The organism is Faecalibacterium langellae (assembly GCF_002549775.1).
Classification (GTDB): domain Bacteria; phylum Bacillota; class Clostridia; order Oscillospirales; family Ruminococcaceae; genus Faecalibacterium; species Faecalibacterium langellae.
Map to the genome: position 1 here is coordinate 1 of NZ_NMTR01000009.1, position 56984 is coordinate 56984.

Here is a 56984-nt window from a genome sequence, read left to right on the forward strand (position 1 = left end):
GCCGGGTCGTGGGCTTATGCGGTATTAGCAGTCGTTTCCAACTGTTGTCCCCCTCTTTGAGGCAGGTTCCTCACGCGTTACTCACCCGTTCGCCACTCGCTCGAGAAAGCAAGCTCTCTCTTGCTCGTTCGACTTGCATGTGTTAGGCGCGCCGCCAGCGTTCGTCCTGAGCCAGGATCAAACTCTTTATAAATGATATTTATCACTTAAAAGTGTTAAATCTTGTTTCGCTCAGCACGCAATCGCTTGCGTCCTGTGTGAATTACTTTGTTTGGAATTGTTTAACGTGTTTTTCCAACACGAAAATAGGTTCCGTTACAAGTTTTTCGATATTGTTCAATTTTCAAGGTCCTGTGCGCCTCAGCCTTTCGGCTGACGACCTGTTTATTTTACCACCGAAGTGGTTTTTTGTCAAGTCTTTTTTTCGAAGCTTTTGAACTTTCTGAACTTGAATCATCTTGAAGTTTCTCGGCGCTAACCGGCCTTTCTTGACGTTCATTGGTTCTTTTCAAGGGCTTCGTGCTGAACTTGAAGAAGTCGTTCTTTTCGCTCAGCGCTTGGCGCTCAAGTATAATACCACACCCCGCCCCTCCTGTCAACACTTTTTGACAACTTTTTTCTAAGTTTTTCGTTTTCTTCTTTTTGTGAGCCAAAACCGGCAGAAGCCCACTGCGCCAGCACCGCCTGCGGCGGCGCTGGCGCGCCCCGGTTCCTCTCTTGCAGATTGCCGCCGGGTGCGCTATTATATAATATATACATTATATGCACCGTCAGGAGGAGCTTTGGTTATGATCCTTACCGTCAACATCGGCAACACACACATCACAGTGGGCGGCTATGAACAGGACACTCTCCGGTTCTGCGGACGGCTCCACACCGACCCTGCCGCCACCATCGACGAATACGCCATCCGGCTGGTGAACCTGCTTTCTCTGCATGGTGCGTCTCCGGCACAGATCGAAGGCGGCATTCTGGGCAGCGTGGTCCCGGCCATGAGCGGCCGTGTGCTGGCCGCGCTGCGCATCCTGTGCAACACCCGCATCCTGACCGTCGGGCCCGGGCTGAAAAGCGGCATCAAGCTGCGGCTGGACAACCCCGCCCAGCTGGGCGCAGAGCTGCTCTGCGGTGCCGTGGCAGCGCTGGCCGAGTGCAGCGGGCCGCTGGTGGTCATCTCGGCCGATACGGCCATCTCGATGATGGCCGTCAATGATAAACAGGAACTGGTGGGCGGCGTGATCCTGCCCGGGCCGCAGCTGTCGCTGAATGCACTGGTGAAGAACACCGCCCAGCTGCCGCAGATCGACCTGGCCGCCAAGGCACCGGAGTCCATCCTGGGCAAGAGCACCTCGGCCTGCCTGCAGAATGGCTTCGTGCTGGGCACGGCCAGCCAGCTGGATGGTCTGGCTGCGCGCTTTTGCGCCGAGCTGGGGCCGCAGACAGCCTTCTATGCCACCGGCAATCTGCCGCTGGCCATCCGGGACGCCTGCCGCACGCCCATCCGCTACCGGGAGACGCTGATCACGGACGGGTTGTACCGCATCTGGCTGAAAAACAAAAAAGGATGACTCCCCTCCTGGGAGTATAAAAGAACCCCCGGCACACTTTCGTGTGCCGGGGGTTCTTGGTGCGACCGGGAGGATTCGAACCTCTGGCCTTCCGGGTCGGAGCCGAACGCTCTATCCAGCTGAGCTACGATCGCACATCTTCTGATTCCATCAGTGTAAAGTAGTATAGCACAGCCGCAGAAAAAATGCAAACCCAATTCATCGCCCTGTTTTTCTGCAGTTCCTTTTGTTATAATAAAACCAGAGTATTCCCGACAAAAGGAGGAGCGTTTCATGGAACTGTTCACCGCACAGCAGATCCAGAGCCTGAACGAGCTGGAACTGCTGGTCTACCGCTATATCAACGAGCACCCCAACACGGTGCCCTTCATGCGCATCCGCGAGCTGGCTGCCGAGGCCCACGTTTCCACCACCACGGTGCTGCACTTCTGCAAGAAGATGGGCTGCGACGGCTACGCGCAGTTCAAATGGAAGCTCAAAGAGCAGGCGGGCACCAACCAGGAGACTCATCTGCCCGACACCCTGAACGAGCTGCAGAACTTTTTGTGGCGGGTGGGCACGCCGGAGTACGACGCCGCGCTGGACGAAGCCGCCGGGCTCATCGCCCGGGCCGAGCGGGTGTTTCTGGTGGGCATCGGCAACTCCGGCAGCATGGCGGAGTATGGCGCACGGTATCTGTCCAATCTGGGCAAGTTTGCCCTCAGCGTCACCGACCCCTTCTACCCGGTGACGGTCACGCCCAATGTGACCATGACCGCCGTGCTGCTGTCCGTCTCCGGCGAGACGGCGCAGATTTTGCATCTGGCCCAGCAGTTCAAGGCCCGGGGCTGCAGCCTGATCGCTATCACCAGCTCGCCCCAGAGCACGCTGGCCAAAATGGCCGACATGACCCTGCCGTATTACACCACTGCCCGCCGGGTGGGCAGCGAGAAATACGACCTGACCAGCCAGATGCCCGCACTCTACCTGCTGGAAGCGCTGGCCCACCGGGTGTACAACCGTCTGCTGGAGTGATGCCGGCAGATTGTACAGTTGTTTGTATCCATCTGGCAAAAAAACAAGCTGTTTTTTCTCCGTATCCTTTGTTTTTTGCGACAGAAAAGCCCTGACAAAGCGCGGTCCTCTCCGGTATAATGAAGCCACAAGGAACCCCCTGTATACGATGAAAAGGAGAGAACATCATGGCAACCACGATCCGCGATTACCCCAAGCTTGCCGCCGACATTTGCGACGCCGTCGGCAAGGACAACATCATCAGTGCGGCCCACTGTGCCACCCGCCTGCGCCTGGTGCTGAAGGAGACTCCCTCTGCCGAAGTGACCCAGCGCATCTCTGAGATGCCCGCCGTCATCAAGGTGATGGAGAGCGGCGGCCAGTATCAGGTGGTCATCGGCACCCACGCCAAGGACGTTTACGAAGCCCTGGCCCAGCTGCTGGACCTGGACGAGAACGCCGCCGACGCCCCGCAGACCAAACAGGGCATCGGCAGCCGCATCATTGCCACCATGTCCGCCGTGTTTGCCCCCTTCGTGTACATTCTGGCGGCGGCAGGTCTGGTGCAGGGCGCGCTGATCATCATCACCCACTTTGCGCCCGCCTTTGCCGAGACCGGTACATACTCGGTGCTCAGCTTCATCAGCTGGACGCCCTTCACCTTCCTGCCGGTGATGATCGCCGTCACCGCCTCCAAGCACTTCAAGTGCAACACCTTCATCGCCATGTGGTGCTGTCTGGCACTGGTCAACTCCGACTGGGGTGCCATCGCGGCCCGCATCGCTTCCGGTGAGACGGTCAAGTTCCTGGCCTTCCCCATGAGCCAGACCACCTACACCTCCACCGTTCTGCCCCCGCTGTTCCTCGTGCTGGTGCTGAGCTATCTGGAGCGCTGGCTGAACAAGCACCTGCCCGACATCATCAAGGCTCTGGCTGTGCCCTTCATCTGCACCGTCATCATGGTGCCCCTGACCATTCTGGTCATCGGACCGGTCTCTGACATGCTGGCCACCGGCATCGCCAACGCCTACAACTTCCTCGTCAACACCGTCCCCGCACTGGCTGCCATTCTGGTGGGCGGCATCTGGCAGGTGTTCGTCATCTTCGGCGTGCACTGGGGCGTCACCCCGATGTGCCTGGCCAACTTCGCAAACTACGGCTGCGATTCCTTCCAGGCCTTCCAGACCTGCGCCGTCATTGCACAGGCCGCTGCCTGCTTCGGCGTGTTCCTCAAGACCAGGAAGGCTGACATCAAGAACGTGTCTCTGTCCGCTGGCCTGACCGGCATCTTCGGCATCACCGAGCCCGCCATCTACGGCGTGACCCTGCGCCTGAAGAAACCCTTTGTCTGCGGCTGCGTGGGCGGCGCCATCGGTGCCCTCATCATCAGCTTCTTCAACACCAAGTACTACGTCTACGCCGGTCTGCCCGGCCTGCTGACCACCGTCAATGCCATGAGCGACGCAAACCCGTCCTCCTTCACCGGCATGATGATCGGTGTGCTGGCGACCATCATCGTCACCATCATTCTGGTGCAGATCGTGGGCTGCGACGAAAAGGGACCCAAAAACAACTGATCCCTGAACCAAAAGGAGAAACAACATGCTTCCTGAAAACTTTTTGTGGGGCGGCGCAGTGGCTGCCCATCAGCTGGAAGGCGGCTGGGACGCCGATGGCCGCGGCCCGTCCGTCAGCGACGTGATGACCGGCGGTGCCCACGGTGTGGCCCGCCGCATCACCGACGGCGTGCTGCCCGGCGAACATTACCCCAACCACGAGGGCATCGACTTCTACCACACCTACAAAGAGGACGTGAAGCTGTTTGCGGAATTGGGCTTCAAGTGCTTCCGCACCTCCATTTCCTGGAGCCGCATCTTCCCCCGGGGCGACGAGCGCGAACCCAACGAAGCAGGCCTGCAGTTCTACGATGACCTGTTCGACGAGCTGCTGAAGTACGGCATCGAGCCGGTGGTCACCCTGAGCCACTTTGAGATGCCCTACGCCCTCGCCAAAGAGTACGGCGGCTGGATGAACCGGCAGACGATCGACTTCTTTGTGCACTACGCCGCCACGGTGATGCAGCGCTACAAAAACAAGGTCAAGTACTGGATGACCTTCAACGAGATCAACAATCAGTCCAACACCGCCAACGATATCTTCGGCTGGACCAACTCCGGCGTGCGGTTCTCCCAGTTCGCGAACAAGAAGAAGGCCCTGTATCAGGTGGTGCACCACGAGCTGGTGGCTTCGGCCATGGTGGTGACGGAAGGCCACAAGATCAACCCCGATTTCAAGATCGGCTGCATGTGCTCCTTCGTGCCCTACTATCCCTATTCCTGCAACCCGGACGACGTGATGATGGCACTGGAATCCATGCACGAGCGGTTCTACTTCAGCGACGTGCACTGCCGCGGCCACTACCCCGCCTACGCGAAGAAGGAGTGGGCCCGCGAGGGCACCGCACCGGAGATGGAGCCGGGCGATGAGGCCGTTCTCGCGGCCGGTACGGTGGACTATGTCGGCTTCAGCTACTACATGTCCAACGCGGTGCAGTCGGACGTGGAGGTGGAGAGCGACGGCGTGAGCGGCGGCAACACCCACACCGTGCCGAACCCCTACGTCAAGGCCAGCGACTGGGGCTGGCAGATCGACCCGGTGGGCCTGCGCTATTCGCTGAACACCCTCTACGAGCGGTACGAGAAGCCGCTGTTCATCGTGGAGAACGGCTTTGGTGCCATCGACGAGCTGAAGCCCGACCACACCTGCGACGACAGCTACCGCATCGACTACCTGCGTGCCCACATCGAGGAGATGAAGAAGGCCGTGGAGCTGGACGGCGTGGACCTGATGGGTTACACCCCCTGGGGCTGTATCGACGTGGTGTCCTTCACCACCGGCGAACTGCGCAAGCGGTACGGCTTCATCTACGTGGACCGCAACGACGACGGTTCCGGCACCGGCAATCGCTATAAGAAAAAGAGCTTCAACTGGTACAAGCAGGTCATCGCCACCAACGGCGAAGACCTGGGCTGAGTCCATATTCCGTGAAAAGAGCTGCTGCGTTTTGAAAGCGCGGCGGCTTTTTTCGTTTTGCATCTTGCAAAAGTTCTGCCGCCCTCTATAATAGAGCTGTGCCCCGGTGTGCGCGGGCACGGTCTGGATTTGACTAAAGGATAAGAAAGAGAATATGAGTTCATCTACCAAAACACTGACCGAAGGCCCGCTGGCAAAGCAGATCTTTCTGGTCAGCCTGCCGCTGGCCCTCTCCAACCTGCTGCAGGTGCTGTTCAACATGTCGGACGTGGCCGTGGTGGGTCGGTTTGCAGGTTCCACGGCGCTGGGTGCGGTGGGTTCCACCAGCATCCTCGTCACCTTGTTCACCGGCTTTCTCATCGGGTTGAGCAACGGCATCAATGTGCTGGTGGCCCGCTTTTACGGTGCACGGCACGCCCGCGACGTGGAAAAGACGGTGCACTCGGCGGCCATCGTCAGCCTGATCGCAGGCGTGGTGCTGCTGGCCATCGGCCTGCTGGGTTCGCCCTTCATGCTGCGGCTGCTGAACACGAAAGACGACCTGCTGCCCGGTGCCATCCTCTACCTGCGGGTGTACTTCCTGGGTATGCCGGCGCTGGCGCTCTACAACTTCGGCAACGCGGTGTTCAGCGCCATCGGCGACACCAAAAAGCCGCTGCTGTATCTGTCCATCGCGGGTGCGCTGAACATCGCGCTGAACCTGTTCTTCGTCATCGTGTGCCAGCTGAGCGTGATGGGCGTGGCGCTGGCCAGCGCCATTTCCCAGTGCGTCTCGGCCGGGCTCATCCTGCGGGCGCTGACGAAGGTGCAGGACTGCTACCGGCTGGACCGCAAAAAGCTGCACCTTGATGCCGCCACCACCAAAAGCATTCTGGGTCTGGGCGTGCCCGCCGGGTTCCAGAACGCCATCTTCGCCATTGCGAATCTGTTCATTCAGGCGGGCGTCAACTCCTTCGACTCCCTCATGGTCAAGGGCAACAGTGCCGCCGCCAACGCCGACGCCATGATCTACGACTGCATGGCGGCCTTCTATATGGCCTGCGCCAGCTTTATGAGCCAGAACTACGGTGCGGGCAAGCCCGACCGTGTGAAGAAAAGCTACTTCATCAGCCTTGCCTATTCCTTCGGCGTGGGGCTGCTCTTAGGCGGCGGGCTGTTCTTCTTTGGCCGCACCTTCCTTGCCCTGTTCACCACCGAGAGCGCCGTCATCGACGCGGGCATGAAGCGCGTGGGCGTCATGGGCTTTGCCTACTGCATCTCGGCCTTCATGGACTGCACCATCGCGGCGTCCCGCGGGCTGGGCAAAACGGTGGTGCCCACCATCATCGTGATCCTGGGTTCCTGTGTGTTCCGGGTGATCTGGGTGTACACTATCTTCGCCCACTTCCACACCATCCCCTCGCTGTATGCGCTGTACCCCTGCAGCTGGGCACTGACGGCTCTGGCCGAAATTGCATACTTCGCCCACTGCTACAAAGAGTCCATGAAGATCTTTGAAAAACCGAAGGCCGCCGTATGATTTGAAATAGCCGCCGCGTGCGCTTTGGCTATCTTAGCGGAAATTTTATTTTTTATCTCACGTTTGTCGCGGCCTGCGGGCCGCGACAAACAAATTTTTACAAACAGCGATAACAAAAAGCTCCTGTCCGAACGGACAGGAGCTTTTTGCTTTATCCTTAAACTTTCACTTCGCCCGCCAGCACCCGCTTGTAGTCCTCGTAGTTGCGGGCCAGCAGGGCGGGCGTATCCAGTCCATAGGGGCACTTGGCTTTGCACTGGTTGCAGTGCAGGCAGCTCTCGATCTTTTTCATCTTGGCCTGCCCTGCGGGGCTGAGGTGCTCGGCCGAGGGCGAACGCCGCAGCAGCAGGCTCATGCGGGCACAGTTGTTGATCTCGATGCCCGCCGGGCAGGGCATGCAGTAGCCGCAGCCCCGGCAGAACTCGCCGCACAGCTCGGCGCGGTCGTGGTCGATGACGGCGCGGATGGCGTCGGTCATGCGGGGCGGGTTGTCAATGTAAGAGAGGAACTCGTCCAGCTCTTTTTCGCGCTGCACGCCCCAGATGGGCAGCACGCCGTCGTACTGGGCTTCAAAGGCGTAGGCGGCGGCGCTGTTGGTGATGAGTCCGCCGGAAAGGCCCTTCATGGCGATAAAGCCCATGTTGGCGGCCTTGCACTTATTCACCAGTTCCAGCTCCTGCTCGCCGGAGATATAGCTAAAGGGGAACTGCAGCGTCTCGTACAGGCCGCTGTCAATGGCCTCGTGGGCCACCGCCAGACGGTGGTTCGTGATGCCGATGTGCCGGATCATGCCTTTGGCTTTGGCCTCCTGTGCGGCCTCGTAGAGGCCGGAGCCGTCGCCGGGCTTCGGGCAGAAGGCCGGGTTGTGGAACTGGTAAAGGTCGATGTAGTCGGTGCGCAGGTTGGCAAGCGAAGTGTGCAGGTCTTTCCAGAAGTCCTCAGCGTTCTGCGCCGCCGTCTTGGTGGCGATGTACACCTCCGTGCGGATGCCGTCAAAGGCTTCGCCCAGCTTCACCTCACTGTCGGTGTAGGCGCGGGCGGTGTCGAAAAAGCGGATGCCTGCCTTGTAGGCCTTGCGGGCCAGATAGACGGCGTTCTCCTGCGAGATGCGCTGGATGGGCAGTGCGCCGAAGCCGTTTTTGTTCACCGTGATGCCGGTGCTTCCAAGGGTGACCATATCCATAGCTGTTTCCTCCACTCGTGGGTGCAAAATACTCTCTTTTTTCATTATAAAACGAACCTTTTCGCCGCGCAAGGCATTAGCTGCCGCAAACCCTCTCAGTCGCAGCGTTCGCTGCGCCTGCTCTCTCAAAGGGCGAGCTTTTCAAGCGGCGACGGGCGGCACATCATTTCCCGGTTTGAGCCCTTCTCGTGAAAAAACAACACCGGAAAATCCGCAGATTTTCCGGTGTTGTAAAAATAAAAATAATTTTTCCGCTGATATTGCCAAAGCGCACGCGTCGGCAATTCTAAATCATTTACTGATAATCATGGTTGAGGAACATGGCCTTGATGACCACCACTTCGTCGTACTCCTCCTGCTCCACCTGCACATCGGCGTTCAGGGACTGCAGGCGCTTTTCCACGGCGGCAAGGGCTTCCGGCACGGTGGCGGCACGGCCCTCCTCAATGGCGTCGGTCATCTGCTTGAGCACGATGGGGTGGGCGTAATAACTTGCCACCGGGAAGGCACCGCCCGGGTAGTGCTTGACATACTCGGCCATGGCGGCTTCGGCCTTGTCGGCCCGCTTCATGATGGCGCTGTGGTTGTTGCGGGCCGTGGGCAGCATGTTGTAGCTGGAGAACAGGAAGATGGCCGCAAAGCCGAACAGCGCAAAGTAGATGCCATAACTGCCGGTGTGGCTGGTGATGGCATACAGGCCATAGGCTGCTGACAAAATACCGAAGATGAAGATGGCCAGTGCCACATAGCGGTACACCGGCTTGCTCTGCAGCTGGGCGCGCTTGCGGCGCTCGGCGGCGCTGAGCTCGTCGGAAAGTTCGGGCTTTGCCTCCAGATACTCCTTCGCCTTGCGCAGCTGGGTGATGCTGTGGCGGGCTTCGTCGGTCAGCTCACTTTCCGGCAGCTTGCGGGCCGCCTTTTCGGCTGCCTTTTTCTCCAGGGCCTGCGCACCGGCCTCGCTCAGCAGCGGGATCTGCGGCTGTTCCTTTGCCAGCACTTCCAGCAGCTTGTCCACATCGCGCTCATCCTTGAAGTTGCACTGCTTCTGCTTGCCGCCGTCGTACTCTACCACCAGGTAGGCCATGGAGGCGAACATGCCTTTGCCGCTGAAGCCGCCGGAGCTCATGGCCACCCGCTTGAACACGCGGGAAATGCTGCCGTAGGGCAGGTAATATCGGCGGTCAATGTAAAAGCTGTTGAGGTACAGTGCCTTTTTGCCGACGCCACAGGGGCCGATCTTGCGGCAGGACTTTTTGTCCTCCACCAGCTCCTGTTTGTCCAGTTTTGCCATGCCCAGCTGTGCAGGTTTGAAAATCATGGAAGTTCCCTTCTTTACTGTTATTTCTGCTGTGCCGCACCGGCTGCCAAGGCAGCTGCAGCGGCGGGCCTGCGGGCGGTATTACCGCCGCCAGCCCTATAAAAATTGCCAGTTCTATTTTCGCACTGCCGGCACTGAAATGCAACCCCTTCTGCTGCTAAGATTTGCACAAAAGGTTTGTTGGTTATGCCAAAACACCCCCGTCACTGCGGGGTGCAGCGGCGGGGGTGTCAGAATTCAAGGCTTATGCGGTGCGGCAGACATCCTTATGCCTTCTGAGAAGCGGTGTGCTTCTTGGTGGCATAGATGAAGATGGCCAGCATTGCAATTGCGAAGATGATGCCAACGGGGTATGCAACGGCGGTGTTGTAAGCAACCAGCTTGCCGTCTGCATAAGTATTGATCATCTTGCCCAGGCACTCAGGTGCCAGCACGAAGTAGGTGCAGGACACAGCGCTCATAAAGGTTGCAGGCACGGCGGTGATCCAGTAGTTCTTCTTCTCCTTGAACAGGTACATGGAAGCAGCCCACAGGACGATCATGGCCAGAGTCTGGTTGGTCCAGCTGAAGTAACGCCAGATCACGGTGTAGTCGATCAGCTTCAGCGCATTGCCGATGCCCAGGAAAGCGCCCACGCCCAGAACGGGGATGCAGAGCTTCAGGCGGTTGACCCAGCTGTCCTGATCAATGTGGAGCCAGTCAGCCAGAGTCAGACGAGCGGAACGGAAGGCGGTATCACCCGAGGTGATGGGGCAGATGACGACGCCGATCATTGCCAGTGCAATGCCGATACCGCCCATGGTGTTCTTGCAGACATCGTAGATAGCAGCAGACTGGCCGCCCTTCAGGACTTCTGCCAGACCGGTCATCTTGCCGTCGGTGATGTTGTACAGTGCGCAGCCGGCAGCGGCCCAGATCAGAGCGATGACGCCCTCGCAGACCATGGCGCCGTAGAACACGAAGTGACCCTGCTTCTCACTCTTCATGCAGCGCGCCATCAGGGGCGACTGGGTGGAGTGGAAGCCGGAAATAGCGCCGCAGGCGACGGTGATGAACATGAAGCTCCAGATCGGGGTGCCCGACGGATGCATGCTGTGGAAGTTATTCCACAGTTCGGGGATGGTGTAGTTGGGGTTGGTGAAGATACCAAAGATAACGCCAACAGCCATAATGATCAGGCAGATGCCGAACACGGGGTAGATCTTGCCGATGATGGCATCAATGGAGATAAAGGTTGCAATGAAGTAGTACACCAGGATGATGATCAGCCAGAACAGCGTCTGGGTCATCACGCCGTCCAGACCGTTCTCGCTGCACAGGGTAACGATCAGGCCGGCAGGGCCGACTGCGAACACGGTACCGACCATGATCAGCAGCACGACCGAGAACACACGCATGATGTTCTGCATCACAGGGCCCAGGTAACGGCCGGTGACCTCAGCGATGGATGCGCCATCGTTGCGCTCGCTCATCATACCGGAGAAGTAGTCATGCACGCCACCTGCAAAGATGGTGCCGAAGGTGATCCACAGGAACACCACGGGGCCCCACAGAGCACCCTGCAGTGCACCGAAGATGGGACCCAGACCTGCAATGTTCAGCAGCTGGACCAGGAACAGCTTCCACTGGGGCATCACGACGTAGTCAACGCCGTCGTTGATGCGCACAGCAGGAGTTTCGCGGTCGTCCGGGCCGAACGTGTTGTCAACGATCTTGCCATAGACAAAGTAGCCGATGATCAAGAGCGCCAGACAGAGTAAGAAACTAATCATACCAGAAACCTCCTTTTTGATTTTCAGCCGCAGCCAGCATTTTGCGTGCCTGGCCGCCGCTTTGACCAATCTCTGGCTTCATGTTAACACTTTTTTCATAAGTGTGTTAATATTTTTCTGGTATGGTTCCCATATCAAAAAATATATAGCCTCATTCAGTTTTGGAATGGCAGCAAATATTTTTTGGCGTCCTTTCGGCAAATTTCTTTAGTCGGCGGGCAAAGGACCTTTTCCGGGAACCGTCAAAGTTGCCGTTGCCAAACTTTTTGGTCCGTTTTTGTGCAATTTGTTCAAAGGTTTTTGAATTTCTCCTGCAATCGTGGATTCTCTGCCCGAAATGCCGCAAAACGCAAGGCGCCCTCCGCCAAGCTGTTTTTGCGGAGAGCGCCTTGTTCAGGAGATTATTGTATATATGTTTGTATATATCTTAGGCTTTCTGTGCCGCCTTCTTCGTGGCGTGGATGAAGATGGCCAGCATTGCAATGGCAAAGATGATGCCAACGGGGTATGCCACTGCGGTGTTGTAGATGGTGGCGCCCTCGGCGGTCTTGCTGTTCAGCATGCCGCCCAGGCACTCGGGTGCCAGCACGAAGTAGGTGCAGGACACTGCGCTCATGAAGGTGGCGGGCACAGCGGTGATCCAGTAGTTCTTCTTTTCCTTAAAGAGATACATGGAAGCCGCCCACAGAACGATCATGGCCAGGGTCTGGTTGGTCCAGCTGAAGTAGCGCCAGATCACGGTGTAGTTGATGAAGCCCAGTGCGTTGCCGATGCCGAGGAATGCACCCACGCCCAGAACGGGGATGCAGAGCTTCAGGCGGTTCGCGTAGCTGTCCTGATCGATCTTGAACCAGTCGGCCAGAGTCAGACGTGCGGAGCGGAACGCGGTATCGCCGGAGGTGATGGGGCACACCACAACGCCGATCATTGCCAGCGCGATGCCCACACCGCCCATGGTCTTGGAGCAGACATCATAAATGGCCTTGGACTGGCCCATGGCCAGCGCTTCAGCCAGACCGGTATTCAATCCGCCGGTGACTTCGTACAGGCTGCAGCCTGCAGCGGCCCAGATCAGAGCGATAACGCCCTCGCAGACCATTGCGCCGTAGAACACGAAGTGGCCCTGCTTCTCACTCTTCATGCAGCGTGCCATCAGGGGCGACTGGGTGGAGTGGAAGCCGGAGATCGCACCGCAGGCCACCGTGATGAACATGAAGCTCCAGATGGGAGTGCCCGACGGATGCATGCTGCCAAAGTGATCCCAGATCTCCGGGATGGTGTAGTCGGGGTTGGTGAAGATGCCGAAGATGACACCGATGGCCATGATGATCAGGCAGATGCCAAAGATGGGGTAGATCTTGCCAATGACCGCGTCGATGGAGATAAAGGTCGCGATAAAGTAGTACACCAGAATGATGATGAGCCAGAACAGCAGCGAGGTGAGCACGCCGGAAGCACCGCTCTGATGGCACAGCTCCACGATCAGGCCTGCGGGGCCCACCGCGAACACGGTGCCCACCATGATGAGCAGCACAACGGAGAACACGCGCATGACGTTCTGCATCACGGGGCCTAAGTACTTGCCGGTGATCTCGGCGATGGATGCGCCGTCGTTGCGCTCACTCATCATGCCGGAGAAGTAGTCGTGCACGCCGCCCGCAAAGATGGTGCCGAAGGTGATCCACAAAAAGACCACCGGGCCCCACAATGCGCCCTGCATGGCACCAAAAATGGGGCCAAGGCCGGCGATGTTCAGCAGCTGAACGAGGAACAGCTTCCACTGGGGCATCACAACGTAATCCACACCGTCATTGATGCGCACAGCAGGCGTTTCGCGGTCGTCCGGGCCGAAGGTATTGTCCACGATCTTACCATAGACAAAGTAGCCCACGATCAGGATCGCCAGACAGAGTAAGAAACTGATCATACCAGAAACCTCCTTTTTCTCTTTGCCGGAGTCAAATGGAAACAATCTCCAGAATTTCCATTTATCCCAGCCAACTTTCTGCCTTCATGTTAACATATTTTTCATAAAAGTGATAATATGGTTCTGATATGGGGGCATATCAAAAAGCATCTGGCCGCAAAGATTTTTAGCCGCTTCTGCGTGTATTTTTCAGTCGAACGTGCGCAAAAAAGCAGACCCGCGTGTCAAAGGCGCACGGGTCTGCGGTGAAGTTTCTTTGCTTTTTCCGTTTTTTCGCAGGCGAATGTTTTGCCAGTTCTTTGCCAGTGCAGAGCCCCGAAGGGCCGCTTTTCCGCTCACTTCACGGTGAGGGCGGCCTGCTTATGCAGCAGCTGCACAAAGGTCTGTTCCTCCGGGCGCAGGGTCCCCCTGTCCGGATAGACCAGAACATCCTTCATGCGCTGGCGCTGGGCGGGGCATTTTTTGAGCACCAGATGGTATTGTTCCAGCGCACGCTTTGGCATGGGCGAAGCCCACATATAGGCGCTGGGCAGATTCTGCAGAATGGAGAACTGGCTGCACCGCTCGTAGACATGGATGCGGCGGTTCGGGTTCGTGTGCCAGCGCAGGCCGCTGTCCTCGCCGCCGGGCAGCTGGAAATCACCGTGCAGGACCTCCATATAGCTGTTCAGCTGGGTGATGTCGGTCACTTCGCACTTTGCCAGCGGGCCTTCGCGGTTGGTCAGCAGCCGGTATTCAAATTCCATCACCGGCTCCCGGTGCAGGCCGTGACGGTCGCAGTAGCGGTGGTAGTAATCCTCGTCCTCCTCCGCGTAGCGCAGCAGGGCCAGATGGTAGCCCCGCCGCAGCACGAAGTCCAGCGCTTCCATGGCACCGGTCTCCCGGATGTGCACCCGCAGCTGTTCGCTTTCCGCCGCCTGCTGCAGGAAATCCACTGTCGCGTAGGAAGCATAGGTGGCGTGGGGCAGCACCACCCGCAGCTCCGCACAGCTGCTCTGCCGACTGCGGGCATCCAGATCCAACCGGTCCACCTCGTCCAGCACCCGCTCTGCCTGCCGGATAAAATGCCGTCCCTGTTCGGTGGGGATCATGCCGGTGGAGGAGCGCTCAAAGATACGGATGCCGTATTCTTCCTCCAGATTTTTCAGTGCCTTGCTGACGTTGGGCTGCGCCGCATACAGCTGCTTTGCCGCCGCGCTCACCGAGCCCCACTTGCGGATGGCCACCAGATAACGCAGTTCCGTGATATTCATGTGCATCCTCCGTTTTCCAAATTACAACCATTTTATCAATTTCGTCGGCCGGCTGTCAAGCCGAATGCGGTTGACGCGCCCAGCGGCGGGCTTTATAATAAAAATGATGTATTTGCTGCGCAAACATGATGTTGTCCTTCGGACAAATGATGATTGCCGCTTTGCGGCAAAATGATGTGTGCCTGCGGGCACATGAAAAATTGCGAGGGGCCCGCCCCGAGCGCATCATGGCCGCCGCAGGCGGCTGCATCATTTCCGCGCAAGCGGAAACATCATGCCCGAAGGGTGTCTCATGTTTGCCCAAAGGGCAAATACATCATTCCAAAAGGAGTTTTGCCGCATGGAAACTGTTTACCGCGTTGTGCGCATCGACGAGCAGATGTATGGCTGCGAAGAACTGCCCGCCGGGCAGCCGGTGCTGTGTGACGTCACACTGGCCGATGCCGCCGGGAACACCCACATCCTGCCTTACCCGGACAAAGAGCTCACCCGCCTTGGCATCGACGAGGGCGACACCGTTGCCCTTGCCGCAGACGGCACGCTGAAAAAAGCATAAATCAGGAGGAACACATGAAAAAGATCGAAACTTCTGCCCTGATCGGGCTGGGCGCCCTGGGCATCCTGTTCGGGCGCAAAATGCCCGGCGTGCAGGTCATTGCCGACGAAGGCCGCATTGTCCGCTACGCCGCCGAGCCGGTGGTGTGCAACGGCGAGGAATGCAAATTTTCCTACGTCACCCCCGCCGAGGGCAAACCGGTGGACCTGCTTCTCGTCGCCGTCAAGGCCACCGTGCTGGAGCAGGCCATCCAGGATATGGCAAACTTCGTGGGCCCGGATACGGTCATCCTCAGCGTGCTGAACGGCATCACCAGCGAGGAGCACATTGAAGCCGCCTACCCCGGCCACACCCTGTGGAGCGTGGCCATCGGCATGGATGCCACCCGCACCGGGCGCACGCTGGTGTTCAATCAGGCGGGCAAAATTCAGTTTGGCGAGCGCAGCGGCGAAATGACGCCCCGCGTGCAGGCCGTAGCCGCCTATCTGGACGCCTGCGGCATTTCCAACGAGCCCTGCAGTGATATCCTTTATAAGCAGTGGAACAAGCTGATGGTGAACGACGGCCTGAATCAGGCCGCTGCTGCCTTCGACCTGCCTTACGGCGGCCTGCGCCAGAGCGGCGAAGCACAGGACATGATGCGCAAAGCCATGCAGGAAGTGATAAAACTTGCCAACCTCGAGGGCGTGCCCCTGCCGCCGGACAATGACGTGAAGTTCCTCGACGCCATGATGCCCACCTTTAACCCCGAGGGAATGCCCAGTATGCGGCAGGATGTGCTGGCAAAGCGTCTGACCGAAGTGGACGAGTTCGCAGGCGTAGTGCGCCAGCGGGCTAAGAAATACGGCCTGCCCACCCCTGCCAACGACTTTTTCTACACCCGCATCCGGGAGATCGAAGCAGGCTACAGCAAGTAAGGAGTGCCCATGCATAAAATTTATTTCACCCGCCACGGCGAGACCGTGTGGAACGTGGAGAACAAGATCTGCGGCATGACCGACAGCCCCCTCACCGAGCGGGGCCGCCAGCAGGCGCGCCAACTGGGCGAGAGAGTGAAAACCAGCGGGGTGCACATCGACGAAATTTTGTACTCTCCCCTGTCCCGCGCCGCCGACACCGCCAAGGCCATTGCGGACGCCACCGGCCTGCCCGCCCGGTGTGAGCCACGCCTGCGGGAGCAGTGCTTTGGCAAATACGAGGGCACGCCCCGCAACGGCGGAGAGTTCCGCGTTTCCAAGACCCACTTTGCCGACCGGTACGACGGCGGCGAGAGCATGATGCAGCTGGCCCAGCGCATCTATAACCTGCTGGACGAACTGAAGGCCGACACCGATAAAACTTATCTGCTGGTGGCCCACAACGGCATCGCCCGGGTGGTGCAGTCCTATTTCTACGACATGACGAATGAAGAATACGCCATGGCAGGCATCAAGAATTGTGAGCTGGTGGAATATCATTTTGAATAACAAAAGAAGCCGTGCAGTGCACGGCTTCTTTTTGCTTATTATCCCTTATACAGTCCAAACAACTTGAGCAGCTTCTGCCAGAAGTTCAGCACCACAGGCTCCGCTTCCGGCTCGGCGGCCGGTTCCGGGGCGGTGATGGCAACAGTCTGCAGCGCAAACTGCACCGCGCTCACGTCGGTGTTCTCCGCCGAAGTGAAGCTCACTGCTTCCCCGCTGCCGGAAAGGCTTGCCAGCAGGCTGTCCAGCTCATCGCCCATGTCGATGCTGGAGACGTTGTCCCGCAGCTCGCCGGTGCCGCCGGTCAGCTGTGTAGCGCCTTCGGCCAGCTGCGCCACGCCCGCTTTCAACTGGGCCACGCCGCCGGTGTAGGCGTTCAGGCCGTCGTCAAGCTTCGCGTACTGGCTGGCAAGCTGGTTCACGCCGTCGGTGAGAACCGAGAGATTGCCCAGCATCCCGGTGAGCACACCGGCCAGCTGCTGCACGCCCGCGTCAAATTCGCCGTAGCTGCTGTTCAGGGTGCTGCTGCCCTCGTGCAGCTGGGCAATGCCTCCGTTGACCGTGTCGAGGTAGGTCTGCATCGCGTCGATGTTGGCCGTGGAGCCCTGCAGCAGCAGAATGACATCTTTCAGCTGCGGCATCAGCTTGGAGAGCTGTTCCAGCTGGGCGATGGCTTTGGCATTGCCGTCCTTCACCACGTCAAGGTCGAGGCCGTTCTCCTTGAGGATGGCTTTGTAAGCGTCAAAGCTCACCTGCTGTTCCAGCTGAGCCGCGCCCTCGTCCAATTGTGCAATGCCGTTTTTGATCTGGGTGGATGCGTCCAGCAGGGTGTTCAGCTCGTCGGTGGAAGCCGAGATGCCGTTCAGCGCGGTCTGCATCTGGGTGAGGGCGGCGCGCACCTGCGCGGAACCGCCGGTCAAGGCACCGGAATTGCCGTTCAGGGTATCAATGCCCGCCTGCACCTGTGCAATACCGTCGGCCAGTGCGTTGGCACCGTCGTCCAGCTGCACCGAGCCGTTCTGCAGCTGGTCCAGCATGCCGGTCAGGTCCACGTCCCCGAGGTCGAGGTTCAGGTTCAGCCGCACGCCGTTCAGCGAAACGGCATCCATGACAAAATCGGTCACGTCGGCGGTGACGGTCACATCGCTGTCCGCGCCCGGCAGCAGGATGTAGGACAGCTGCTTTTTGCTGCCCACGTTCGCCACGGTGGCCCCCGGGGCTTCAATGTTCCGGGCAAGGTCGGTGTCCAGACTCATGGTCACCTGCAGGGCGTATTTGTCAAAAAAATCTCCGGTGCAGTCCGGGTCACGGCTCACCTGCAGGCGGATGGCAAGGGCACCGCTTTTGCCGCCCAGCTCGTCGGGCGAAATTTCCTGCCCGTCCAGCGTATAGGTCAGCTTGACGACCCAGGGCAGCGCCGTGGCGGCGTCCATGGTGCCCTCATAATAGAGCTTGCCGTCCTCGGTCACGTTCACCGTGACGGTGTCACCGCTCTGGCTGACGGCGTCACTGGTGGTCATGTTGCGCACGGCGGTGTAGCTGCCGTGGTCGGTGACGGTGTCCCCCGCCTGCACCGCAAAGCTGTTGACGGCGTACACGCCGGTCACCTCACCGGAGGCCGTCAGGTTTGCATAGATCACTTCTTCTTTCGCGGTGGATGCCGCGGCAAAGGCCGGCAGGCTGCTGCCCACCAGCAGGCACCCGGCCAGCGCCAGCGCCGACACCCGGCGCACAAAATGCTGTTTCATATGGTTCAAGCCTCCTTCGGCTGTTTTTTCTTCTTGATAATGAGCGGGTCGGCCAGGTACAAAAAGCCCGGCAGGGCCAGCAGCACGATAGCCAGCGAGACCAGGCTGCCCACGCCCAGAAAGTTGCCCAGCTGGCCAAGCAGCTGGTTCGTGGAGATGGCCCCCATCAAAAAGCCCACCACGGCCATGGCGCTGCCGGTGGTGCTCACCGAGGTGGTCACGGCCGACACGGTGGCCGCAACGGCTTCTTTGCGGCCCAAGATCTCCCGGAACTCCTGATAGCGGTCCGAGAACAAAATTGCGTAGTCCACCGTCGCGCCCAGCTGCACCGAACTGATGATGAGGTACGCAATATAGAACACATACTGGCCTCGGAAATACGGGATAGCCAGATTGATCCAGATGGCCGTCTCGATGCTCAGCACCAGAATGATGGGCAGAAGCAGCTGCCGCTTCATGAGCAGCAGGATGAGGAACACCGCACCGATGGCCAGCAGATTCACCTTGACCATGTCGGCGGTGATGGTGTCCATCAGGTCGTAGGTGCTCACGCCCTGCCCGGCCAGATAATAATTGTCCGGGTAATACTGCTGCACCGTGGCACGCACGGTCTCCACCAGCGCAAAGGCCGCGTCACCCTCGGTGTCGGCGTCCACGGTAAGCACCAGGCGGGTGTAGCCGCCGGAGACCAGCAGCTTGAGGGCATCGGCGGGCACGAACTCCGGCGGGATGGAAGCGCCCGCGTTGTCCACATAAGAAAGCACGCCGGTCACCTCCGGAATGGCGTGCAGCGCATCTGAAAGCTCGGCCTGCGTGGCAGTGTCGCCCTCCGGCACGAGGACTACATAGGTGTCGCTCTTGCCGAAAATTTCCTCGATGGCGGCGGTGTCCGCGCCCAGACGGGTGTTGGTGCCGAACATATGGGCCGCGCCGTAGTGGTACTGGTTCGAGTTGGAAGCCAGATAGCTGGGCACCATCAGGATCGCCAGCACCAGCGCCATGGGCAGCATCACCCGGGAGACGAAACGGCCGAACTTATCAAAGCTGGGCAGCAGCGGCTTGTGCTGGGTCTTATCCATCCACTTGTAGCACGCCAGCGTCAGCGCAGGCATGAAGGTGAACACGGTGACAAGGCTCAGCACCACGCCCTTTGCCAGCGCAAGGCCGAGGTCCGGGCCGATCTGGAACTGCATGAGCACCAGCGCCAGAAAGCCGATGACCGTGGTCAGGCCGCTGGACAGGATGGAGCCGGTGGATCTGCACAGGGCATCCACCATACAGTCCTCGGGGCTGGCATTCGGGTCTGCCGCCCGGCACTCGGCAAAGCGGTGGATGAGGAACACCGAGTAATCCAGCGACACCGCCAGCTGCAAAATGCTGCCTGCCGCATTGGTGACGAAGGAGATGGTGCCGAAGATGAGGTTTGTGCCGTTGTTGAGCAGGATGGCCGTCCCAAGGCCCGCCAGCACCAGAACGGGTTCGGCCCAGGAGTCGGTGGTCAGGATCAGGATGAACAGCACGTACACCACCGCGATGGCCGCGATCTTCGCCACCTCCGTCACGGTGGAGTTGGTGGCAACGGCGGTGGACACGGCCGTGCCTGCCAGCGCATTGTCCTCGCCGATGAGCTCACGCACTGCATCCACAGCTTCCAGACGCTTGGCGTCCTCCACCGTCACGGTGAACAGGGCGCAGCTGTCTTTGTAATAGGTCTCCACGGTGTCGGTGTCCTGCATCTGCAGGGGCACCGTCACGTCCAGACTGTCGTCCAGCCAGGTGACGGACGCCACGCCGTCGATGGCGGCGATCTTTTCCTTGTACGCCAGCGCCTCAGGGATGGTCACATCCCGCACCATGACGCGCATGTTGGGGATGCCGCCGGTGAAGGCACTATTCATCACCTCGATGGCGGTGGTGGAGGGGGAATCCGGCGGCAGGTAGTCGTTGATGTCGTAGTCCACCTGCACCGCGCGGGAGGCAAACACGCACAGCACAGCCGCCAGCGCGAACAGCGCCAGCACCAGCCTGCGCCGGCGCACGATGGCGGTATAGAATCGTTTCAGCAAAACAGGAAAGCTCCTTCCTTCAAATTTGAACATTTATCATTTTATCAGGTTTGATGCATTTAGAAAATAGACAAATCTTAAACTTTGGCCCAATAACTTTATTTTTTGCCGCAGATCAGCCTTGACAAAGTCCAATTTTGGATTTATACTGTCCCAGCTGGCAAAATCCAATCTTGGACTATAGGAAGGAGTGAGGGAATGGACTCTGAAGTAAAGGCGCAGAATATCGCGCTGAACCAGTTCTGCAAGCGCATGAACGAGCAATACCACGCCTATGCTGTGCACTGCGGTCTGTCCGACCCGGCGCTGTGGGTACTCTACTCCCTGTGGGAGGCCGACACCATTCTCACGCAGAACGATATCTGCTCGCTGTGGATGTACCCCAAGCAGACCATCAATTTTACCATCTCCGGTCTTGTGAAAAAGGGCCTTGTGCAGCTGGAGCAGCGGCCCGGAGCCCGCAGCGGCAAAGCTGTGCGGCTGACGGCAGCGGGCGAGGCCTTCTGCCACAAGGCGATCACCTCGCTGCTGATGGCAGAGGAGCGCAGCCTTTTGCAGCTGGCCGATTTCGACCGCAGGACGCTGGTTGCTCTGAGCGAAAAACAGTGCATCTTTTTTGAACGGGAGCTGCAAGGCCTTTTGCAGTGCCCCGAAGAATGACCAAAGTTTTATTGAAAGGACTTTTCATGGCAAAGCAAAGAATCCAATTATCTGACCATTTCACCTACTCCCGCCTGCTGCGGTTCGTGCTGCCCTGCATCGGCACCATGCTGTTCACCTCCATCTACGGCATCGTGGATGGGTTGTGCGTGTCGAACTTTGTGGGCAAAACGGCCTTTGCGGCGGTCAACCTCATCATGCCGCTGCCCATGCTGCTGGGCACCATCGGCTTCATGCTGGGCACCGGCGGCAGCGCCATCGTGGGCATCACCCTGGGCGAGGGCGACCAGAAAAAGGCCGACCGATATTTTACCATGTTCATGCTGGCAGCCCTTGTCTCGGTCAGCGTGCTGGCCGTTTTGGGCATCGTGTTCCTGCGGCCCATCGCCGTGCTGCTGGGTGCCAAAGGAGAACTGCTGGATTACGCCCTGCGCTATGGCCGCATTTTGATGGTGTCGCTGCCCACCTTCGCGCTGCAGAACATGTTCCAGAGCTTTTTCGTCACCGCCGAAAAGCCGCATCTCGGCTTCTACTTCACTGTGGGCGCGGGCTGCACCAACATGGTGCTGGACGTGCTGATGGTAGGCGTCTGGGGCTGGGGCGTCGAGGGTGCTGCCATCGCCACCTTTATCAGCCAGCTGGTGGGCGGCGTGCTGCCGGTGTTCTACTTCATCGACCACAGCAACACCAGCCGCCTGCACCTGTGCAAAACCAAAGTTTACGGCAGTGTGCTGCGGGACGCCTGCATCAACGGTTCTTCCGAGCTGATGACCAACCTTTCCATGTCGCTGGTGAACATCCTTTATAATTACCAGCTGCTGCGTCTGGGCGGCGAGGACGGCGTGGCCGCTTACGGCGTCATCATGTACGCTGCCTTCCTGTTTGTGGCCGTGTTCGTGGGCTACGCCGTGGGCAGTGCGCCCATCGTCAGCTTCCACTACGGTGCCCGCAACCACGCCGAGGTGCATAACCTTTACTCCAAGAGCCTGCGGCTCATCGGCGTGGTGGCTGTGGTCATGACCGGCATTTCCATGGTGTTCATCCCCTATGTTTCCCGCATCTTCGTGGGCTACGACGCCAGCCTTCTGGCGCTGACCAACAGGGCCTTCCGGCTGTATGCGCTGAGCTTCCTCATCATGGGCTTCAACGTGTACGCGTCCTCCTTCTTCACGGCGCTGGGCGACGGCGTGACCAGTGCGCTGATCTCCTTCCTGCGCACGATGCTGTTCCAGGTGATCGCCATCATCGTCCTGCCGATGCTCCTTGACATCGACGGCATCTGGCTGGCCATTACCGCCGCTGAGCTGGCGGCTCTGGCCGTGAGCGTGACCATGTTTATCACGAAGGATAAGGTGTTCCATTACCGCAAGGCATAAGTTTCTCCCCTGCTTTTTGCGAAACGGCGAAAAGCGGGGGATTTTTTTGGTGATTCTGGCTCTGCCGCTGGACGGCAAATCGTGCTAGAATGGACACAGCTTTGATGCACACCATTTATGAGGAACCATTATGACATTGTTTTTGACCAGCAGCCCCAGCGGCTGCCCCTTTGAGCCGGGGCCGGACATCCCGGTGCTGGATACCCGCAACCACCTTGTGGCAAACCTGCGGGCCGTCTGGCCGGACCACGCGGTGCTGGGCCTTGCCATTGCGGCAGACCCCCACGCCTATGAAGAAAACGACGAAATGTGCCGGGTGTTTTTGCAGAGCTTCGCAGACGCTCACCTGCCGCTGACCGACCTTATCCCCTGCGACGCCCGCAATCAGGACGAGATTGGCACCCTTTTGCCCCAGAGCGGCTTTGTGATGCTGTGCGGCGGGCATGTGCCCACCCAGAACCACTTCTTTGCCCGCATCGGGCTGGCCGGGCTGTTCCACAGCTACCACGGCATCGTGATGGGCGTGAGCGCCGGCAGCATGAATGCGGCCCGCATCGTCTATGCCGCACCGGAAGAACCGGGCGAAGCCGCCGACCCGCACTATTCCCGCTGGCTGAACGGCCTGGGCCTGACCGAGACCCGCATCCTGCCGCACTACCAGTTCATCCGGGAGCATGTGCTCGACGGGCAGAAGGTGGAGGATATTGCCCTTGCCGACAGCAAAAAGCGGCACTTCCTCGCCCTGCCGGACGGCTCCTACATTCTGTGCGCCGACGGCAGCGAGGCGCTGTACGGCAAAGCATGGTACTTCGCGGACGGCACCATGGAGGAGATCAATGAAGATGAAGATGTGCTGCCGCTGAGATAACAAAAAAGAAGCACGCTTTTGCGTGCTTCTTTTTTGTTACATGATGTTTCTGCTGCGCAGAAATGAGGTTGCTGCGCAATGATGTTTGCGCTGCGCGCAAAATGATGTGTGCTGGCGCACATTCAAAGTACGGTCAACTATGCGGCTTCTGTTTGGCGGTTCTGCAGGATGCAATCAGCAGCACTCGCAGCTCCGCGCACTGTGCCCGCAGCTGCCGGAACTGCTGGTCAGGCAGATAGCCGGTACGAAATAACAGCTCCAGCCAATAATCTGTTTCATTTGCTTCTTTCAGTGCGATCTCCAGTTTGGAAACAAAATCGTCGCGGCTTTGCGCATAATGTACCTCACGGATATTTGCACCGATGGATGTACCGGAACGTCCGATCTGGTTTGCCATGATAAATTCTTTTCTCATGCGCAGCGTCTTTGTCAATTCAATGATCTGTACCGCAAACTCCATGGAGCGTTCTGCCAGTTTATCTTCCCGCATCGGTACTCCTTTTCTATACCCCGCAGGGCACATCATTTCCGGCGCAGCCGGAACATCATTGCGCATACAATGCGCACATCATTCCGCCGCAAGGCGAATAAAGGGCGCTATTGCGTTGGTGTCGCCGTGGCGGACGATGGAGTAGGTGATGTCGCAGTAGGGCTGGATGGCGGTACTCTTTTCCACGGTGGAGATGAGCAGCACCTGCAGCTGCAGGCGGCGGAACAGCTCCATCATGGGGCGGATGCGGTCGCTGGTCATCTTGCTGAAGGCCTCGTCCAGCAGCACCAGACGGATGCTGTTCTCGCTCTTTTCGTAAATCTGCAGCAGAGACGCGCAGATGGCCACATAGAAGGGGGCCTGATTCTCGCCGCCGGAGGAGTCGCGGCTGACGCGGGAGAGGTATGCCTGCTGGCCGGTGACGCGGTTGGTCACTTTGATGTCGTAATCCAGATAGGTGCGGTAATCCACGTAATCCGAGAGGGTGGCACCGCCGGTGCGGCCCTCCTGCCGGGCGCGGGTGTTCTCGTCCACATCGGCCATGATCTTTTCCATCAGCGCGTCCACCTGCCGCTCGTAGGCCGGGTCGGCGGTGGCGGCAAGGTTGTCCAGCGAGTCGCCCTCCGTCATCTGCTGGTTGCCCTTATCCACGATGACCTGATAGAACGCGGCCAGCTGCGGGTCGCGGCTGGGCTCCAGCTCAAAGCGGTAGACCTCCTCGCCGTAGGTCAGCTGTTCCATCACCTTGTTCAGCTCCCGGAACTGCCGCCGGGCGTTGAAGATATCATCCTTCATGCGGAACAGAATGTCCTTGCGGAAACGGTCTTTGCAGTCGCGCTGGGCCTGCTCCAGACGGGCGGCGTAGCGTTCCAGGTCAATGCGCACAAGGCTCTCGTGCTGGGCGCGGTACTGGTCCAGCCCCGCCAGACCCAGCGGGTAATCACAGACGTAGTGCTCGTTGTAGGCCTTCTGGGCGGGTTCCAGCGTGCCGGTCAGGTAGACGGCCAGCGCATCGTCCAGCTTGGCCTGTGCCTTTTCGGCGGCCTGCGCGGCGGCGCGGGGCTTGTCTGCCGGGGCAAGGGCAAGCATCCGGGAGCGGGCCAGCGGCTCCACCAGCGGGTGCGCGGCAAAGAAGCTCTTTGCGGCATCGGCGCTCTGCTGTGCCGTCTCCCCTGCCTTGGCCTGCTCCGCTTCGCAGGAAGCGATCTGCTTTTCGCACACGCGGATGTCGCCACCGGCCTGCTCCACGGCGGCACGGGCGGCCTCCCACGCGGCTTCGCGGGCTTCTTCCTCTTTGTAAAGCTGCTGCAGCAGCGGGTTCTCGCGGCACTCGGTGAGCTTTGCTTCCTGCTGGGCCACAGCCTTCTGTGCGGCAGTCAATGCGGCACGGGCATCCCACAGGGCGGCCAGTTCGTCCAGCGCGGTGCCGCGCAAAAGGGTCTGGTACTGGTTGTAGGCAGCTTTCAGGTTCTGCTCGGTTTGGGCGGCAGTGCGGGCCGTCTCGCCGAGGGCTTCCAGCTCCGCCGCCAGTGCACCGGCCCGGGCGCGGCGGGCGTCCAGACCAATATACCGCTGCGGTGTGCGCAGGCGTTCCAGACGGAAGGGGTGGTGGCGCAGAAGGTCCCGGGTGGCGCTGTCCGGGTACTGTTCCAGCGTATCGGGGGTGTCGCAGCAGACGATGCGGCCTAAGATCGTCTTGGCGTACTGCGCGGCCAGCGGGTTTTCGCTGGACACCTGCGCGGCAAGGCTGTCCGGGCCGTATTTATCCGCGCGGCGGTTGGCCTTGCGGATGCCCGGGGTGTCCAGCAGGCTGATGGGGCCTACCTTGTCCTTCAGAGCCACAAAGGCGCTCTTGGCGGCTTCGTAGTGGGCGGGCGGCACAAGGATATCAAAGCGGCGGTCGCCAAGGCAGGCTTCCACGCAGTCCTGCCAGCTCTCGTCCTCCACGTTCAGCAGTTCGCAGAAAATTTTCGCGTCCGGCTGCATGCCGCGGCTCTTGAGTTCGGCATTCACGGCGTCCCGCACGCGGGTGGCGGCGTCGCCGTGGGGGTAGACCCACTTGCCGCCGGAGACGGCGTCCAGCTCAGCACGCTTCGCGGCCTGCTCCTTCTGCAGGGCGGCAGTGTTCTGGCGGGCGGCAAAGTAGGCTTCTTCCAGCGGCTTTTCCTGCGCGGTGAGCCACTCGGTCAGCTGCGGCAGGGTGTCGGCGGTGAGTTCTTCGGCCTTGACGCCAGATGCAAAGCCGCTGCGGCGCAGCACGGCCAGCAGGCTGCCGGTGCGGGCAAGGGCGCTCTCGGCCTTTTCGGCCCTGCGGGCGGCGGCGTCCAGCGCCGTTTTGCGGCGGGAAAGCTCCTCGCTCAGGGCATCCAGTGCCCGGCCCTCGCCGCTGTCCCCGGCGGCGCTGTGGGCGGAAAGATAAGCCCGGCGGGCTTCGGCTTCGGCGTTTTTGGCATCGGCATAGCGGGCATTCAGGGTTTCCAGCTGACGGCGGCCCGCGTCCAGGCGCTCCTGCCAGACGTCCTGTTCCCCGGCATCGGCAGCGGCCCGTGCCAGCAGCGCCGCGCCCCGGTTCACAAGGGCCTGGGTCTGCTTTTCGGCGGCTTCGCGTCCAAAGGTCACGATCTGGTCCAGCGCATTGGCGCGGGTCTGGGCTTCGGCAAGCACGGCGTGCAGGTTTTCCAGCTCCAGCCGGTCGCCCTGTAGCGCGTCCAGATCCAGCTCCGGCTGGGGCAGGATGTACTGGTACAAAAACTCCCGGAAGTTGGGGATCTCGTCCATGCTGGTGCCCATCTGGAACACCTCATTGAACTTTTTGCCCAGCGGGCTGGACGCCCGCCCGATGCCCAGCGCGCGGCAGATGCGGTCCCGCGCTTCGCTGGGGCTGCGGGTGTAGGAAAGGCGTCCGGTCTCGGGCTTGAAGTCCTCCTTGGCGCTGGGCGCGCCGGTGTGCGGGTCGATAAAGGGCAGCTGTTCCAGCGTGATGCCGTCCTCCGAGAGATACCATGTCTGGTCGCCGGGATGCAGTTCCTGCATGGGGCCCTCAGACTCCACCCGCACCGCAATGACAAAGGTGGTGCGTTTGACGCTGTCGCTGAACTCTGCGCCGATGTAGGCCACCGTGTGGCCGGGGCGGCGGTAGGCATTCTCGCCGCGCTGCTTGGCGTGCACCGAGCCCTGCAGGGTGCGTCCGCTTTTCTTATTGCCCAGCGCATTGAAGTTGCGGTTGGTGGTCAGGCAGTAGCGGATGGCATCCAGAATGGTGGTCTTGCCCACGGCGTTGACGCCGATCATATAGGTCAGCCGGGCACAGTCGAAGGTGACGTTTTCAAAGTTGTGCCAGTTGATGAGTTTCAGCCGCTTGAGTTCGATCATTCTTCACCCTCCCCTGCTTCGTCCGGTCGTTCGCACAGCCCCAGTTCGGTGCGGGTGCGCCCGCTCTCGGCGGCGGCATCCGCAAGGTCGGCGTCCGGCAGCGCCAGCAGCACCGTGGGGAACACTTCAATGCGGCTGTCCAGCCCGGAAAGCCGCCCCACAGGCCGGGCGAGGTTGTACCGGCGCAGGGTGCGCATGAGGTTTTCCAGCGTTTTCTGGTCGAGGCGGCGCGGCAGGTTCATCTTCTGCAGTTCGGTCTGCACTTCTTCCACCGTCACCAGCACCTCGTCTGCGCTGGCGGCAAGACTTTCGCGCTTTTGCAGGTACAAAAGGCGCAGCACCAACAGCAGGATGCTCTCATACTTGAGCAGCCTTGCCTGGCTGCCCTCGTGGCCGTTGACCAGCGCCGCCGCCTGCAGCGGCGCGGGGTACAGCAGCACGGAATACCCCAGCGGCGCGAACACGGCGCGCACCTCGTCGAGGTGGTCCTGCACATAGAGATATTTTGCCCGCTGATCTTCCACGCCGCCCAGCAAAAAGCAGTGGTTCAGCAGGTAGTTTGCGGTTTCTTCCAGCATGTTAATGGTTGCCATCTTTTTCCTCCTTGCGGCGGGTGAGAACAAAGTCCTCAAAGCGGAAGCCGCCGCGCTCCACCCACTTGCCGGTGAGCGTAATATCATAATCCCGGTGCGGCGACTGCGAGTAGGTGTGCAGGCCGATGATGCGGGCAAAATCGTGGGGGTATTCGTCCGCGAGGACGGCCGCATTCACGCTGGGCCGCGCGGCCAACGCCTGCCGGGCCAGCAAGGCCACGTTTTCTTCGGTGACGGCAAGGCGGGCGTAGTCCAAAAGCAATTGCTGCTCTTTGCGCAGCTGTTCGGGGTCGAACGCTTCGGTGCGCACCGGGGCCAGCGGCTCGGCGGTGCGCTGGGCGGCGGGCGGGTAGAGGAACTTTTCCCCGAACACCGCCGCCGGGTACAGGTGCAGCCGCTTTGCCACGGGGCCGTCGTCCGGCTCAAAGAGCTGCTCCGGCGTGCGGATATCCTCGGCGTAGCGGCGCAGCAGGGCGGTGACACTGCCCTGCGACGAGCGGTCGCTCAGCAGCAAAAACTGTGCCCGCTGCACGGCCCGCTTGCGGTAGCGGATGTGGCTGGCGTCGATCTCGCGCATCAGCAGGCTCATTTCCTCCAGCGCATCCCGCTGCTTCTGGAGCAGGGCCTTCACCCGGGGCGCGGCCTCGTTCGGGGCGCAGCGCTCCACCCGGGCGTAATCAAAGGCCAGCTGGGGCAGGTAATTTTCCTCGCAGTCGTCCAGTTCTTCTTCCAGATAGGCGCGGTAGTTGAACAGGTTGTCGCTGGTCTTGAAGCGGTGGTAGGCCGCCGCCACCACCTTTTCTTCGTACTGGTCGAACAGTTCCAGCACTTCCTGCGGGGTGCGGTTGCGGGTGAGCCGGTCGATGTAGTGGCCAATGGACGCATTGAGCGCCCGCAGGGATTTGTTCAGCACTTCCAGGTCGGCATCCACCTCGCGCAGAACGTTCTCATAGGGGCTTTTCTCCTGCCCGATGCTGCCCAGCAGCTGCCAGGCCTTGTACAGCTTGCCGGTGTAGGTGACGACGCGGGGGTTCAATATTTCTTCCAGTGCTTCCAGCAGCGGGGCCACTTCCGGCACGAAGGAGAGCGACGCTTCGCCCTCATAGCTGCCGGGCTGTTCTTCCAGCCAGCCGGTGCGGCGCAGCCGCAGCAGAAAGCCCACGGCCAGGGTGTGAGGGTCGCGGGTGGGCTGCTCGTCCTCATCGCCCGCACCGTCCGCGTCCAGCGCCAGCGGCTTTGCCAGCGCGGCAAAGTAATCTTCGGCACGGCTCACCGCCTCTGCCCGGGAGATGCTGTAGTCCGCCGTATGGCGGCATTCCTCCCAGAGCAGAAGCAAAAGCTCTGCATAAAACGCCCGGTTCGGCCCCGCCAGCGGGCGGAACAGCCGCGGGGACACCAGTTCAAACAGCTGCATGGAATCGTCCTTTCTGTCTTGGTTCGATACCTTTTTATTGTACCACAAAACGACACGGTTTGACAGAGAAACCCTTCAGAATTGCCGCTGGGAGGAACGATTGAAAATGGCTTCCGCTATCGGGTTGCGGCACCCAGCATCCGCTTCGTGCCTTGGGCGGCACTCGCGTCTTGCTGGCCGCTGCCCCAACAACTCCTCCCTGTTTCCGCCGCTGGCGGCGGTCGTCGTCGTTGCACTCTAGCCATATTCAGCGGAAGGATTCTTTTCAATTTTGCATCTCCGAAACGACTGCGGTCGTTTCGGAGATGCCTTTTCACGGAAAGGGGTCGTACCGGGAAACGGCATCTCTGCCAAAAGGCGCAAAAAAGCCCCGGAGGGCGGGACGAACTCCTTCCGTCAAAGCCTGCGGGTTTGCCACCTCCCTCAGTGAGGGAGGCTCTGGCGAAACCGGAAGCTTTGCCGCCGAGAAAGGCTCCCTCTTTGAGGGGGCTGTCGCCGCAGGCGACTGGGGGAGTTTACTCCTAAACGCAAAAAAGCCCCGGAGGGCGGGTGCTCTCCGGGGAGAAAGGGTGAGAAATTATTTACTTGTTAGGGTTCCTGATCTGGAATGCAATTGCGATGTAGCTGTGAGTGCCGTCCGACCGGACAACAACGCCGAGCTTCGTCCAGCTGCCATTACCCTTTACGTCAACATTTGTTCCGGGCAATTCCCTGCCGACTTCTTCCTGAATCTTCGTCAGGATCTTATTCACAACAATGCCATAGTCATACAGTGCGGTCACCGTAATGGTCAGGTGTTCCTGATCCTTACCATCCACATGGACCTTGCAAACCAGCTTTGCGCCAAGGAAGTCAAATCTGGAGTTCAGGTCCTTCTGCAGATATCCTTCCGCAACAGCCTGCAGGCTCCTATCATTCTCCCTCAGGCCACTTGCCTGTACCGCCGCGAACTCGCCAAAGGCTTTCTTTTCTTCCTCCGGCATTCTTTGACCAAAGCTGCCGCCGCCACCGCCGCCGCAGGCTGTGAACATCAGCATGGTCAGAGCGCCTGCCAGAAGCAGGGCAACGATCTTCGACAATTTCTTCATAGGGTATCCCTCCAGTCTGTTTTTTTGTGGCTTTGTTTCTTTTTCTGAGGAAAGCTCCCCTTGGGTCATGGGGTTCTTTCTGCCCTGATTATATCCAACTCTTGGCGGTTTTGTCAATCGGAAACATCCCCAAACTTTCCCGAAACATTTCGTAAGAAATGAATGAAAACAGGTGTTATTTGTTGCGCTTTTGAGATGTTCCGTCCGGACTTCGCAAAGAAACTTTGCCGTCGTCCCCCGCCCGGTCCCGCTGCGCCGCAAAGGCGGTGCGGTCCGCCGCTTAAATTTGGGCAGATGTTGTGTTAGGGAGTGTTAACTTTAGCATCCTCGCCCTCTCCGTCTGCTCACTGCGTTCGCATCCACACCCCCCTTTTGTCGCTGCGCGACATCTTCCCCCGGCGCGGGGGAAGTCTTTCCTCAAAGGGAGAGGCCTTGGCAAAGAGATAAAGTTTGTGTGGACTGCCAAGGGCTCCCCCTTTGGGGGAGCTGTCACCGAAGGTGACTGAGAGGGCGAGCCATTCCCCCTTTATTTTGCCTTTTTACACATTTCTACCACGTTTTGGTGGTAAAATCAGGTCAGAAAATCACAAAGGATGTGGAACACATGCAGCACTGCCCCGCCCGCGCGGCACAGCGGCTGGCAGCGGCCCTTGTGGCGCTTTGCCTGCTGCTGGCAATGGCCATCCCCCACGCCCATGCAGCCGCGCTGCAGGAAACGAACGGCATCGACCTGCTGAGCTTCAATGCCAGCCAGATCCTTTCCATCGGCAACCAGACCTCCGGCAAGTGCAGCTGGTACGCTCTGCGCTACGCCCGCACCATCCTGGACGGGAAGACCAGCTCCGGCAGCGGCATGTGGTCGAACGGTGCGGTCTGGTCCGCGGGCGGCTACACCGGCTACTTGAGCAGCCTGTCCGAATGCCTGCAAAAGCTTTACAGTGAGCTTTCCGCCGGGCGGCCGGTGATCGTGCATTTGCAGAACACCACGGTAAGCGGCGTTTCCAAGCATGTGAACCGCACTTCCAGCTACGAATACCACCTGACTTCTTCCGGCTGGCAGCAGGTCAGCTACCCCCACATCGCCACCAGCGCCACCTACGGCCACTGGGTGTGCGTGGTGGGCATCCGCACCGGGGCGGACCCCGCAAACCTGAAGGAAAGCGATTTCTACGCGCTGGACCCCGCCCGGGTGAACGTGAACGGCACGCTGGCCGTGACCCGGCTGCTGGACGGCACCATCTGGACCAACAACTCTCCCCTGAAAATTGCAGGATAAATCATCATACATGCAAAAATGGCTGGCACCTGCGTGCCAGCCATTTTTGTTTTGCGCATGCTTCAATACCCCCGCACCGAGAAGCCCCGCTCCCAGGGGTCAGGCGGCAGATCTTTCTGCCGGATGCCGGTGATCTGGATATAGTCGCTTTTCTGGATGAGGGCGAACAGGGTCATAAATTTGTCCGGGCTGCCCTGCACTTCCAGCGTGACGCTGCCGTCGTCCTCGTTCTGCACCCAGCCGGTGAGCTCCAGCGATTGGGCCGCGTAGCGGGCGCGGTAGCGGAAGCCCACGCCCTGCACCTGCCCCTCAATGGAGTAGCGGCGGCGCACCGTGCCTTCCGGCAGAGCGGGCGGAACAGCACCTTTTGCTTTTCTGGTCAAAAAATCGAACATCTCAGATCCCCCTTTGGGGGAATGATGTACTGCGCTGCGCGCAGCATGATGTGCTTCGCAATGATGTTCCGGCTGCGCCGGAAATGATGCAGCCGCCGCAGGCGGCCATTGTGCCGCAAGGCACACATCATTTGCCCGCAGGGCAACATCATTTCCCGCAGGGAACATCATGCCGTGCCGCAGGCACGGTGCATCATTCCATTACAGCTCCTGATAGGCGGTCATGAGGGCCGGGATGAACTGCTTTTTGCGGCTCACGACGCCGGGCAGGGTGAAGCTGCCGTCGTCGGCGGGCTGGGTCTCAAAACCGTCCGCCAGCACTTCGGCGGCGTAGCGGCCGCTGCTGATGACCACGCTCTCCTCTTTGGGCACGTCGGTGAGCAGCATGTAGATGTCCTCCACGTTCTGCTTGTTGCGGGCTTCTTCGAGATAGGGCTGCAGCAAGTCCTCGGCGGCCAGCAGGTTCTTGCGGGTCATGTAGCTGCCCTGTGCCACGCCGAAGCGGATATCGCCGCACATGAACACCTTGAAGTCCTGCAGGAACACTTCCTCGGCGGTCTTGCCGTCCAGCTTTTCACCGGCTTCGAACATCTCATTGGCAAAGGTGTTGATCTCCACCCCGGCGATCTTGGCCAGACGCTTTGCGGTGGCCTCGTCCAGCGGGGTGCAGGTGGGGCTGCGGAACACCAGCGTGTCCGACAGGATGGCCGCCAGCAGCAGACCGGCGGTCTTCTGGGGGATCTCCACGCCGTTCTCGTCGTACATCTGGGTGATGATGGTGGCCGTGCAGCCCACGGGCTGGTTGCGGAAGTAGACCGGGCCGCTGGTCTCCAGACTGCCGATGCGGTGGTGGTCGATGATCTCCAGAATTTCGGCCTGGTCGAAGCCTTCCACGGCCTGGGTGGCCTCGTTGTGGTCCACCAGGATGATGCGGCGCTTGCGCAGCGCGATGATGTTGCGGCGGCTGACCATGCCGCAGTATTTGCCGTCCTCGTCCAGGATGGGGAAATAGCGGTGGCGCACCTTTGCCATCACGCGGGTGACATCCGCCACCGGGGTGACGAGGGTGAACTTCATGATATCGTCGCGGGTCATATAATAGGAGATGGGTGCACACTGGCTGATGAGCTTGCCCACGGCATAGGTATCCTCGGGCGTGGTCATGATGGCCACACCGGTCTCCTCGGCGATGCGCTGGATGGTGCGGCCCACCTTGGAGCCGTTGCAGATGATGAGCAGCGCGGCTTCCTTTTCAATGGCGCACAGCTGGCTCTCGTAGCGGTTGGTGAGGATGACGATGTCGCCTTTCTCCACCGTGCTCTCCAGCATTTCCGGCGTGGCCGTGCCGATGCGGATGCGGCCGGTGGCGCACACTGCGTCCTCGCTGCCCACCACCATGGTGCCGTCCAGCGTTTCAAGGATGTTCTTGTAGCTGGTCTTGCTCTTGGCGAGAATTTCGGTATCGAACACGTCCATGTTGGCCGTGGCGATATCCTTCACAGTGATGACGCCTTCCAGTTCGTTGTCCGCGCTGGTGACGGGCAGGGTGTCGATCTTCTGATCGCGCATGATCTCCCACGCTTTGCGCAGGCTGGTGGAACCCGGGATGCCGGGCATCTCGCGGTAATCCACATCACGAATTTTGGGGTTCACGTCCGTGCACATGCGCGGCGGTTTGACGCCGAACTTTTTCAGCACGAACTCGGTCTCCTGGTTCATTTTGCCGGCGCGGCGGGGCTCGCAGACCAGATCACTGGTCTTGTTTTTCAGCTCTGCATAGGCGATGGCGGAGCAGATGGAGTCGGTGTCCGGGTTGCGGTGGCCGATGACCACGACTTTGTGGGCTGCTTTGGGCATATTCTTCCCCCTTTGGGTCCTTATTACCTTATATATCTTATCTCATTTCCCTGCGGCGGGCAGCCTCCTGCACGAAGCCGCCCGCCGTGGCTTTATTGTAGCACAATTGCCTGCGGGGGTAAAGAAAAACAAACATGCCGCAAAACCACTTTTTATTGGACAGAATGCTTGACATTTCGACAAAATCCCGGTATGGTTGAAGCAAAGGAAAGGAGCGAACACCATGAAAAAGATCCTCTGCACAGCCCTTGCCGCCTGCATCCTGCTGGGCGGCGTGCTGGCCCTGCCCGCATTTGCCGAGACACCGGCTGCCATCCCCGCCGACCACGAGCCCCGGGTGCTCAACGAGCTGAGCGGCAACGCCGCCTTCATGCGCAACCTGAAGGCGATGCTGACCAAAACGGCCACCCCCTTCCGCGTCAAATCCGCCAAGACCAAGAGCCCGGCGGACGCCGTCGGTGCAGCCCCGGCCGAAGGTGCCGTGGCGACGCTGCAGCTCTGCACCTCCTTCCACCCTTCCGAAGCGCCGGTCAATGTGGACGGCCATGCGTTTTTCATCGTGACCAACGTTTCGGACGCCGACCTTGATGTGGGCGGCCTGCTGATCGCCCCGGGCACCGCCATGACCATCGGCAACCGCGCCAACCGCGACGAGCACGGCGGCCTGTGGTACAACCTGGAAGGCTTCTACAATTACTACATCGACGACTATTACCCGGATGTGCACAGCATGCAGGTGTCGCTGAGCCAGGAGCAGCTGGACGCCTTCAATGCGGCACTGCCCAACTGCGACAAGTGGTCCGGCGTGTACAACTGCGTGGCCTTCACCACCGCCATCTGGAACGCCGTGTGCGCGGACAGGCTGTGCCCGGTGCTGCCCACCCCCGAGGAGCTGACCCACAGCATGTCCGGCTACGAGGGCAAGGTGACCGAACACCCGGAGATCCCCTACGACTATGTGGTCTACTACGGCTACCCGGCCACCCGCAGCCAGGATTACCAGTAAGCAGCTTTCCGAAAATCCCCGGCAGAACGGCTTTTGTGCGGCCGTTCTGCTTTTTTCTTGTATACATCTCTTGTAATTTCGGCGGCGGCGGTGTATCATAAAGGCGATGTATCCAACCGTTTTATGCCGCAGTCACGGAGGAACCTATGACAGCAACCAAACCATCCCAGTTCAACAAACCGCCGCTGTTCACCCGCCAGCAGCTGGTGGCCCTGCTGCTGCCGCTCATCGCAGAGCAGGCTTTGAGCGTGTCCATCGGCCTGGCCGACACCCTGATGGTGTCGTCGGTGGGCGAAGCCGCCGTCTCGGGCGTGAGCCTGGTGGACAGCTTCAACACCCTGATGATCCAGATCATGAGCGCACTGGCCACCGGCGGCGCGGTGGTCACCAGCCAGTACATCGGCCGCGGGGAGCCCAAGGACGCCAAGCACGCTGCAGCGCAGATCTTGTTCATCCTGTCCAGCTTCAGCTGCCTTGTGGCGGCGGTGGTCATCGTGGGCCGCCACGCCATCCTGCGGGGCATCTTCGGCTCCATCGACGCGGACGTGATGCGCTACGCCGAGACCTACTTCCTGCTCTCGGCCCTGAGCTACCCCTTCATCGGCCTGTACAACGCCGGGGCCGCGCTGTTCCGCGCCCAGGGCAACAGCAAGGTGAGCATGATGTCCAGCCTTGTGATGAACGTGGTGAACATCGGCGGCAATGCGGTGCTGATCTACGGCTTCCGCATGGGGGTCATGGGCGCGGCACTGGCAAGCCTTGTGTCCCGCGCCATCGCCTGCTTTGCGGTGCTGTACCTGCTGCAGCGCCCCGCCTGCCCGCTGCGGGTGGATGGCTTGCAGGCGCTGGCCCCGCAGGGGCGGCTCATCCGGCAGATCTTACGGGTGGGCATCCCGGCCGGCATCGAGAACGGCATGTTCCAGATCGGCAAGCTGTCGGTGTCCAGCCTGACTTCCACCCTGGGCACCGCCGCCATCGCGGCCAATGCCGTGGCGAACACCACCACCACCTTTTTGAACATCCCGGCCAACGCCGTGGGCATGGCCGCCCTTACGGTCGTGGGCCAGTGCCTTGGCGCGGGCGAAAAGGACCAGGCCGTGTACTACTCCCGCCGCCTGATGCTGTTTGCCTACTGCGGTGCATGGTTCATGAACATCTCGGCCTTCCTGTTCGCCAACAAGTTCGCGCTGGGGCTGTTCAACCTCTCGCCGGAGGCCTACGCCATGGCGCTGGAAGTGATGGTGTGGTTCAACATCATCTCGCTGTTCATCTGGCCTTCCAGCTTTACCCTGCCCAACATCCTGCGCGCCGCCGGCGACGCCCGCTTCACCATGACCGTGAGCATCGTGTCCATGTGGGCCTTCCGGGTGGGCTTCTGCTACCTGTGCGTGCTGGCCTTCCACGGCGGGCTGCTCTCCATCTGGATGGGCATGTATCTGGACTGGGCCTTCCGCTCCCTGTGCTTCTTTGTCCGCTTCGTGCGCGGCAAGTGGCTGGAGCAGCATGTCATCTGAGCATCGTTGTTTTTCAAAGAGCCTGCCCTTGGGCAGGCTCTTTTTCTGCGCCTTGTGCAGGAAACCGGCCTTCTGGTTCGTATTACAGGCAGAAGCGGATTTCATCCCCCGGATTTTTACGCATTCCGCACAAATAATTCGCGTGAATTTTAACAATGTTGTCCGCTTTCGTTCTTGTTTTTGTCACACGCCGGGCGTATAATTTCTTATCGCTAAGAGTTTGCCCAACCGCAAAAAGGAGGCTTTTTCAATGAAACGCAATTGGTTTTCGCGCCATCCCATCGCTTTCATGGCGCTGTATTTACTGTTATATCTCTCTGCATTCAATTTTCTGAACACCCAGATCCACATGCCCCATGTGCTGGTGCACTGCCGCCTGGACGATCTGATCCCCTTCTGCAAATATGCCGTCATCCCCTACTTTGCATGGTTCCCGTGGATCCCCTTCACCCTGTTCTTCCTGCTGTGGAAGGCGCCCCGTGAAGACTTCTGGCGGCTGTGCCTGCCGCTGTTCGGCGGCATGACCCTGGCGCTGGCGTGCTACGTCATCCTGCCCACCGGGCTGAACCTGCGCCCGTACTATGTGCCGGGCAGCGACATCTTTGCCCGTGCGGTGCGCTTTTTGTACCGCACCGATACGCCCATCAATGTCTGCCCGTCCATCCACGTCTTCAACTCGGTGACGCTGCTGCTGGCCTACTACCGCAGCCGCCTCTTTGAGCGGCCCCGCCTGCGCTGGATGCGCCCGGCCGCTGCCGTGCTGTGCGGTTCCATCGTGTGCTCCACCGTGCTGCTCAAGCAGCACAGCTGCATCGACGTGGTGCTGGGCATCCTGCTGGCACTGGCACTGGACGCCGCCTTCACGGCCGCTTCCGAGTACAGCGAACTGCTGCAGACCCGCCGCGTATGACCCTCTCCGTCAAGATCTTCGATTTTGTCCGCTCTCCCTTTGGGAGAGCTTTTTTGTTTCAAAACGCACGGCTGTTTTCCTTAACCGCCGTTTCGTGAAAAAGAGCTCCAGAAAAATCCACGGATTTTTCTGGAGCTCAAATCATCAAAAACACTTCCGCTGAATATGGCCAAATGGAACGCGGCGGCCATCAAAACAATCCCTCCGGCAGGCAGACATCCTCTTTTGGCACCTTTGCCCAGGAAAACTCCGGGATGAGGCTTTCCGGCGTGCGTGGCGCAGGCTCCGGCTGCAAGCCGTAGGCATAGGCCAGCTTGCCCACGATCTCCTCGGCGGTGTACTTTGCCCGCAGGTTTTCCAGGCTCTGGTCGCCGTCGCGCTTCGACAGCCGCCGCCCGTCCGCAGCCAGCAGCAGCGGACAGTGGGCAAACTGCGGTGCCTGCAGGCCCAGCAGACGGTACAGGTAGAGCTGCCGTGCCGTGGAGGACAGCAGGTCCGACCCGCGCACCACCTCGGTGACACCCATGCGGGCGTCGTCCACCACCACCGCCAGCTGATAGGCAAACACACCATCGGCGCGGCGCAGGTAGAAGTCGCCGCAGTCCTGCAGAAGATTCTCGGTGTGTTTGCCCATGCAGCCGTCCGTGAAGGTGATATCTTCATCCGGCACCATCAGGCGGTAGGCCGGGGCCTTCTTTTTGCGCTTTTCGGCGATCTCGGCAGGCGTCAGGCCCCGGCAGGTGCCCGGATAGATGACGTTGCCGTCCGAGGTGTGGGGTGCACTGGCCGCGTGCAGCTGTGCGCGGGAGCAGAAGCACGGGTACACAAGGCCCATGGCATCCAGTTTCTGGTAGCTTGCGGTGTAGATCTCCGCGCACTCGCTCTGATAATAGGGGCCATGCGGGCCGCCGGTGCTGCCGCCTTCATCCCAGCCAAGGCCCAGCCAGTCGAGGTCCTGCTCCAACAAATCGGCATAGATGCGCGGGCAGCGTTCGGCGTCGAGGTCCTCGATGCGCAGCACGATGCGCCCGCCCCGGCTTTTGGCGCTGAGCCACGCCAGCAGGCTGCAGGCCAGGTTGCCCAGGTGCAGCCGCCCGCTGGGGCTGGGCGCGAAGCGCCCGGTGACGGTTTCGTTTTTATTTGTCATGGGAAGGGTTTCGTTTTGCATGGTGATCCTTTCAGCCGCCGGACGATTTGAAATGCCCTCCGTTTCACTCTGGGCATCTTCAGCGGAAATGTTATTTTTATTTTGAGAATTTGAAAAATCTGCGGATTTTTCAAATTCTCTTTTTCACGGGAAGGGGTCGTGACGGCAAACGGCAGCTGCAGCCGCTGGCTCCCTGCGGGGAGCTTCCGCCGCAGCGGCTGAGGGGCCTTGAAATGGCGGAACACAAAAAAGCATTAAGCGAAGCGGCTATCTTTTTTGTATGGAGCCCATCCTCTTTGGGGTTGAAAAGGGCGAGCAGCCCCTTTCTCGTGGGTCCAGCGCGTCGAAATCGCCGTGCCCTTGCCGCGCTAAACACGCGGCATTTGCTTCGCAAACCGGTCTGCGGCTTAAAAGCCCCACTGGGGCTTTCATGCCTTCCGGGCACCGCCGTCCTTTCTGGTTCTCTTTTGGTGCCAAAAGAGAACATCCTCTCAGCAAACCACTCTCCCCAGCTGCTCCTCCACCGCCTGCCGGACCTGCGCGGCCTGCAGGCCGTAGACCAGCTGCACCTCGCAGCCGTTCAGCACCACGCCGCTACAGGGCAGCTCATGCAGAGCCTGCGCGTCCACAAAGGCCGCTTCCTGCACCGTGATGCGCAGGCGGGTGAAGCAGTTGTCCACCGTGCGGATGTTCCCCCGCCCGCCGAGGGCGGCAATGAGCTTTTCAAGGTCTGCTGCAGTCAGCGGCGCTTCCGGCCGGGCGGGCTCCTCCGGGCGGCGTCCCGGGGTGGGCAGGTCCAGCCAGCGGATGAGGGCCGTAAACACCACGAAATAGACCGCGATTTCCGCAAGGCCCAGCAGGTACAGCACCGGGTAGTTCGTCCGGGCCGTGCCGGCCGAAAGGTTCATCAGCAGCGAACCCAACAGGTTCGAAGTGAAGGCCGTAACGTGGCACAGGTGCAGCAGCACGATGAAGATGCCCGAGATGACCGCATGGGCCAGCCAGAGCACCGGTGTCGAGAAGCAGAACAGGAAATCCAGCGGTTCGGTGATGGACGCCAGCGACGCCGTGAAGGCCAGCGGCAGCAGCTGGGCAGCGGTCTTTTTGCGGTTTTCCCGCCGGGCGCAGAAGATGAACGCCGCCGTGATGCCAAAGTAGCCGAAGGTCTTGGTGAAGCCGGTGTACATCCAGACGATGCCCTCCGAGAAGGGCAGGCCGAGGTTATATTCAGTCATCATGACCACATAGGCCCCGACGTAGGTGACGCCGTCCGCCGCCAGCTGCCCGCCCAATCGTGAGAACTGGAACGGCATGTACACCAAGTGGTGCAATCCCGTGGGGATGAGCAGCCGTTCCAGAAAGCCGTAGAGGAACAGCCCCACATTGCCGGAGGACGCGATGAAGCCGGTAAGCGCCGTGGTACCCTGCTGCACCGGCGGCCAGACGAAGCAGGCCGCAAAGCCCAGGGCTGCTGCCAGTGCCGCCGCACAGGTGAAGGACCAGCGCGTGCCGGAAAAGATGCCGGGCAGGATGCCTTTGTGGGTGACATCGCAGGTGCGGTTGAAGATGCCGCCCACCGCAAGGCCCAGCAAAATGCCGCCGAACACGCCGGTGTCCACGGTCTGGATGCCCAGCACGGTGGTCTGGCCCGAACTGTACAGGCCGGTGAGGGCGTCCGGCTTGGCCAGCTGCCCCAGCGCGGTCAGGGTGACGTTGCCCGCCGTGAGGTAGATCAGATAGCACATCAGCGCGATGAGCCCGGCCTGGTGCTTTTCCTGCTTAGCCAGCGCCGCCGCAATGCCGACGCAGAACAGCACGCTGAGGTTCGAGATGACCGCCGTCAGGCATTTGTAGATGAGCTGGCCCAGCAGCTGCACCAGCGGCCAGCGGAGAAACGGCAGCACTCCGGCCAGCGGCGTACTGGTGAGCAGGGCACCCGCCACCAGCAGCAGCCCCGCCGCCGAAAGATAGGAAAGCGGGGCCAGCATCGCCTTGGAAAAGCGCTCCAGCGCCTGAGTGAGCCTGTTTTTCATACGCTGCGTCTCTCCTTCCCGGTCTCTCCGGCTTTTCCGGCCCGTGCGGCAGACGGGGGACCTATCTGTAGTCAACCGCCAACCGCGAAAAATGTCAAGGCCGCAAACTGCACAAAAAGCGCTTTCTTCTTTCGGCAAAGCCGCTGCTGCGGGTTGAAATTCGTCCCTCCCGCGCTGATTGACAACCGCCGGTGCAGAACGTATACTTAGGGTGTATCGTTTTGAGACGCTGCCGCCGCTTTCCGGCCGCAGTTCTTCAAGGAGGACACCGCTATGAAATTGAAATATACACGCATCCTTTCGCTGGTGCTGTGCGCGGCCATTGCCTGCAGCGCCCTCGTCGGCTGCGGCAGCTCTGCCGCCAGCTCCGGCTCAGAGCCTTCCAGTTCGGCCACTGCGTCCAGCAGCGCGGCGGCTTCCGGCGAGGCTTTGCCGGACTCCACCGTGCAGGCCAACACGTCCGGCCTGAACCCCGGCGACTTTGACGAAAACTCCATCTTCTCCATCACCGGCACATCCGCTGCCTTTGCGCCCTGCCTGGGCTGGGGGCCGGGCGTGTCCGGCTGCTCGCTGAAATCGGTCATCGCGGCGGCTTCCCTGCTGCAGTGGGCCGAGGAAGCACGGCTTTCCTCCCGCACGCCGGAAGCCATCCAGGACGCCTTCTATGAATGGTACGATGGCCTGGACGCCGACGAGCAGGAGAGCTTTGCCGAGGCCTGGACCATGATCGAGCCGGACGCGCTGGCCCTGCTGAGCGATAAAGAGAGCATGAGCGGCCGCATTGAGGACGCCGGCCTGGATGCCAGCACCCTGCCCGGCTGCACCCTGAAAAACTGGCAGGCCCTGCAGAGCGTGCTGGACGACTGCGTACCCGAAGCCAACGGCGAAGCATAATTCGTTTTGCCAAGCAAAAGGCGCTGACCGACTGGTCAGCGCCTTTTTTGTTTTACACCTTTTTCAGCACATACTGCCGGGTGCCCATGCCGATCTTTTCGGCCTGCTCCAGCGTGGCCTTCCACTCGATGTTGGGGTTGGAATCCTTGAAGTTGTCGTGGTGGCAGTTCCAGCCGGGCTTTGCAAGGTTCTGGCCCAGCTGGCTGTTCGGCAGCGGCTGTGCATTCAGGCAGGCATCGGCGCAGGCCTGATCCAGCGCCACCGGATCAAAGGATGCAAAGATGCCGATATCCGGCAGGATGGGAGCATCGTTCTCGCAGTGGCAGTCGCAGTTGGGGCTGATGTCCTGCACCAGAGAAATATGGAAGCAGGGACGACCGGCGCACACGGCAGCCGCATACTCGGCCATCTTGCGGTCCAGCAGCTCATTGGCACACTCGTTGGGAGAATAGATGGCGTCAAAGCTGCACGCACCGATGCAGCGGCCGCAGCCCTTGCACTTGGTCTGGTCAATGACGGCCTTGTTGTTTGCATCATAGGTGATGGCATCGGAGCCGCACTCCTTCGCGCAGCGGTGGCAGCCACGGCACAGGCTCTGCTGCACCTCCGGGTGTCCGGCGGCGTGCTGTATCATCTTGCCTGCGCGGGAGCCGCAGCCCATGCCGATGTTCTTGAGAGTACCGCCGAAGCCGGTGGATTCGTGGCCCTTGAAATGGGTCAGGCTGATAAAGATATCCGCATCCATGATGGCGCGGCCGATCTTTGCCGTCTTGCAGTATTCGCCGTTCGGCACCGGCACCTCTGCCTCATCGGTGCCGCGCAGACCGTCCGCAATGATGACCTGACAGCCGGTGGTCATGGGCCAGAAGCCGTTCAGCTGGGCACAGGTGAGGTGCTCCAGTGCGTTCTTGCGGCTGCCCGGATACAGGGTGTTGCAGTCGGTCAGGAACGGCAGACCGCCCTGCTCCTTGCACAGGTCAGCCACCACCTTGGCGTAGTTGGGGCGCAGGAATGCCAGATTGCCCAGCTCACCAAAGTGCATCTTGATGGCAACGAATTTGCCATCCATATCAATATCCTTGATCCCGGCGGCGATGCACACGCGGCGCAGCTTGTCCAGCAGGCTGGTGCCCACGGGACAGCGGAAATCTGTATAATAGACCTTGGATGCTTCCATAGCAGTTTCCTCCATTTTGTTGCGCGGCACGCTGCCGCATACTCTCTTTTTCCAGTATAGCACAACTTTTTCCAAAGAAAAAGAGCAGCGTAAAAGCGGCGGGTATCGTTTTTTGCCGTTTGCCTTTACGGCCTTTTCCCGTGAAAAACAACTCCGAAACGACCGCAGTCGTTTCGGAGTTGCAAACTATAAAAATACTAGAGCAAAGCGGCAAGCATTTAAAATCAGACGATCGCGGTAACTGCCGCCACCGCCAGCACGATGATGCCCAGCACGATGCGGTAGGCACCGAAGAACTTGAAGTCGTGGCGCTTGACGTAATCCATCAGGAAGCGGATGACCGCAAGGCTCACGCCGAAGGCCACCACGCAGCCCACCACCAGCACGGCGATCTCGGTGCCGGTCATGACCGAACCGCCCAGTACGAACTTGACCACCTTGAGCAGCGAAGCACCCGCCATGACCGGGATGGCCAGATAGAAGGTGAACTCGGCCACGCAGGCACGGGACAGGCCCAGCAGCAGGCCGCCCACGATGGTTGCACCAGAACGGGAAGTGCCGGGGATGATGGCCAGACACTGCCACAGGCCGATGATGAAGGCATCGCGGTAGGTGATCTGGTCAAGGCGCGTCACCTTGGGCGCGGCGCGGCGGTTCTCCACCACAAAGAACAGCACACCATAGAGGATGAGCATGGCGGCCACGGTGATGTAATTATAAAAATGGTCTTCCATCCAGTTGTCCAGCGGGCTGATGATCAGCACCGGGATGGTGGCGGCCACCACCTTGAACCACAGGTTCCAGACGCTGGGCTTGGAGATGACCCGGCCCTGCTTCAGGCCAAAGGGCCACAGCTTGCCCCAGAACAGCACCACCACGGCCATGATGGCACCCAGCTGGATGACCACGCGGAACATGGACATGAACTCCTCGCTGGCGTGGAACTTGACCACCTGCTCCAGCAAAATCATATGGCCGGTGGAAGAAATGGGCAGCCATTCGGTGATGCCCTCCACGATGCCCATCAGGATCGCTTTGATGATCTCAAAAAACGTAAGTACCCCTCCCATCGCGCAGTGCGCGTGATCACATGTTTTTTCCAGTATACCATACTATGCGGCGGTTCGCACGCAGAATGCGAAAATTTTGCGGCGGAAAGCTTTCTGCCCCGCAGGCTGTAACTGGGCCGTGAAATGTGTTATACTGATGGCAAAGACCCTTCACCCCTTATTTTACGCGAAACGTAAAACAGAGTTTAAACCCGGTTTATCATTTTTTACAATGAGGTGAGCTTTCATGAACATTCTGGTTATCGGCTGCGATCAGGTCGGCGCATCCCTCATCCGCGATCTGGAGCACATCGGCCACGACATCTCGCTGGTGGAAAAGGACCCCGAGCAGCTCAAGCGGCTGGACGCCTTCGACGATTACTGCTTCGGCGGAACCGCCCTGGTGGGCGACCCCACCGACCCCGACGTGCTGCGCCGGGCCGGCGTGGAGAACTGCGACGCCGTGGCCGCCGTGAGCGAGGACGACTCGGTGAACCTGATGGCGGCGCAGATCGCCCGCAGTATCTTCCGGAAGGAAAAGGTCATCTGCCGGGTCTCCGACCCGCACCTGCAGGTGCTGTACCACAAAGCCTATGAGATCGAGACCATCTGCCCCACCGTGCTCACCGAGCAGTCGGTGTTCCGTGCGCTGGCAAAGTGAAAACAGGGCAGTTTTTCCATTCCACTCTGTAGAATGAGGTAATGATATGAAAGTTTGTATTGCAGGCGGCGGCAAAGTGGGCATGTATCTGGCCCAGAGCCTTCTGGCCCACCGCCACAAGGTGACCATCATCGAGCCGCAGGAGATGCTCTGCCGCTCGCTGGCGGACTCGCTGGACATCCCGGTGATCTGCGGCGACGCCGTCAGCTTTGACACCATGCGCACCGCCGACGTGGCCAGCTGCGACGCTTTTGTGGCCGTGACCGGTGCGGACGAAGACAACCTCGTGGCCTGTCAGATCGCCAAGCGGGAATTCGGCGTGGACCGCACCGTGGCCCGGGCCTCCAACCCCAAGAACCGCGAGCTGCTGCACACCCTCGGCGTGGACACCGTGGTGTGCGGCACCGACAACCTGAGCCACATCCTCGAGCGGGAGATCGAGACGGATACCATCCGTCAGCTGCTCTCGCTGGGCGGCGGCACCGCCAGCCTGAACGAGATCCTGCTGCCCGAGAACTTCCAGTTTGCCGGGCAGGCCGTGAAGGACATCCCCATGCCGGGCGACGCCATTCTGGTGTGCATCACCCGCGATGCGGAGTTCATCATCCCCCACGGCAACACCACCCTGCTGCCCTGGGACCGCATCCTCTGCCTGACCCAGGACGACACCCTGCATCTGCTGATGGATGCATGGGGCCTTTCGGGCAAATGACCGAGCGGGAACTGCTGCGCACCGCGCTGGTCATCCCGCCCCGGGGCCGGGCCGTGCTCTGCGTTTGGGCCGGGGTGCCAGGCCTTGTCTGCGCGCCCTTCGTGTTCTGGCAGAGCATCGCCGCCGGGTGCGTGTTTTGCGCGGTGTGGACGGCGCTGGTGTTTGAAGTGTGGGTGCGCAGCTGCAGCTTTGCGGCATGGCTCACCCCCAAGGACCTCGTGATGCAGGCCGGTGTTGCCGTCCCCGCGGCGCGTCAGCTGCCCCGGCAGGCCGTCACCGGCCTGTTTGCGCTGCGCACCCCGCTGCTGTGGCTGGCGGGCTGCAGCGTGCTGGTGGTGCGCTGCCCGGGCGCACAGCTCATCCTGCCCGGCGTCCCGGCCCCGCAGGCACAGGCGCTGGCCGCCGCCCTGACGGAGGATGCACCATGACCACCGCCGAACGGGGCTTTCACCCCTTTGCCGTGCTGCATGTTCTGCGCAAGACCATCCTGCTGTACCTCATCCCGCTGGTGCAGGTGCTGTTCGAACGCAACTGGGAAGCCCTGTGGACCGCCCTTGTGCAGGACGCAGTGCTGTTCACCGTACTGGCACTGGTGAGCGCCGCCGCGCTCCACGCCAGCCGCTGGCAGGTGGATGCACAGGGCAATTTGACCATCCGCTGGCGGCTGGGTGTGCGGCTGGACCGCAGCCTGCGGGCCGGCCAGCTGGCAGCGCTGACCATTGAGCGGCCGCTGCTCTACCGGCTGGCCAATGCCAGCAAGGTGGTGCTGTACCCCGCCGGGCAGAAGCGCAGCCTGACCCTGATGCTGACCCGGAAGGACGCCCAGTGGCTGGCCGACCGGATGATGCCGGTGGAGGACGCGGTGGCCCACACGCCCCACGGCGGCGAAAAGCTGGCCTTTGCGGTGCTGGGTGCCAACAGCCTTTCCACGCTGGCGCTGCTGGTGCTGGCCCTGCGCCAGAGTGAACCTTATGCGCCGGACGCCCAGACTGCCGCCTTCGCCCACCTGAACCGGCTGGCAGCATGGGCTGCGCGCTGGCTGCCCATGGGCACGGCCTGGCTGCTGGTGCTGGGCGGAGTGCTGTTCTGCGCCAGTCTGGCCCGCAGCGCCGCGCAGGCGGCCCACTACACCGTGTGGCGCACCGACACCCAGCTGGGCAGCCGGGGCGGCCTTGTGCGCCGGTACGAGCTGCGCATCCGGCTCCGGCATCTGAGCTTTGCCGATGTGCGCCGCTCCCCGGCCACCTGGGCGCTGCACTACAGCCCCGTATACGTCACGGCCAGCCGCTGCCAGCCGGAAGTGCCGCTGCTGGTCTGGCGGGAGGACGGGCCGTTTTTGCAGGAGCTTTTGCCTGGCTTTGCCCTGCCGCCGGATGAGCCGGTGAATGCTCATAACCGCAGCAAGCTGTTCTTTCTGCCGGCGGGCATCCCCTGCGGGCTGTTTTTACTGCTGACGGCAGTGTCCCGCTACACCCTGCCCGGGCTCACCGTGCCGCTGCTGGTGCTGACCGGCATTGCCGGCGTGTTCCTGCTGGGCGCATGGGCGGGCTACCGCCGCGAGGGCGTGTGGCAGAAGGACGGGCGCATCCTTCTGCGCATCCAGCACGGCTTCCATCTGCACAACATCTGTGTCTTCTGCCCGACGCCCGCCCTGACGGCCCTGCAGTCGCCCTGGGCGGTGGCGGTGCGCCGCACGAACCTGACCCTCACCTTCCCGGGCGGCATCCGTCGGAAGGTGCGCAGCGTACGGTGCGAGGACATCTCATTTATGGATCTTTAAGGAGTCTTTTTCTGTGATCAAAACCATCTTATTCGATCTGGACGGCACCCTGCTGAACACCATCGACGACCTTGCCGATGCGGGAAACTGGGTGTGTGAACAGCACGGCTGGCCCACCTTTACGGTGGAGCAGTTCAAGCACATGGTGGGCAACGGCATCCCGAAGCTGGTGGAACGCTTTTCCCCGGAAAATGCGCGTACCCCGGAACAGCTGGCGGCGACGCTGGCCGAGTTCACGGCCCGGTACGACGCCCACAAAGAGGACAAAACCGCCCCCTACCCGGGCATCCCGGAGCTGCTGGACCAGCTGCAAGCGGCGGGCATCCAGTGCGCCGTGTTCTCCAACAAGGCGGACCCGCTGTGCGGGAAGATCATCGCGCATTACTTTGGCACCGGACGCTTCGCCGCCGTGCGCGGCAGCCGCCCGGGTGTACCCACCAAGCCGGACCCGGCCGGGCTGTATGCGCTGATGGACGAGATCGGTGCTGACCGCTCTGCCACCCTTTTTGTGGGCGACAGCGACGTGGACATCCTCACCGGGCACAACGCCCGCCTGCCCGCCATGGGGGCCCTGTGGGGCTTCCGGGGCCGCGCAGAGCTGACCGCCGCCGGGGCCGACGCCCTGGCCGCTGTGCCGGAGGATATTTTTATGTATATCAAAAACAACTGAAGACACAAAAAGGGAGCTGTCCCGAAGGACAGCTCCCTTTTGTGTTCTTTGGTGTTCTCCCGGCTTAGCCCAGAGTGACTTCCTGGATCTTGGAGGATGCGAACTCGAAAGGCCAGACGGTCTTCCACTCCTGATCCTGCACCTGTGCGATAGCAACAGAAGCGTAGGTGTTGTCGCGGTAGTGCTTCACGCCGCCGATCTCGTACTCGGGGGTGAACTCGATCTTGGAGTACGGCAGGACGATCTTGCGGCCGCCCTCGAATGCGCCGTCGATGGACAGGCCTGCCAGAGCATCGCGGATCGCTGCGCCGTCGGTGGAGCCAGCCTTCTCGATGGCAGCCTTGAACAGCCACACAACGGTGTAGGACTCAGCAGAGTGGCCGTTCATGTTGACGTTGTAGACCTTCTTGAAGTCCTCGTTGATCTCGACACCGTTGGTCAGGTCGGGGTTGAACTCGACAACAGAAGCCACGCCGTTTGCGGATGCGCCCAGGTTCGGGATGAAGGAAGGATCGGTGAAGCCGTTTGCCTTTGCAACGATCATCTTGGGCTTGTAGTTCTGCTCCTTCAGGGTCTGGACGAACAGGGTTGCGTCGCCGATGTAGGAGTCGCACAGGATGGCGTCGGGGTCAGCCTGCTTCAGAGCCAGCACCTGAGAGGACAGGTCGGTGGCGTTGGAGCTGTAGTCCACTTCAGCCACAACGTCCAGACCGTAGTCGGGTGCAAACAGGTTGACGCAGCGGATCAGCTCCTGACCGATAGCTGCCTTATCGGTGAAGATGGCGACCTTCTTGATCTCGTTGCCGGTCTGCTCCTTGGAGTCCTGCAGATACTTCAGCATATCTTCGACGTACACGGAGTTCAGCAGGCACAGACGGAAGAAATAGTCGTAGTCCTTGTGGTCCTCGTCGGTCAGACGGTCCAGGGTGGAGATAGCGGTGGTAGGTTTTGACTGCTTTTCTGGTATCCACCTTATCGCCTCCTCAGAATCATGACCTGACGCACGACCAGAATGATGATGAAGGTGACGAACACGATCATATCACTGTAGGACGGGCTGATGAACAGCGCGCTCATCTGCTCCAGCAGGCCAAGGAAAATGCCGGCGAAGAATGCGCCGGGGATCGAACCCAGACCGAACATGAGCACTGCGACGATGGGAAGCGCTACGTAGGGGTCCACACCAAAGTAGGTATACAGAACATAGGTGATGTACATGCCCACCATCAGCATTTCGCCGTGGCAGAAGTTGACAATGTTCATAACGCCAAAGATGATGTTCTGTCCCATACCCATCAGGGAGTAGAAACCGCCCAGCAGGATACCGTTGACCAGTGCTTGCAAAAATACTTCCATTGACATCCTCCCGTTCTAAGCAGCAGCTGTATCGGGAGAAAGCCTGTTGCCGCTTCTTCCGCAGAAAAGACCGGCGTTACCGTCCCCAAGGAATTAAAAAAAAAAAACCTGTCTGGAAGGTTCCAGACAGGTGAAAAAATAAATATAAGAAGATTCCCGTACGGGTCAAATTAAAAAACGCCTTTGTGCAAAAGCACAAAGGCATTTTTATGACCCGTACGGGAATCGAACCCATGTTACAGCCGTGAAAGGGCCGTGTCTTAACCGCTTGACCAACGGGCCTTAGAAATACAGAGCTTCGCTAAAACCTCCGACTTTCATCGTCCACTACTGCGGACGACCGTCCCCCATAACCTTAGCGAAACTCTGTAAAAGTGGTAGCGGTAACTGGATTTGAACCGGTGACACTTCGGGTATGAACCGAATGCTCTAGCCAACTGAGCTATACCGCCACATATTATTGCCGCACTTGAACGGTGCTTTATTATTATACCCACAGATACCCCTTTTGTCAACACATATTTTTAAAAAATTCGCATTTTTTCAGCTCGGCCAAAATACAAACGCATCTACGAAAAAATCCCGCTCTCTGCGCACACAGAAAGCGGGATTTTCAACCAGTTATTCAGCCTTTGTGGAAAAGTCGGGCGTCTCTCAGCCCTTCTTGTGGGTGGGCACCATGACCTTCAGGCCGCCCATATACGGCTGCAGCACTTCGGGGATGGTGACGGTGCCGTCGGCCTGCAGATGGTTCTCCAGGAAGGCGATCAGCATACGCGGAGGTGCCACGCAGGTGTTGTTCAGAGTGTGAGCCAGATAGGTCTTGCCGTCCTTGCCCTTCACGCGGATGTGCAGGCGGCGTGCCTGTGCATCGCCCAGATTGGAGCAGGAGCAGACCTCGAAGTACTTCTGCTGGCGGGGGCTCCAGGCCTCAATATCGCAGCTCTTGACCTTCAGGTCGGCCAGGTCGCCGGAGCAGCAGTTCAGCTGGCGCACGGGGATCTCCATGCTGCGGAACAGCTCGACGGAGTTCTTCCACAGCTTCTCGTACCAGTCGGCGCTCTCCTCGGGGCGGCAGACCACGATCATCTCCTGCTTCTCGAACTGGTGGATGCGGTAGATGCCGCGCTCCTCGATGCCGTGGGCACCCTTCTCCTTGCGGAAGCAGGGGCTGTAGGAGGTCAGGGTCAGAGGCAGGGTGGCCTCGTCCAGAGTCTGGTCGATAAAGCGGCCGATCATGGTGTGCTCACTGGTGCCGATCAGGTACAGGTCTTCCCCCTCGATCTTATACATCATGGCGTCCATCTCGGGGAAGGACATAACGCCCTTCACCACATCGCCGTGCATCATGAAGGGCGGGATCACGTAGGTGAAGCCCTTGTTGATCATAAAGTCGCGGGCGTAGGCCAGCACTGCTTCGTGCAGGCGGGCGATGTTGCCCAGCAAGTAGTAGAAGCCGTTGCCGGCCACGCGGCCTGCAGCGTCCATGTCGATGCCGTCAAAGCTCTCCATGATCTCGGTGTGGTACGGGATGGGGAAATCGGGCACGACCGGCTCGCCGAAGCGCTGTGCTTCCACGTTATAGGTATCGTCCGGACCGATGGGCACGCTGGGGTCGATCATCTGGGGGATGGTGTACATGATCTCCTGAATGCGGGCAGCCAGAGCTTCTTCTTCCTTCTCCAGCTCGGCCATCTTGTCGGCGTCGGCCTTGACGGCGGCGTTGTTGGCGTCGATCTGGGCCTGCAGCTCTGCCTTCTTGGCCTCGTCGTCGCACTTCTTCAGCTGGCCGAACAGCGGGCCGTTGGCCTTGCTCAGCTTGTTGCGTGCAGCCTTGAGGGACTCCACTTCTTTCAGGCATGCGCGGTACTTGGCATCCTTCTCGATGACCTCGTCCACCAGCGGGAGCTTCGCATCCTGAAATTTCTTCTTGATGTTTTCCTTGACAGCGTCCGGGTTTTCACGGACAAATTTGATATCAAGCATGATTGACTCTCCTTGCTCTATTTCGGTTCGCACAGAGAAGCGGTCTCCCCTGTGCCGTTCAAAGGCGGTCGCCCGCCTTGGATCGCGTGATTTTGGCTTCCCCTACGGGGGAAGTTGTCACCGAAGGTGACTGATGAGGGGAAGTCCCCTCAAGAAGCATTTTACTGTTCCAGCTGATACTGCCCCAGCAGGTTGGCGAAGGCCCGCAGCTGTTCATCCGAGTAGAAGTGGACGGTCAGCTTGCCTTTGCCGCCGTGGTAGGCCACGTTCACTTCGCTGCCCAGCGCCTGCTTGAGGCTTTCTTCCACCTCCACCGGCAGGGTGCCGCGGGGCTCGGGCTCTTTGGGCTCCTTTGCGGGCTTTGCCAGCTTCTTGCACAGGGCTTCGGCCTGCCGGACGTTCAGCTGGTTGTCCGCAATGATCTGCGCGGCCTGCTCCTGCAGCTCCGGCGTGGGCAGACCCAGGATCACCTTGGCATGGCCGATGTTGATAAAACCACTTTTTAGCAGTTCCAGCACGTTTTCCGGCAGATTGAGCAGGCGCAGGCTGTTGGCCAGTGCGCTGCGGCTCTTGCCCAGCTTTTGTGCTGCCTGCTCCTGGGTCAGGCCGCAGCGGGTCATCAGCTCCCGGATGCCGGCGGCTTCTTCCACCGGGTCCAGATCTTCGCGCTGCAGGTTCTCCACCAATGCCAGCTCCATGGCCTGCTCGTCGGTGACATCCTTCACCACCACGGGCACTTCGTTCAGGCCCGCCATGCGGCAGGCACGCCACCGGCGCTCGCCGGCCACGATGCTGTAGCCGCCCCGGGGCTGGGGCCGCACCGCGATGGGCTGCAGCAGGCCGTGCTCGGCGATGCTGGCCGCCAGCTCGCCCAGCGCCTGCTGGTCGAAGGTCTTGCGCGGCTGGTCCGGGTCCGGTTCGATCTCGCGCAGGGGCAGGGTCTCCACCTTTGCGTCGGACTCGAAGATGGGCGAAGCATCTTCAAACAGACTTTCCAGCCCCCGCCCGAGTCCTCCTTTTCCTCTTGCCATTTCTGTTCCCCCTGTGCTTTAGTCTTCCAGAGCATTTTTCGCCAGCTCTGCGGCGGGCGCACTGCGGCCACGGGTCTTTTTCGGCTCGTGGGGACGATTGCGCTTGACGAACTCGATCGCCAGATCCATGTACGCTTCGCTGCCCTTGCCCTTCGGCTCATAGAAGTTGATGGGCTGGCCGTAGCTGGGCGCTTCCGAGATGCGGATGGAGCGCGGGATGGTGGTCTGGTACACCTTGTTCCCGAAGTATTTCTGCACCTGTTCCACCACCTGAATGGTCAGGTTGTAGCGCAGCGAGAACATGGTGAACACCACGCCCTCGATGTCGAGATAGGGGTTATACTTCTTGCGGATGGTCTTCAGAGTGCTGATGAGCTCCGAAAGACCTTCCAGCGCGTAATACTCGCACTGCACCGGGATGAGCACACTGTCGCAGGCGGTCAGGCCGTTCAGGGTGAGCAGGTCCAGGCTGGGCGGGCAGTCGATGAAGATGAAGTCATAATCCTTCTGCACCTCGGCCAGTGCCTTGCGCAGACGGCCTTCGCGGCTGGGCAGGTCGATCATTTCCAGGCTGGCACCGGCCAGACGGGTGTTGGAGCCGATGACATCGGTGCGGTACTCGGTGTGCCGGATGGCCTGCGCCGCCGACGCCCGGCCGATGAGCACCTCGTAGGTGCCGTACTCCACACTGCGCTTCGGGATGCCGTAACCGGTGGTGGTGTTGCCCTGCGGGTCCAGATCGACGATCAGCACTTTTTTGCCCAGTGCCGCCACGCAGGACGAAAGGTTGACGGCGGTGGTGGTCTTACCAACGCCGCCTTTCTGGTTTGCAACTGCTATGATTTTTGCCACGCACGTTTCTTCCTTCCGGGAAAAAGAGTTGTTCCACATGGAACATTCGCAGTCATGCCCGCCGTTTTCCCTGCCGGACGGGCACCTCATTTGTTAGTATAGCACATCCAGAATCTTTTTTGAACCGCTTTCAAGCGTTTTTGTGCGGGTTTTTCGGGGTTTTGTGATTTTAAAACCACAAAAACCGGATTTAAAATGCCCTCCGCTTCGCTCCGGGCAATATTTAGCGGAAAAATTATTTTTATTTTGCGTCTGTCGCGGCCTGCGGGAGAACGAGCCCTCTCAGGCGCTTCGCGCCAGCTCTCCCGAAGGGAGAGCCAAGACCGTGGAGGGAACGCTTCTTGCCTCTCCCTTTGAAAGACTTCCCCCGGTCGGGGGAAGATGTCGCGCAGCGACAAAAAGGGGACAAGGTGTCACCGAAGGTGACGGAGAGGGCGCACCCGCTCCCCTGCGGGGAGCTGCCGCCGCAGCGGCTGAGGGGCCTATCAATCGGAGAAGCGAGAAAAAAGTGCAACGGCGACGACCGCCGCCAGTGGCGGATACAGGGAGGAGCTGTTGGGGCAGCGGTCAGCAGGACACGAGTGCCGCTCAAGGCACGAAGTGGACGCTGGGCACCGCAACCCATCTGAGCGAAGCGGCTAGCATTTTTCCGCTTCGACTTCTGCTTTGGGATTATTAAGGGCGCGCAGCCCTTAATTCGTTGTGGGGTGGGTGGAGTCCAGAGGAAGGGAGGGGGGAGTCGAAACACCCCTCCCTGCCTCTGGCCCAGCGGAGCGTCCCAGAGGCGCTGCCTTTTGTAAAAGCCATAAAACTTGAAACGCTCGCCCGCGCTCTGCCCGGGAAGCATTCTATCGTCCCCTGTTCCACATGGAACAATTACCGCTCGGCCGCAGCGGTGGGGATGCGCACCGTATATTCAATGTACCCGTCCTTCTCCTCCCGGTGGGCGGTGGCGGGCACGCCGTTGTCGGTCATCAGGCGGATGGCGTGGTCAATGGTGTTCACAAAGATGCGCACATCCTTCACCATGGAGATGCGGTGCCCGCCCTTGCCGGTGCTGTTCAGCAGCTGCTCGATGTACAGGTCGGTCTGGCGGGCGTTCATGCGGCGCTTGGCAATGTTGATGAGGGCCTCGCTGCGGCGGTTCTCCGGCAGACGCAGCACCGCCCGGGCGTGGCGCTCGGTGAGATTGTTGTCCAGCACGAACTGCCGCTGGTCGGCGTTCAGCTGCAAAAGCCGCAGCTTGTTGGCAAAGGTGGGCTGTGCCATGCCCAGCCGCTTGGCTGCTTCGGCCTGGGTGCAGTCCCACAGCACCATCACGTCCTTCAGCCCCTGCGCCTGCTCGAAGGGGTTCAGGTCGGCACGCTGGAGGTTCTCCAAAAGCCCCAGCGCGGCGGTCTGCTCGTCGGCGTAGGTGCAGAGGATGGCCGGGATGGTGGTCATCTTGGCCAAACGGCAGGCCCGCAGCCGCCGCTCCCCTGCCACCAACTCGTAGCCGCCGTCCGACATCTTTCGCACCGAGATGGGCTGTAACAGACCGTTCTCCCGGATGCTCACGGCCAGCGCGGCCAGCTCCTGCTCGTCGAACTCTTTCCGGGCCTGAAACGGCGAGGGCCGGATCTGGTCGATGGGCAGGGAATAAATTTTGCCTGCCTGTTTTCTGCGTTCAAACATGGATACACTCCCCTTTCACACAATGCATGGGTTTTGTTTTCCACATTTTCCCGGGAAAGTGTGGAAAATCTCGCGTTCTGGGCCCAGTGTACCACACAACAAAAGACCCTGCCAGACAATTCGTTCGGCAGGGTCTTGCAAATTCTTCGCGTTGCGTCGTTATTTCAGCGGGCTTTTTGCGATTTTTCCGCCGTTTCTGGGGTAGGCTGTCGGAGTCTGCGAAATCTTTTTGCACAGGATCAGGGTGCGGGTGTCGCCGCCCGGCAGGTGCAGGGTGCGGGTCTCTTTGTACTCGCCGCCCAGCTTTTTGATGGCACCGCGGGCTGCGGCAAGTTCTTCCTCACCGGAAGCGCCCTTCATGGCGAGGAAATTGCCGCCCACCTTCACCAGCGGCAGGCAGTATTCGGCCAGCATGGGCAGGGCCGCCACGGCGCGGGCCGACGCCAGATCGAACTGCTCACGCCACCCTTTGCGGGCAGCTTCTTCGGCGCGCTCCTTGGCGAACTCTACGCCGGTCAGGCCCAGCTGGGCGCAGGCGTACTTCAAAAACTCCACCCGTTTGCCGGTGGGCTCCATGAGGGTGAGCTGCAGCTCAGGCTTGAAAATTTTGGTCACAATGCCCGGGAAGCCCGCGCCCGCGCCCACGTCCACCATGCGGCCCGCCACTTCGGGCTGGCTGGCAAAGAGCAGGCTGTCGAGGAAGTGCTTGTCCTCAATGCCCTCGGGGTCGGTGATGGCGGTCAGGTTGACCTTCTGGTTGTAGTCCACCAGAATTTCCGCAAAGGCGTCCAGCTGATCCAGCTGGGTGCCGGTGAGGGCGATGTTCCATGTGGAACATTTTTCCGCAAGGCGCTGTTTATCGATCATACGCAGTTTTTCCTTTCTGTTATTCGCCGGTCAGATGCACGAAGATGGGTGCGTGGTGCACGGCAGGCAGAAATTTTTCCAGCACATCGGCCGTGCGCAGCTTGAGCGACGAAGTGTTGATGCAGGGGTGGCAGCCGAGGTACTCCCCTGCTTTCACGTCCTCATCCATCAGCAGCTGCACCTTGTTTTCGGTGTCGTTGGCAAGTCCCATGATGGAGGAGGAGCCGGGCGTGCAGTCCAGATACTGCTCCATGTCCTCGGGCGATGCGAAGCTCAGGCGGGCGATGCCCAGCTGGTGGGAAAGCTCTTTGGTCTTGAAGGGCTTGTCGCCGGGCATCATGAGCAGATAGAAGCTCGTCTTCTGCCGGTTGCACAGGAACAGATTTTTGCAGACTGTGGCGTTCAGGCAGGCGTCGATGATGTGGCAGTCTTCCATGGTATCGGCCTTCATCCAGCCGTGGTCGGTGCGCCAGAATTGGATGCCCAGCTTGTCCAGCAGGTCGTAGGTGCGGACCTCTTTTTCCAGCCGCCCGGTGCAGTCGGCGGGACGGCCCTCGTATAATTGAAGTTCTTCCATAGGTTGCAGCTTCTTTCTAAGTTTGACGATTTAGAATGCCCTCCGTTTCACTCTGGGCATTTTCAGCGGAAATATTATTTTTATATTCGCGTTTGTCGCGGCCTCGACGCTTGTCAGGGCAAAGCCCTTCCATCTGCTATCGCAGACCGCTCGCCTGCTTGAAAGCCCCACTGGGGCTTTTCATTGCTGCGCAACCGCAGGGCTGCTCCAAACGCATTTTCACAAGTGGGGCCGTAGCGGGTTCTTTCGGCAGGACGGCGGGTAGTTTCTCCGAGGACCGTCCGCTGGGGTGGGACCCTGTTGCCGAAGGCAATAGGGCGGGCGATGGAATGGCCCGAACCGCGTCCGAGGAGAAAGCTACCCGTTGGCCTGCCCTCTCTTTTACTTCCTTGCTGCCAGCGCAATGCTCAGCTGTGCCACATCCGACGGCGACACACCGGGGATGCGCCCGGCCTGCCCGAGGTTCTTCGGGCGGATGCGGGCCAGTTTCTCGCGGGCTTCCAGCGTCAGGCCGGTGAGGTCGGCGTATTCGAAATCCTCCGGGATGAGCGTTTTCTCGTGGCGGGCCACGTCTTTGATCATGCGGTCCTGCCGGGCAATGTAGCCCGCATACTTGATCTCCGTTTCCAGCCGCTCGGCCAGCATGGGGGTGATCTCCTCTCCCCAGCCGATGACGCCCGCCAGCAGCGGGTAGCTGATCTCCGGGCGGCGCAGCAGTTCTTCGGCAATGCCGCCCTCGGCTGCAGGCGCAAGGCCCGCCGCTTCCATGGCGGCGCGCAGGTCGGCGGTGCGCAGATGCGCCTCGTGCAGGCGGCGGCGCTCCGCTTCCAGAATGCTCTGGGTGTGCTGGTACTTGGCCCAGCGGTCATCCTGCACAAGGCCATACTCCCTGCCGATGGGGGTCAGCCGCTGGTCGGCGTTGTCCTGCCGCAGGGTCAGGCGGTACTCGCTGCGGCTGGTCATCATGCGGTAGGGGTCCATGACGCCCTTGGTGACCAGATCATCCACCAGCGTGCCCAGATAGCTGGTGTGCCGGGGCAGGATCAGCTGCTCTTTGCCCAGCGCGTTGCGGGCGGCGTTCAGACCCGCCAGCAGGCCCTGCGCGGCGGCTTCCTCGTAGCCGGAGGTGCCGTTGAACTGCCCTGCCCCGTACAGGCCCCGCACCACCTTGCTTTCCAGCGTGGCTTCCAGGCTGGTGGGGTCTACGCAGTCGTACTCGATGGCGTAGGCCGGGCGCATGATCTCAATGTGTTCAAAACCCTTGATGCTGCGGTAGAAGGCGTTCTGCACGTCCTCCGGCAGG

49 protein-coding genes, 3 tRNA genes and 1 rRNA gene (1 of these 53 running past the window's edge) are annotated in these 56984 nt (G+C 60.4%); 21 read left to right on the top strand and 32 right to left on the bottom strand.

Features of this window, described 5'->3' with window-relative positions; genetic code table 11:
- A 16S ribosomal RNA gene (locus CGS49_RS03175) occupies positions 1 to 193 on the bottom strand; the annotation flags it as partial.
- 196 nt (positions 194 to 389) lie between these two features.
- Positions 390 to 653 (bottom strand): hypothetical protein, encoded by a 264-nt coding sequence (locus CGS49_RS14125; protein ID WP_179859013.1) that lies wholly within the window; start codon positions 651 to 653, stop codon positions 390 to 392.
- A 135-nt stretch (positions 654 to 788) separates the two neighbouring features.
- On the opposite strand from CGS49_RS14125, the gene CGS49_RS03180 reads away from it, so the two are divergent.
- Positions 789 to 1565 carry a type III pantothenate kinase gene (locus tag CGS49_RS03180; protein ID WP_097800476.1) on the top strand — a complete coding sequence of 259 codons (777 nt, stop codon included), beginning with the start codon at positions 789 to 791 and terminating at the stop codon, positions 1563 to 1565.
- Between the two features lie 57 nt (positions 1566 to 1622).
- On the opposite strand, the gene CGS49_RS03185 is transcribed toward CGS49_RS03180, so the two are convergent.
- Positions 1623 to 1699 (bottom strand) — tRNA-Arg (locus CGS49_RS03185).
- Positions 1700 to 1838: 139 nt separating this feature from the next.
- On the opposite strand from CGS49_RS03185, the gene CGS49_RS03190 reads away from it, so the two are divergent.
- The 4 genes from CGS49_RS03190 to CGS49_RS03205 all read left to right on the top strand — a co-directional run bounded on the left by CGS49_RS03190 (position 1839) and on the right by CGS49_RS03205 (position 7110).
- The gene (locus CGS49_RS03190) at positions 1839 to 2579 is read left to right on the top strand and encodes a MurR/RpiR family transcriptional regulator (RefSeq protein WP_097800477.1); all 741 of its coding nucleotides are present in this window, start codon (positions 1839 to 1841) and stop codon (positions 2577 to 2579) included.
- A gap of 167 nt (positions 2580 to 2746) precedes the next feature.
- Positions 2747 to 4135 (top strand): PTS transporter subunit EIIC, encoded by a 1389-nt coding sequence (locus CGS49_RS03195; protein ID WP_097800478.1) that lies wholly within the window; start codon positions 2747 to 2749, stop codon positions 4133 to 4135.
- 25 nt (positions 4136 to 4160) lie between these two features.
- A complete protein-coding gene (locus CGS49_RS03200; RefSeq protein ID WP_097800479.1) occupies positions 4161 to 5591 on the top strand; it encodes a 6-phospho-beta-glucosidase in 1431 nt (476 codons plus the stop codon).
- Between the two features lie 154 nt (positions 5592 to 5745).
- Positions 5746 to 7110 carry an MATE family efflux transporter gene (locus CGS49_RS03205; protein WP_097800480.1) on the top strand — a complete coding sequence of 455 codons (1365 nt, stop codon included), beginning with the start codon at positions 5746 to 5748 and terminating at the stop codon, positions 7108 to 7110.
- A gap of 157 nt (positions 7111 to 7267) precedes the next feature.
- Here CGS49_RS03205 and CGS49_RS03210 read toward each other — a convergent pair whose 3' ends face one another.
- From CGS49_RS03210 to CGS49_RS03230, 5 genes are all read right to left on the bottom strand, one after another.
- Complete coding sequence (locus tag CGS49_RS03210) at positions 7268 to 8293, bottom strand: aldo/keto reductase (protein WP_097800481.1); 1026 nt, start codon at positions 8291 to 8293, stop codon at positions 7268 to 7270.
- 295 nt (positions 8294 to 8588) lie between these two features.
- Positions 8589 to 9611 (bottom strand): ATPase P, encoded by a 1023-nt coding sequence (locus CGS49_RS03215; RefSeq protein WP_097800482.1) that lies wholly within the window; start codon positions 9609 to 9611, stop codon positions 8589 to 8591.
- 266 nt (positions 9612 to 9877) lie between these two features.
- Positions 9878 to 11383, bottom strand: coding sequence for a carbon starvation CstA family protein (locus CGS49_RS03220; RefSeq protein WP_097800483.1), 1506 nt, complete (start codon positions 11381 to 11383; stop codon positions 9878 to 9880).
- A 427-nt stretch (positions 11384 to 11810) separates the two neighbouring features.
- Entirely contained in the window at positions 11811 to 13310 is a 1500-nt protein-coding gene (locus CGS49_RS03225; RefSeq protein ID WP_097800484.1) for a carbon starvation CstA family protein, read from the bottom strand.
- A 335-nt stretch (positions 13311 to 13645) separates the two neighbouring features.
- Complete coding sequence (locus CGS49_RS03230; protein WP_097800485.1) at positions 13646 to 14563, bottom strand: LysR family transcriptional regulator; 918 nt, start codon at positions 14561 to 14563, stop codon at positions 13646 to 13648.
- A gap of 340 nt (positions 14564 to 14903) precedes the next feature.
- Here CGS49_RS03230 and CGS49_RS03235 point away from each other — a divergent pair, with 340 nt between their 5' ends.
- The 3 genes from CGS49_RS03235 to CGS49_RS03245 are packed head-to-tail and all read left to right on the top strand — an operon-like array spanning position 14904 to position 16585.
- A complete protein-coding gene (locus CGS49_RS03235; RefSeq protein ID WP_097800486.1) occupies positions 14904 to 15119 on the top strand; it encodes a hypothetical protein in 216 nt (71 codons plus the stop codon).
- Between the two features lie 14 nt (positions 15120 to 15133).
- Entirely contained in the window at positions 15134 to 16036 is a 903-nt protein-coding gene (locus CGS49_RS03240; RefSeq protein WP_097800487.1) for a ketopantoate reductase family protein, read from the top strand.
- A gap of 9 nt (positions 16037 to 16045) precedes the next feature.
- The gene (locus CGS49_RS03245) at positions 16046 to 16585 is read left to right on the top strand and encodes a histidine phosphatase family protein (protein WP_097800488.1); all 540 of its coding nucleotides are present in this window, start codon (positions 16046 to 16048) and stop codon (positions 16583 to 16585) included.
- A 38-nt stretch (positions 16586 to 16623) separates the two neighbouring features.
- Here the strand turns inward: CGS49_RS03245 and CGS49_RS03250 are convergent, their stop codons facing one another.
- Positions 16624 to 18330 carry an LXG domain-containing protein gene (locus tag CGS49_RS03250; protein WP_097800489.1) on the bottom strand — a complete coding sequence of 569 codons (1707 nt, stop codon included), beginning with the start codon at positions 18328 to 18330 and terminating at the stop codon, positions 16624 to 16626.
- A gap of 5 nt (positions 18331 to 18335) precedes the next feature.
- Positions 18336 to 20396, bottom strand: coding sequence for an efflux RND transporter permease subunit (locus tag CGS49_RS03255; RefSeq protein WP_242975344.1), 2061 nt, complete (start codon positions 20394 to 20396; stop codon positions 18336 to 18338).
- Between the two features lie 198 nt (positions 20397 to 20594).
- On the opposite strand from CGS49_RS03255, the gene CGS49_RS03260 reads away from it, so the two are divergent.
- From CGS49_RS03260 to CGS49_RS03270, 3 genes are all read left to right on the top strand, one after another.
- A complete protein-coding gene (locus CGS49_RS03260; protein ID WP_097800490.1) occupies positions 20595 to 21056 on the top strand; it encodes a MarR family winged helix-turn-helix transcriptional regulator in 462 nt (153 codons plus the stop codon).
- A gap of 26 nt (positions 21057 to 21082) precedes the next feature.
- Positions 21083 to 22432 carry an MATE family efflux transporter gene (locus tag CGS49_RS03265; RefSeq protein ID WP_097800491.1) on the top strand — a complete coding sequence of 450 codons (1350 nt, stop codon included), beginning with the start codon at positions 21083 to 21085 and terminating at the stop codon, positions 22430 to 22432.
- Between the two features lie 130 nt (positions 22433 to 22562).
- Positions 22563 to 23300 (top strand): Type 1 glutamine amidotransferase-like domain-containing protein, encoded by a 738-nt coding sequence (locus CGS49_RS03270; protein WP_097800492.1) that lies wholly within the window; start codon positions 22563 to 22565, stop codon positions 23298 to 23300.
- 133 nt (positions 23301 to 23433) lie between these two features.
- Here the strand turns inward: CGS49_RS03270 and CGS49_RS03275 are convergent, their stop codons facing one another.
- The 5 genes from CGS49_RS03275 to CGS49_RS03295 form a co-directional block, all read right to left on the bottom strand.
- Entirely contained in the window at positions 23434 to 23856 is a 423-nt protein-coding gene (locus CGS49_RS03275) for a four helix bundle protein (RefSeq protein WP_242975345.1), read from the bottom strand.
- 12 nt (positions 23857 to 23868) lie between these two features.
- On the bottom strand, positions 23869 to 27162 hold the full coding sequence (locus CGS49_RS03280; protein WP_097800494.1) for an ATP-binding protein: 3294 nt from the start codon (positions 27160 to 27162) through the stop codon (positions 23869 to 23871).
- Positions 27159 to 27755, bottom strand: a complete 597-nt coding sequence (locus tag CGS49_RS03285; protein ID WP_097800495.1) for a DUF4194 domain-containing protein — start codon at positions 27753 to 27755, stop codon at positions 27159 to 27161. Before CGS49_RS03285 ends, CGS49_RS03280 begins: the two co-directional genes overlap by 4 nt.
- A complete protein-coding gene (locus tag CGS49_RS03290) occupies positions 27742 to 29169 on the bottom strand; it encodes a Wadjet anti-phage system protein JetA family protein (protein ID WP_097800496.1) in 1428 nt (475 codons plus the stop codon). The genes CGS49_RS03285 and CGS49_RS03290 overlap by 14 nt, the downstream gene beginning before the upstream one ends.
- Positions 29170 to 29750: 581 nt before the next feature.
- Positions 29751 to 30257: a hypothetical protein gene (locus CGS49_RS03295; RefSeq protein ID WP_097800497.1), complete on the bottom strand. Its 507-nt coding sequence runs from the start codon at positions 30255 to 30257 to the stop codon at positions 29751 to 29753.
- Positions 30258 to 30861: 604 nt separating this feature from the next.
- Here CGS49_RS03295 and CGS49_RS03300 point away from each other — a divergent pair.
- A complete protein-coding gene (locus CGS49_RS03300) occupies positions 30862 to 31533 on the top strand; it encodes a hypothetical protein (RefSeq protein ID WP_097800498.1) in 672 nt (223 codons plus the stop codon).
- A gap of 62 nt (positions 31534 to 31595) precedes the next feature.
- On the opposite strand, the gene CGS49_RS03305 is transcribed toward CGS49_RS03300, so the two are convergent.
- Complete coding sequence (locus CGS49_RS03305) at positions 31596 to 31928, bottom strand: acylphosphatase (RefSeq protein ID WP_097800499.1); 333 nt, start codon at positions 31926 to 31928, stop codon at positions 31596 to 31598.
- Between the two features lie 201 nt (positions 31929 to 32129).
- Complete coding sequence (locus tag CGS49_RS03310; protein ID WP_097800500.1) at positions 32130 to 33785, bottom strand: putative manganese-dependent inorganic diphosphatase; 1656 nt, start codon at positions 33783 to 33785, stop codon at positions 32130 to 32132.
- Between the two features lie 223 nt (positions 33786 to 34008).
- Here CGS49_RS03310 and CGS49_RS03315 point away from each other — a divergent pair, with 223 nt between their 5' ends.
- From CGS49_RS03315 to CGS49_RS03325, 3 genes are all read left to right on the top strand, one after another.
- Positions 34009 to 34791 carry a hypothetical protein gene (locus tag CGS49_RS03315; RefSeq protein WP_097800501.1) on the top strand — a complete coding sequence of 261 codons (783 nt, stop codon included), beginning with the start codon at positions 34009 to 34011 and terminating at the stop codon, positions 34789 to 34791.
- Positions 34792 to 34937: 146 nt separating this feature from the next.
- The gene (locus CGS49_RS03320) at positions 34938 to 36305 is read left to right on the top strand and encodes an MATE family efflux transporter (protein WP_097800502.1); all 1368 of its coding nucleotides are present in this window, start codon (positions 34938 to 34940) and stop codon (positions 36303 to 36305) included.
- 250 nt (positions 36306 to 36555) lie between these two features.
- Complete coding sequence (locus CGS49_RS03325) at positions 36556 to 37215, top strand: phosphatase PAP2 family protein (protein WP_097800503.1); 660 nt, start codon at positions 36556 to 36558, stop codon at positions 37213 to 37215.
- 190 nt (positions 37216 to 37405) lie between these two features.
- Here CGS49_RS03325 and gluQRS read toward each other — a convergent pair whose 3' ends face one another.
- Together gluQRS and CGS49_RS03340 are read right to left on the bottom strand one after the other, a co-directional pair.
- Positions 37406 to 38362, bottom strand: a complete 957-nt coding sequence (gene gluQRS, locus CGS49_RS03330; protein WP_097800553.1) for a tRNA glutamyl-Q(34) synthetase GluQRS — start codon at positions 38360 to 38362, stop codon at positions 37406 to 37408.
- Positions 38363 to 38853: 491 nt separating this feature from the next.
- Positions 38854 to 40395 carry a PTS transporter subunit EIIC gene (locus tag CGS49_RS03340; protein WP_097800505.1) on the bottom strand — a complete coding sequence of 514 codons (1542 nt, stop codon included), beginning with the start codon at positions 40393 to 40395 and terminating at the stop codon, positions 38854 to 38856.
- Between the two features lie 273 nt (positions 40396 to 40668).
- Between CGS49_RS03340 and CGS49_RS14405 the strand changes: the two genes are divergently transcribed.
- Positions 40669 to 41289 carry a hypothetical protein gene (locus CGS49_RS14405; protein ID WP_242975346.1) on the top strand — a complete coding sequence of 207 codons (621 nt, stop codon included), beginning with the start codon at positions 40669 to 40671 and terminating at the stop codon, positions 41287 to 41289.
- 52 nt (positions 41290 to 41341) lie between these two features.
- Here CGS49_RS14405 and CGS49_RS03350 read toward each other — a convergent pair whose 3' ends face one another.
- Both CGS49_RS03350 and CGS49_RS03355 read right to left on the bottom strand, forming a co-directional pair.
- The gene (locus CGS49_RS03350) at positions 41342 to 42466 is read right to left on the bottom strand and encodes a DUF362 domain-containing protein (protein ID WP_097800506.1); all 1125 of its coding nucleotides are present in this window, start codon (positions 42464 to 42466) and stop codon (positions 41342 to 41344) included.
- Positions 42467 to 42690: 224 nt separating this feature from the next.
- Positions 42691 to 43536, bottom strand: coding sequence for an undecaprenyl-diphosphate phosphatase (locus CGS49_RS03355; protein WP_097800507.1), 846 nt, complete (start codon positions 43534 to 43536; stop codon positions 42691 to 42693).
- A 226-nt stretch (positions 43537 to 43762) separates the two neighbouring features.
- Between CGS49_RS03355 and CGS49_RS03360 the strand changes: the two genes are divergently transcribed.
- Genes CGS49_RS03360 through CGS49_RS03380 form a run of 5 tightly spaced genes read left to right on the top strand, consistent with a single transcriptional unit; the run spans position 43763 to position 47338 of the window.
- Positions 43763 to 44176 (top strand): potassium channel family protein, encoded by a 414-nt coding sequence (locus CGS49_RS03360; RefSeq protein ID WP_097800508.1) that lies wholly within the window; start codon positions 43763 to 43765, stop codon positions 44174 to 44176.
- 46 nt (positions 44177 to 44222) lie between these two features.
- Positions 44223 to 44888 carry a potassium channel family protein gene (locus tag CGS49_RS03365; RefSeq protein ID WP_097800509.1) on the top strand — a complete coding sequence of 222 codons (666 nt, stop codon included), beginning with the start codon at positions 44223 to 44225 and terminating at the stop codon, positions 44886 to 44888.
- Positions 44885 to 45316: a hypothetical protein gene (locus CGS49_RS03370; RefSeq protein ID WP_097800510.1), complete on the top strand. Its 432-nt coding sequence runs from the start codon at positions 44885 to 44887 to the stop codon at positions 45314 to 45316. The genes CGS49_RS03365 and CGS49_RS03370 overlap by 4 nt, the downstream gene beginning before the upstream one ends.
- Complete coding sequence (locus CGS49_RS03375; protein WP_097800511.1) at positions 45313 to 46668, top strand: YdbT family protein; 1356 nt, start codon at positions 45313 to 45315, stop codon at positions 46666 to 46668. Before CGS49_RS03370 ends, CGS49_RS03375 begins: the two co-directional genes overlap by 4 nt.
- A gap of 13 nt (positions 46669 to 46681) precedes the next feature.
- Positions 46682 to 47338, top strand: coding sequence for an HAD family hydrolase (locus CGS49_RS03380; protein ID WP_097800512.1), 657 nt, complete (start codon positions 46682 to 46684; stop codon positions 47336 to 47338).
- Positions 47339 to 47402: 64 nt separating this feature from the next.
- On the opposite strand, the gene CGS49_RS03385 is transcribed toward CGS49_RS03380, so the two are convergent.
- From CGS49_RS03385 to mnmG, 11 genes are all read right to left on the bottom strand, one after another.
- Positions 47403 to 48314, bottom strand: coding sequence for an ABC transporter substrate-binding protein (locus CGS49_RS03385; RefSeq protein ID WP_343215853.1), 912 nt, complete (start codon positions 48312 to 48314; stop codon positions 47403 to 47405).
- Positions 48311 to 48694, bottom strand: coding sequence for an ABC transporter permease subunit (locus CGS49_RS03390; RefSeq protein ID WP_097800513.1), 384 nt, complete (start codon positions 48692 to 48694; stop codon positions 48311 to 48313). Before CGS49_RS03390 ends, CGS49_RS03385 begins: the two co-directional genes overlap by 4 nt.
- 210 nt (positions 48695 to 48904) lie before the next feature.
- Positions 48905 to 48976 (bottom strand) — tRNA-Glu (locus CGS49_RS03395).
- Between the two features lie 93 nt (positions 48977 to 49069).
- Positions 49070 to 49146, bottom strand: a tRNA-Met gene (locus CGS49_RS03400).
- A gap of 202 nt (positions 49147 to 49348) precedes the next feature.
- A complete protein-coding gene (gene serS / locus CGS49_RS03405; protein WP_097800514.1) occupies positions 49349 to 50680 on the bottom strand; it encodes a serine--tRNA ligase in 1332 nt (443 codons plus the stop codon).
- Between the two features lie 161 nt (positions 50681 to 50841).
- Positions 50842 to 51711, bottom strand: coding sequence for a ParB/RepB/Spo0J family partition protein (locus CGS49_RS03410; RefSeq protein ID WP_097800515.1), 870 nt, complete (start codon positions 51709 to 51711; stop codon positions 50842 to 50844).
- Positions 51712 to 51729: 18 nt separating this feature from the next.
- On the bottom strand, positions 51730 to 52563 hold the full coding sequence (locus CGS49_RS03415; protein WP_097800516.1) for a ParA family protein: 834 nt from the start codon (positions 52561 to 52563) through the stop codon (positions 51730 to 51732).
- Positions 52564 to 53439: 876 nt separating this feature from the next.
- Positions 53440 to 54237 carry a ParB/RepB/Spo0J family partition protein gene (locus CGS49_RS03420; protein WP_097800517.1) on the bottom strand — a complete coding sequence of 266 codons (798 nt, stop codon included), beginning with the start codon at positions 54235 to 54237 and terminating at the stop codon, positions 53440 to 53442.
- A 159-nt stretch (positions 54238 to 54396) separates the two neighbouring features.
- A complete protein-coding gene (gene rsmG, locus CGS49_RS03425) occupies positions 54397 to 55104 on the bottom strand; it encodes a 16S rRNA (guanine(527)-N(7))-methyltransferase RsmG (protein ID WP_097800518.1) in 708 nt (235 codons plus the stop codon).
- Between the two features lie 19 nt (positions 55105 to 55123).
- A complete protein-coding gene (locus tag CGS49_RS03430) occupies positions 55124 to 55681 on the bottom strand; it encodes a prolyl-tRNA synthetase associated domain-containing protein (protein ID WP_097800519.1) in 558 nt (185 codons plus the stop codon).
- 381 nt (positions 55682 to 56062) lie between these two features.
- Positions 56063 to 56984, bottom strand: the end of a protein-coding gene (gene mnmG, locus CGS49_RS03440) for a tRNA uridine-5-carboxymethylaminomethyl(34) synthesis enzyme MnmG (protein WP_097800521.1). The gene runs 947 nt beyond the window's last position; 922 of the gene's 1869 nt are visible here — the last part of the coding sequence; the start codon falls outside the window, past its right edge; its stop codon occupies positions 56063 to 56065.

Excerpts from the sequence above, each read along its gene's own strand:
- CGS49_RS03365 (WP_097800509.1), top strand. The coding sequence starts at position 44,223 with ATGAAAGTTTGTATTGCAGGCGGCGGCAAAGTGGGCATGTATCTGGCC.
- CGS49_RS03375 (WP_097800511.1), top strand. The coding sequence starts at position 45,313 with ATGACCACCGCCGAACGGGGCTTTCACCCCTTTGCCGTGCTGCATGTT.
- CGS49_RS03280 (WP_097800494.1), bottom strand. The coding sequence starts at position 27,162 with ATGATCGAACTCAAGCGGCTGAAACTCATCAACTGGCACAACTTTGAA.
- CGS49_RS03225 (WP_097800484.1), bottom strand. The coding sequence starts at position 13,310 with ATGATCAGTTTCTTACTCTGTCTGGCGATCCTGATCGTGGGCTACTTT.
- CGS49_RS03220 (WP_097800483.1), bottom strand. The coding sequence starts at position 11,383 with ATGATTAGTTTCTTACTCTGTCTGGCGCTCTTGATCATCGGCTACTTT.
- CGS49_RS03410 (WP_097800515.1), bottom strand. The coding sequence starts at position 51,711 with ATGGCAAGAGGAAAAGGAGGACTCGGGCGGGGGCTGGAAAGTCTGTTT.
- CGS49_RS03205 (WP_097800480.1), top strand. The coding sequence starts at position 5,746 with ATGAGTTCATCTACCAAAACACTGACCGAAGGCCCGCTGGCAAAGCAG.
- serS (WP_097800514.1), bottom strand. The coding sequence starts at position 50,680 with ATGCTTGATATCAAATTTGTCCGTGAAAACCCGGACGCTGTCAAGGAA.
- CGS49_RS03230 (WP_097800485.1), bottom strand. The coding sequence starts at position 14,563 with ATGAATATCACGGAACTGCGTTATCTGGTGGCCATCCGCAAGTGGGGC.
- CGS49_RS03350 (WP_097800506.1), bottom strand. The coding sequence starts at position 42,466 with ATGGAAGCATCCAAGGTCTATTATACAGATTTCCGCTGTCCCGTGGGC.
- CGS49_RS03305 (WP_097800499.1), bottom strand. The coding sequence starts at position 31,928 with ATGTTCGATTTTTTGACCAGAAAAGCAAAAGGTGCTGTTCCGCCCGCT.
- CGS49_RS03260 (WP_097800490.1), top strand. The coding sequence starts at position 20,595 with ATGGACTCTGAAGTAAAGGCGCAGAATATCGCGCTGAACCAGTTCTGC.
- CGS49_RS03290 (WP_097800496.1), bottom strand. The coding sequence starts at position 29,169 with ATGCAGCTGTTTGAACTGGTGTCCCCGCGGCTGTTCCGCCCGCTGGCG.
- CGS49_RS03245 (WP_097800488.1), top strand. The coding sequence starts at position 16,046 with ATGCATAAAATTTATTTCACCCGCCACGGCGAGACCGTGTGGAACGTG.
- CGS49_RS03215 (WP_097800482.1), bottom strand. The coding sequence starts at position 9,611 with ATGATTTTCAAACCTGCACAGCTGGGCATGGCAAAACTGGACAAACAG.
- CGS49_RS03210 (WP_097800481.1), bottom strand. The coding sequence starts at position 8,293 with ATGGATATGGTCACCCTTGGAAGCACCGGCATCACGGTGAACAAAAAC.
- CGS49_RS03315 (WP_097800501.1), top strand. The coding sequence starts at position 34,009 with ATGAAAAAGATCCTCTGCACAGCCCTTGCCGCCTGCATCCTGCTGGGC.
- CGS49_RS14405 (WP_242975346.1), top strand. The coding sequence starts at position 40,669 with ATGAAATTGAAATATACACGCATCCTTTCGCTGGTGCTGTGCGCGGCC.
- CGS49_RS03195 (WP_097800478.1), top strand. The coding sequence starts at position 2,747 with ATGGCAACCACGATCCGCGATTACCCCAAGCTTGCCGCCGACATTTGC.
- CGS49_RS03200 (WP_097800479.1), top strand. The coding sequence starts at position 4,161 with ATGCTTCCTGAAAACTTTTTGTGGGGCGGCGCAGTGGCTGCCCATCAG.
- CGS49_RS03240 (WP_097800487.1), top strand. The coding sequence starts at position 15,134 with ATGAAAAAGATCGAAACTTCTGCCCTGATCGGGCTGGGCGCCCTGGGC.
- CGS49_RS03310 (WP_097800500.1), bottom strand. The coding sequence starts at position 33,785 with ATGCCCAAAGCAGCCCACAAAGTCGTGGTCATCGGCCACCGCAACCCG.
- CGS49_RS03295 (WP_097800497.1), bottom strand. The coding sequence starts at position 30,257 with ATGAAGAAATTGTCGAAGATCGTTGCCCTGCTTCTGGCAGGCGCTCTG.
- CGS49_RS03325 (WP_097800503.1), top strand. The coding sequence starts at position 36,556 with ATGAAACGCAATTGGTTTTCGCGCCATCCCATCGCTTTCATGGCGCTG.
- CGS49_RS03390 (WP_097800513.1), bottom strand. The coding sequence starts at position 48,694 with ATGGAAGTATTTTTGCAAGCACTGGTCAACGGTATCCTGCTGGGCGGT.
- CGS49_RS03430 (WP_097800519.1), bottom strand. The coding sequence starts at position 55,681 with ATGGAAGAACTTCAATTATACGAGGGCCGTCCCGCCGACTGCACCGGG.
- CGS49_RS03370 (WP_097800510.1), top strand. The coding sequence starts at position 44,885 with ATGACCGAGCGGGAACTGCTGCGCACCGCGCTGGTCATCCCGCCCCGG.
- CGS49_RS03420 (WP_097800517.1), bottom strand. The coding sequence starts at position 54,237 with ATGTTTGAACGCAGAAAACAGGCAGGCAAAATTTATTCCCTGCCCATC.
- CGS49_RS03235 (WP_097800486.1), top strand. The coding sequence starts at position 14,904 with ATGGAAACTGTTTACCGCGTTGTGCGCATCGACGAGCAGATGTATGGC.
- gluQRS (WP_097800553.1), bottom strand. The coding sequence starts at position 38,362 with ATGACAAATAAAAACGAAACCGTCACCGGGCGCTTCGCGCCCAGCCCC.
- CGS49_RS03250 (WP_097800489.1), bottom strand. The coding sequence starts at position 18,330 with ATGAAACAGCATTTTGTGCGCCGGGTGTCGGCGCTGGCGCTGGCCGGG.
- CGS49_RS03265 (WP_097800491.1), top strand. The coding sequence starts at position 21,083 with ATGGCAAAGCAAAGAATCCAATTATCTGACCATTTCACCTACTCCCGC.
- CGS49_RS03355 (WP_097800507.1), bottom strand. The coding sequence starts at position 43,536 with ATGGGAGGGGTACTTACGTTTTTTGAGATCATCAAAGCGATCCTGATG.
- CGS49_RS03300 (WP_097800498.1), top strand. The coding sequence starts at position 30,862 with ATGCAGCACTGCCCCGCCCGCGCGGCACAGCGGCTGGCAGCGGCCCTT.
- CGS49_RS03340 (WP_097800505.1), bottom strand. The coding sequence starts at position 40,395 with ATGAAAAACAGGCTCACTCAGGCGCTGGAGCGCTTTTCCAAGGCGATG.
- CGS49_RS03190 (WP_097800477.1), top strand. The coding sequence starts at position 1,839 with ATGGAACTGTTCACCGCACAGCAGATCCAGAGCCTGAACGAGCTGGAA.
- CGS49_RS03360 (WP_097800508.1), top strand. The coding sequence starts at position 43,763 with ATGAACATTCTGGTTATCGGCTGCGATCAGGTCGGCGCATCCCTCATC.
- rsmG (WP_097800518.1), bottom strand. The coding sequence starts at position 55,104 with ATGATCGATAAACAGCGCCTTGCGGAAAAATGTTCCACATGGAACATC.
- CGS49_RS03285 (WP_097800495.1), bottom strand. The coding sequence starts at position 27,755 with ATGGCAACCATTAACATGCTGGAAGAAACCGCAAACTACCTGCTGAAC.
- CGS49_RS03180 (WP_097800476.1), top strand. The coding sequence starts at position 789 with ATGATCCTTACCGTCAACATCGGCAACACACACATCACAGTGGGCGGC.
- CGS49_RS03320 (WP_097800502.1), top strand. The coding sequence starts at position 34,938 with ATGACAGCAACCAAACCATCCCAGTTCAACAAACCGCCGCTGTTCACC.
- CGS49_RS03275 (WP_242975345.1), bottom strand. The coding sequence starts at position 23,856 with ATGCGCAATGATGTTCCGGCTGCGCCGGAAATGATGTGCCCTGCGGGG.
- CGS49_RS03270 (WP_097800492.1), top strand. The coding sequence starts at position 22,563 with ATGACATTGTTTTTGACCAGCAGCCCCAGCGGCTGCCCCTTTGAGCCG.